The following is a 56,231-nucleotide window of genomic DNA, read 5'->3' on the forward strand; positions in this document are numbered from 1 at the left end:
GTCGGCCGTGGGCGGCCGATCTGACAGCGCCGGCCGCACGACTCGCGCACGGCAGCGTTTTTCGGCGCCACGCAACGATCATAGCGCGGCGTTACGCGGAATGTGGGAACGGACGGGGAGCGAGGCGGGACGAGGCCGCGGGGTGCGGCGTCAGGCAGCCCGCGCCGGCTGGCGGGGCTGCCGGGAAGGCGGGATTAGCGGCCGGGCTGGCGCTCGACGTCGGCCCAGCAGTTCGGCGTTTCGTACAGGCGCACGCGCTCGAGCCGCAGGTTCACGCCGTAGTGCGCGTCGTACACGTTCGCGAGGATGTCGAACGCGATCGCCGCGAGGTTCTCGACGGTCGGAATCCGGTCGATCACGACCGTCTTGTGGTCGGCCATCTGCTCGAGGAACGAGCGCACGACGTCGTCGCGCGCATAGACCAGGAACGCGTGGTCCCACTTGCCGACCAGGTGCTCCATCGCGAGCGCCTTCACGTCGGCGAAATCCATCACCATGCCGCGGTCGGGCGCCCCCTCGGTATCGACGAGATCGCCGCGCAGCGTGACTTCGAGCACGTAGCGATGGCCATGCAGGTTCCGGCACTGGCTGCGGTGGTCGGGAATGCGGTGGCCCGCGTCGAATTCGAGTTTTCGGGTAATCAGCACGATGTCAAAAGCCGGGGCTCAGGGAATGTTCAGATATTTATGGGTCTGCATCGACAGCCGCCACTGCGGATGACGCTTGCACCAGTCGATCGCGAGCTTCGTATTGAGGTCGCGCGACGGGCCGTCCATCGGCTGGACGAGGTAATACTCGAAGTCGAGCTTCGCGTAGTCGGCCAGCCGCTGGTTGTCCTGCGGGATCACGACCTTCAGCTCGTTGCCCTTCGTGACGACGAGCGGCGCGTCGGCCTTCGGGCTCACGCAGATCCAGTCGATCGATTCGAGCACCGGCAGCGAGCCGTTGGTCTCGATCGCGATCTCGAAGCCGGCCGCGTGCAGCGCGTCGACGAGCGGCTGGTCGAGCTGCAGCATCGGCTCGCCGCCCGTGCAGACGACGAAGCGGTGCGCCTCGCCCTCCGGCCACAGGCCGGCGATCGTCGCGACGAGTGCTTCGGCATCCTTGAACTTGCCGCCGTTCTCGCCGTCGGTGCCGACGAAGTCGGTATCGCAGAAGCGGCACACGGCCTCCGCACGATCCTCTTCGCGGCCCGACCACAGGTTGCAGCCGGCGAACCGGCAGAACACGGCCGGCCGGCCCGCGTTCGCGCCCTCGCCCTGCAACGTGTAGAAAATTTCCTTGACCGCGTAAGTCATCGTCCTTCGTCCGGCTCGCGCCGCTCGCTGTCGATCAGAATCCGTTAATCACCAGGCGCTGCCGTTGCTGCTGCATCACAGCGGCGCTTCGGTCACCCGCTCGCCCTTCAGGTACGCCTCGTAACCGCGCTTGCGCAGCTTGCAGGCCGGGCATTCGCCGCAGCCGAAGCCCCAGTCGTGCAGTTCCGCGCGCTCGCCCACGTAGCACGTGTGCGTCTCGACGCGGATCAGTTCGACGAGCGCTTCGCCACCGAGCTGTTCGGCGAGCTGCCAGGTTTGCGCCTTGTCGAGCCACATCAGCGGCGTCTCGAGCACGATGCGGGTATCCATCCCGAGGTTCAGCGCGACCTGCAGCGCCTTCATCGTGTCGTCGCGGCAGTCGGGATAGCCCGAGAAATCCGTCTCGCACATCCCGCCGACCAGCACGCGCAGCCCGCGGCGATAGGCGATCGCCGCGGCGATCGTCATGAACATCAGGTTGCGGCCCGGCACGAACGTGTTGGGCAGGCCGTTCGCCGCCGTCTCGATCTCGATCGTGCGCGTCATCGCGGTATCGCTGATCGCACCGAGCACCGACAGGTCGATCATGTGATCGTCGCCGAGCCGGTCCGACCAGGCGGGAAAGTCACGCTTCAGCGCTTCGCGCACGCCTTCGCGACATTCGAGCTCGACGCGGTGGCGCTGGCCGTAATCGAAGCCGAGCGTCTCGACCGTCTGGTAGCGTTCGAGAGCCCATGCCACGCACGTGGCCGAGTCCTGCCCGCCGGAAAACAACACGAGCGCGCCGTCTTTAGCGTCTGTCCGAATCACCGTGATACTCCGTGAATGTGTAGGCTCGCGTCGCGCTGCGCCCCGGGGCCGGCTGCCGCCGGGCGGCCCGACGCGTGCCGGCCTGGGCCGGCTCGACCAGTATAGGCAGCGCAATCGGCCGCGAACGCGGCGGAGCGCTTATACCGCCCATCGCGCGGCTTCGTTGCCGCGCGCCACGGCGGCGCCACGCTGGCGGCCTGCCGTGCGCATGAAGCGATACGCTAAGTTATTGAGCGGACACGGATTTTATCATGCCCTCACGAACACTGCCGGGCACGCCATGCATCACGCAAACCCCACCACAAACGAAAAACCCCAAGAACCTTCCGATTCTTGGGGTTTTAATTCTGGTGGCCTGGGTCGGAATCGAACCAACGACACGCGGATTTTCAATCCGCTGCTCTACCAACTGAGCTACCGGGCCAACGAAGAAGAGAAAGTATATCCACCCTTCGTTACTTGATCAAGTACTTTCACGAAATATTTTATACGGCGCCTTCGGACGGCTTCTTGCCGAGCTCGACGCCGAGCTGCTTGAGCTTGCGATACAAGTGCGTGCGCTCGAGGCCCGTCTTCTCCGCGACGCGCGTCATGCTGCCGTTTTCGCGCGCGAGGTGATATTCGAAGTACGCGCGCTCGAACGCGTCGCGCGCTTCGCGCAACGGGATGTCGAACGGGATCGCGGCCGTCTGGCCCGCGAGGCCGAGTGCCGAGGCCATGTCGTCGCCGAGCGTCGGCAGCGCGGCCGCGGACGCAACCGCCGCGGGCCCCGCCGCCTGCCCCGCACCGGCCTTCGCCGCCGCGTTCGCGGACACCGGCGCCGCACCGCGTGCGAGACCGTGCTCGACGGACTTCAGCAGCTTCTGCAGCGCGATGGGTTTCTCGAGGAAATCGAGCGCGCCGATCTTCGTCGCCTCGACGGCCGTATCGATCGTCGCGTGCCCGGACATCATGATCACGGGCATCGTCAGCAGCCCCTGCGCCGCCCACTCCTTGAGCAACGTCACGCCGTCGGTATCGGGCATCCAGATATCGAGCAGCACGAGATCGGGCGCCTGATTCAACCGGTATTCCCGCGCGGCCTGCGCGTTCTCCGCCGCCTCGACGACGTGTCCTTCATCGCTGAGGATCTCCGAGAGCAATTCCCGGATGCCCATTTCATCATCTACCACCAGGATGGTTGCCATTTACGCTGCCTTTGTCTGCTCACTTGCTTTTGTCTTGGCGGGGGCCGCCCCGTCCTGCACGCCCGATTCGGCGCCTGGCGCATCGCTCGCCATCTGCAGGAACAGGATCGACACCTGCGCACCCTCGACGGTCTCGCCGTGCATGCGATTGCGCAGATCGATCCGCGCACCGTGCTCATCGACGATCTTCTTGACCGTGGCCAACCCCAGACCCGTGCCCTTCGCCTTCGTCGTCACATAAGGCTCGAACGCGCGGGTCAGGATGCGCGCCGGAAAACCGGGCCCGTTGTCGGACACGGTAAGACGTACCGCGACGCGCGTTTTGCCCTCGGCGTCGGGATCGCCATATTCTACTGTCTTGGTTTCGATCAACACACGCGGATGCGGCGACTCCGCGACCGAATCCTGCGCATTCTGCAGCAGGTTGTGTATCACCTGGCGCAGTTGCGTCGCGTCACCGCGTATCACCGGCAGCGACGGCGCGAGCTCGGCGACGATCGCGCTCTTGCCTTCGCCCACACCATACAGCCCGAGCACCTCGCTCGCCAGTTCGTTCAACTGCAGGTTCGAGAGCACCGCCGGCGGCGTGCGCGCGTATTCGCGAAAATCGTCGACCATCCGCTTCATCGCGGCGACCTGATTGACGATCATCGTCGCGCCGCGCTTGAGCACATCGGCATCGGGCGGTGCGAGCTTGTCGGAGAGCTTCATCTGCAGCCGCTCCGCCGACAGCTGAATCGGCGTCAGCGGATTCTTGATCTCGTGCGCGAGCCGGCGTGCGACCTCGCCCCACGCGACCGAACGCTGCGCGGAAATCACGTCGGAGATGTCGTCGAACACGACGACGTAACCGGACGTCTGCGGATCGTCGGCCTGCCCCTCGACCGTCGACACGAGGCGCGTGCCGCGCACGAGCAAGGTCAGCGGATCGGCTTCGCCCGGCACCTCGATCGCGAACTGCTGCTGCCAGTGGCCGCGATCGCCGCTGCCGCCGTCGGATGCCGCCTCGCGATCGGCGAACGCCTTGCGCACCATCGCGCCGAACCCGGCGGCCACGCCGATCCGGTCGAGCGTCGTGCCGATCAGCGTGTTGAACGGCTGCCGGAAGATCCGCTCGGCGCCGCGATTGGCCGTCGTCAGCCGGAACTGGCGGTCGAGCACGAACACGCCGGCCGTCAGGTTCGCGAGGATGCTCTCGAGATACGTCTTCGAATGCTCGAGCGCGACGCGGTTCTTCTCGACCGCGAGCCGCGCCTCGGACAACTGACGCGTCATCGCATTGAACGACTGCGTGAGGAAGCCGAGTTCGTCGCGCGTCTTGATCTCGCGCTTCGGCGTGTAGTCGCCTTCCGTGACCTCCTTCGTGCCCTGCGCGAGCAGGAACAGCGGCCGCGCGAGCTGCTGGCCGAGCGCGAGCGCGAGCATCATCGCGATGAAGGTCGCGAGGAACAGCGCAAGCGTGAGCGTGCCGATGTACATCTTGCGCAGCCCCGTGCGGCCGAGCGACTTTTCCTGGTACTCGCGATACGCGCGCTGCACGGCGTCCGCGTTGTGGGCAAGCGTCGGCGGCACCGGCTGCGTGAGCTGCAGGAAGCGTTCCGCCGGCTGCAGCAGCGACGTCGACGCATCGGGAATCGGCCGCACGACGCGCAACCGCAGCGCGCCCTTCGCGCCATGCGCGCGCGGGTCGCCGTCGACTTCACCCTCGATCGCCGCGTACGCGCCGTGTTCGCGCGCCTGGTTCAGCATCAGCGGCGTCGGCAGGTCGTCCGGAATCAGTGCCGCGAAATTGCCCGACGCCTGCGCGACGATGTGCAGGTCGGGCGCCGCACCCGAACCGCCGCGGCTCGGCTCGACGATCGTCGCATCCTGCACGCCGAACTGGTCGCGCAAGCGCAGCAGCGTGAGCGTCGTGCCGTTCGTGTTCGCATCGACGCTCGCGAGCTGGTCGGACATCAGCCGCGCCTTCGTCTGCAGATCGGACAGCGAAGCATCGAGCATCCCGCGGCCGAGGTTCAGGCCGGCCGTCAGCGCCGTCTCGACGTTCACGTCGAACCACGACTCGATACTGCGCGACACGAACTGGTACGAGACGATGTAGATGATCCCGCCCGGCACCACGCCGACGAGCGCGAAGAACACCGCGAGCTTCGCGAGCAGCCGCGTGCCGAACTTGCCCTTCCTCAGGCGCACGACGATCATCCCGATCAGCCCGAGCACCACGAGCAGGAACACGAGCGCGACGACGATGTTCGTCGCGTACAGCCACGAGTAGTAGCGGTCGAAGAATTCGGTGTTCGCGCTCGCGGCCGCGAGCAGCACGAGCAGCAGCAGCGCGGTCAGCGCGACCGTCGAGACGATCACGCGGATGAGGAGGCTCTTCCCGCTGGCCGCGCGGCGCACTTTATTTAGCACGTTCGGTCACCGTGAAGTTGAAGCGCTTCCAGTCCGACCCGAGCGTCCAGTCGCGGTTGTTCACGGCATCGACCTGGAACGGCTTCGGCATCAGCGCCGTATCGAGCTGCATCCGCACCGATGCCATGTAGGTTTCACCCGCGCGCACCTGGTTGCGGTCGATCACGTGCCACGACGTGATGTGGCGGACCACCGCGAGCGCATCCTTCAGCGACGGGAAGCCGAGCTGCAAGCCGCCCGTCGACACGCGGTACTCGCGCGTGAGCGGCTGGAACGACAGGCGGATCGTCTGCGTGACCGCCACCGGCTGCTCGTCGAACCAGTACCAGCGTGCACGGCTCAACTCGAAGTCGGTCGTGAAATAAAGCGGAATGCCCTTGTTGACGGCATCCTCGAGGTTCGGGTTCAGCTCGAAATCGAAGCGTGCGTCGAGCGCCCAGCCGCTTCCGTCAGACTGGAGCGACGCGCGCTGCACGGCGATCGACTCGGCGTGCGCCGGCCGGACGACAGCCAGGCACAGCGTCAACACGACCATCAGGACGGCCGCGAGCCGAAGTGGAAAAAGGTGTTTGATCGTCACCGTTTCTGAAACCGCGCGTAGAAAAATCCGTCGTGATCGGTGTTCTGGTCGAGTGCGCCGGCGGCCGCCCCTCCCTGCACTCCGCCCGGCAGCAGCTGGCCGGGGGCGTCCAATCGTACCGCATCTTCACAAGCCGCTTCAAACCAGCGGGCCTGCAATTCGCCTTCCTCGGGGAAGACCGAACAGGTCACGTAAAGCAGTTCGCCGCCCGGCTTCACGAGCGGCCACAACGCCACCAGGATGCGGCGCTGCTCCGCGACGAGCGCCGGGATGTCGGCCTCGCGGCGCAGCCAGCGAATGTCGGGGTGCCGGCGCACGATGCCGGACGCCGAGCACGGCACGTCGGCAAGGATGCGGTCGAATGGGCGCCCGTCGTACCACGCGTCGGGGGCACCCGCATCGCCGACACGCACGTCCGCTTCGAGCGACAGCCGCACGAGGTTCTCGCCGATCCGTGCCGCGCGCGCGGCGTCGCTTTCCAGCGCGACGACGTCCGCATCGGCCAGTTCGAGAATATGGCCGGTCTTGCCGCCGGGCGCCGCGCATGCGTCGAGCACGCGCATGCCGTCGCGCGCACCGAGCCATTCGGCTGCGAGCTGCGCGCCGGCGTCCTGCACCGACACGACGCCGTCGGCAAACCCCGGAATGCGATCGACCGGCAGCGCCGACGCGAGCCGCACTGCATGCCGGCCGATCGCGGTCGCTTCGATCCCGTTCTCGCGCAGCGTATCGAGATACGCGTCGACGCTCGCGCGGCGCGCGTTCACGCGCAGCGTCAGCGGCCCTTGCCGCTCGCCGGCCGCGAGGATCGCCTGCCATGCGTCGGGCCAGGCGCGCTGCACCGAATCGACCCACCACGCGCGGTAGTTCCAGCGCGCGACGACATCGTCCTGCAGCGCCGCGACGAGTACGTCGCGCTCGCGCAGGAAACGGCGCAGCACCGCGTTGACCATCCCCTTCGCGAACGCGCATTCGCGGCGTGCGCCGATCACGGTCACGGCCTGGTCGACCACCGTGAACGCCGGATACGCGGCCTCGTCCGCCGCGTCGAGCAGCAGCGCGAACGCACCGGCGAGCACCGCGTGCACGTAGGCGGGCGGCGCCTTGCTGATGAGCCGGCCGATCAGCCAGTCCGCGCTGCCGAGGCGGCGCATCGTCCGGTAGGCAACGTCCTGCGTCGCTCCGCGCGCGAGCGCCTGCGCACCGGACGGCATTTGCGCGAATACCGCCGACAGCGCCGCCGGCAGCGCGGTGCCGCGCCGCACCGCATCGACCGCCTGCGCGGCCGCGTCGAGGGCGAAGCCGAGCGAATCGGGCGCGAGATGCAGCGTGGACAGGCGCGCCGGGCGGCCGGAAGAAGACGGAGCGGTAGAACGGGTTCGTGTCATCGGAGCAAATTCGGCAAACAAGCGCGGCAAACGGGCACAGCAAGCAAATGCGGCAAACGGCGGGGTCGCGGCGCCCGTGGGCCCTGCAATCCCAAACCGGGCATTGTAGCGTGCGATGCTGCAGGCCCTTTGGCCCCTTTACGGCACGCGCAAATGAAACACCCCGCAGCGCGAAGCGTGCGGGGTGGTGTGGGTGGTGTGGGTGGTGTGGGTGGTGTGGGTGGTGTGGGTGGTGCGGGTGGTGCGGCGGCCCCCGCGCGGCAACTGCCGCACGGCGTGCCGTGGCTTAGTCGAAGCGGCCGGTACGCGCCATCTCCATCAGGCGCGCGATGCGCTCCTCGGTGGCCGGGTGCGTCGAGAACAGATTCTGCAGGCCGCCGCCGTGCAGCGGGTTCATGATCATCATCTGCGCGGTGGCCGGATGCTGCTCGGCCGCCTGGAACGGGATGCCCGCCGCATAGCGATGGATCTTGTCGAGCGCGGTCGCGAGCGCTTGCGGATCGCCGGAAATCTGCGCGCCGCCGCGGTCGGCCTCGAACTCGCGTGCCCGCGAAATCGCCATCTGGATCAACGCGCCTGCGATCGGTGCGAGCAGCGCGACCGCGATACCCGCGATCGGGTTGGCCGGCCGGCCATTCTCGTCCCGCCCGCCAAAGAACATCGCGAAGTTCGCGATGGCCGAGATCGCGCCCGCCATCGTCGCGGTGATCGTCGAGATCAGGATGTCGCGGTGCTTCACGTGTGCGAGCTCGTGCGCCATCACGCCGCGCATCTCGCGCTCCGACAGCACGCGCAGGATGCCCGTCGTGGCGGCGACCGCCGCGTGCTCGGGGTTGCGGCCCGTTGCGAACGCGTTCGGCGCATCCTCGTTGATCAGGTAGACGCGCGGCATCGGCAGGTTCGCGCGCGTGGCCAGCTCGCGCACCATCCGGTAGAACTGCGGCGCCGTGTTCTCGTCGACTTCCTGCGCGTTGTACATGCGCAGCACCATCTTGTCCGAGAACCAGTAAGAGAAGAAATTCATGCCGAGCGCGAACAGCAGCGCGATCGTCATGCCCCGCGAGCCGCCGATCATCCCGCCGATCACGATGAACAGGGCCGTGATCGCGGCCATCAGCATCGCCGTTTTGACCCAATTGAACATACCCACTCCTTATCCGTCAGGGGACCCGCCGCGCATCAAAGGGCACGGCGGAAAATTGTAAGCGTTTTGTTAGATAAGGTCTTGCCGGAAAAATTCAATCTCACCGTTGCGATGTTGCAAGACGAAGCCCGAGGCCGACGAAAGCGCTGCCGACCGTGCGGTCGAGCCACTTCTTGACGCCCGGCTTGCCGGAGAAGCGCGCGGTGACACTGCCCGCGACCCACGCGACGAGGCTGGTCCATACCGTGCTCATCGCAACGAACACGCCGCCGAGGGTCAGGAACGCCAATGCCTTGTGCGGGCTCTCGGCCGCCACGAACTGCGGGAAGAACGACACGAAGAACAGCACGACCTTCGGGTTCAGCACGTTGGTCCAGAAGCCCTGCATGAACAGCTGGCGCAGCGGCTTCGCGGCTTGCGTGGCCGCCGTGCCCGACGGCTCGGCCGCCTGCTTCGCGATGATCATCCGCACGCCCAGGTAGATCAGGTAGGCGGCGCCGACCAGCTTGATCACCGTGAATGCGGCAGCCGACGCCGCGAGCAGCGCGGTCAGGCCGAATGCGCAGGCGAGCGCGTGAACGCAGCAGCCGGCCGAAATGCCGAGGGCCGACATCAGCCCCGCGCCGCGGCCCTGCGCGACGCTGCGGCCGACGATATAGGCCGTATCGGGGCCAGGCGTGATGTTCAGCAGGAAGACTGCCAGCACGAAGAAGCCGAAATGGGTGATGCCGAACATGAAAACCTCGAAACCGGAGAGCGCAGGGAAATTCTACGCGCCCCTGCCGCGCCGCGCGACTCGGCCATCCGGCCGATTGCGCATGCCCGGCAGGCCGTGTCGAATGGCGGTCAGGCCGCGTCAGGCAACGTCGGTCAGCGCGAAACGCTGGCCTGCGGCGAGCGGCGAGCCGGCCAGGAATTCGCGCGCGGGCAGCCGCTTGCCGCCCGGCTTCTGCAACTGCGTGACGCGCAGCGCACCGCTGCCGCATGCGACGACCACGCCTTCCGGCGCGGCTTCGACGATCGTGCCGGGTGCTGCGTCGCCGCGCGCCGCCACCGGCTCGGCTGCCCACAGCTTGATCGCCGCGCCGTCGAGCGTCGCGACGCCGCCCGGGAACGGATCGAATGCGCGCACCTGGCGCGCAAGCACGTCGGCCGGCTTGCGCCAGTCGAGCGCTGCTTCGTGCTTGCCGATCTTTTCCGCATAGGTCACGCCGTCGGCCGGTTGCGGCGTCGCCGGCAGCACGCCGTCGCGCTCGAGCTTCACGAGCGCGTCGACGATCAGTCGCGCGCCTTCGGCGGCGAGCCGGTCGTGCAGCGTCGCGGTCGTCTCGTCGGGCGCGATCGCGATGCGCGCTTCCTCGATCATCGCGCCGGTGTCGAGGCCGATATCCATCTGCATCAGCGTGACGCCCGTCTCGGCGTCGCCGGCCTCGATCGCGCGGTGGATCGGCGCGGCGCCGCGCCAGCGCGGCAGCAACGACGCGTGAATGTTGATGCAGCCGTCGCGCGGAATGTCGAGCACTTCCTGCGGCAGCAGCAGGCCGTATGCGGCGACCACCATCACGTCGTGCGGCGTCGAGCGCAGCAGCTCGATCGCGTCGGCCGCCTCGGCCGGGTACTTGCCCGCGCGGCGCAGCGACGGCGGTTGCGCGACGGGCATCCCGTGCTCGACCGCGTAGCGCTTCACCGCGCTCGCCTGCAGTTTCATCCCGCGCCCGGCAGGGCGATCGGGCTGGGTAAGCACGAGCGGCACCGGAAAACCGGCCTCGTGGATCGCGGCGAGGGCAGCCGCGGCGAATTCCGGCGTGCCGGCAAAAACTACGCGCAACGTATGGGTCATGACAGCGTTCGGGGTCGGGCTGGGCGAACGCGCGTTACATCGCGCGTTCGAGTTTCTTCATCTTCGTCTTGATGCGCGTCTGCTTGAGCGGCGACAGGTATTCGACGAACACGCGCCCCATCAGGTGATCCATCTCGTGCTGGACGCACACGGCCAGCAGGCCCTCGCAGTCGAGCTCGAAAGGCTCGCCCTGCTCGTTGAGCGCACGCACGCGCACATGATCGGGACGCTCGACTTCGTCGTAGATGCCGGGCACCGACAGGCAGCCCTCTTCATAGATCTGCTTCTCGTCGCTCGACCACACGATCTCGGGGTTGATGAACGCGCGCAGCTCGTTCTTCTCCTCGGAGACGTCGATCACGATCACGCGCTCGTGCACGTCGACCTGCGTGGCCGCAAGGCCGATGCCCGGCGCCGCGTACATGGTCTCGGCCATGTCGGCGACGAGCTTGCGGATCCGGTCGTCGACCTTGTCGACGGGCTTCGCGACCTTGTGCAGCCGCTTGTCGGGGTAATGAAGAATATTGAGTAAAGCCATGGCGTTCGGTATTCGGTGGAGCGGCGTGCCGCATCGGCCATCCGGCCGGCTGGCGCTGCCGCCGGGATGCAATGAAGATGAGGCGGACGCGCGGAGAATCAATGCCGCGGATCACGCCTCCTGCAATTGGCCGGGCGCCTGCGCGCGCGGCCCTGTCGAGTATTTCGGATGATGAAAATTTTATCATGGCGCCACGCGGTCCGCTGGCCACCGCATTCGAGGGGCGCCTCATGTCGCCGCAAGCGCTGACCACCTCCGCTGTGCGCGCGTGGCTGCAGCTCGCGCATGCGCCCGGCCTCGCCCCCGCCGCGCTGCAGGCACTGCTCGATGCGTTCGGCTCGCCGGACGCGCTGCTGCGAGCGCCCGACCACGCCATCGCCGCCGTAACCAGCGCCGCCGCCGCCCTGGCCGTGCGCGCAAGCGAGCGCGGCGATCTCGACGCGCGCACCGACGCCGCGCTTGCGTGGCTCGATGCGCCGGGCAACGCACTCGTCACGCTGAACGATCCGGCCTACCCGCCGCGGCTGCGCGACCTGCACGATCCGCCGCTGCTGCTATATGTAAAGGGCCGGCTCGACCTGCTGCACGCGCGCAGTCTCGCCGTGGTCGGCAGTCGTCACGCCACGCCGCAGGGGCTCGCCGACGCCACGCGGTTCGCCCGCGAACTGTCCGACGCCGGGCTGCCGATCGTGTCGGGCCTCGCGCTAGGGATCGACGCCGCCGCACATCGTGGCGGGCTCGACGGCCGGTCGGGCACGGTCGCGGTGATCGCGACCGGCGCCGATCTCGTCTATCCGGCGCGGCACCGCGCACTCGCCCACGAGATCGCCGCACACGGCGCGATCGTGTCGGAATGGCCGCTCGGCACGCCGGCCCGCGCCGCCCACTTCCCGCAGCGCAACCGGCTGATCGCCGCGCTCGCGGTCGGCGCGCTCGTCGTCGAGGCCGCGCCGCGCTCCGGCTCGCTGATCACCGCGCGGCTCGCGAACGAACTGGGGCGCGATGTGTTCGCGATGCCGGGCTCGATCCATGCGCCGCTGGCACAGGGCTGCCATGCATTGATCCGCGACGGCGCGAAGCTGACGGCAGCGCCGCTCGACGTGCTCGAGGAATACGGGCTGGGCGAATCGAAAGCCGGCGTCGCAGGCGGTGCGGCGTGTTCCGGGCATCCGTGCGCGGACACCGGAGACCTCCGCGAAACCGAAGCCGCCGTTCAGCGTGCCGCTACCGGTGTTATCCAAACCGGCGACGCCGTTCCGGCCACCGCACCCGCCCGAGACGAAGCACCACCGGCAGCGCCACCGCTGCCCGCCACCCCATCCGAACAGGCCCTGCTTGCCGCATTGGGATACGGCCCCGTCACCTACGAATGGCTCGCCGAGCACAGCGGCCTGCCTGACGACGTGCTGCACCGCGCGCTGCTTGCGCTGGAACTGGCCGGCCGCGTCGCCAGCCTCCCCGGCGGACGCTTCGCACGGCTTGACGCAGCAAGCACCCCGCCCGTGCACGGCATGCTACATTCCCCCGCATAGGGGCGGCCTGGCCGCCGACGATATCCAAGGAAACCCATGCCCGCGCTGAATCTCGACACCGATGCGGATCGGATCGCCGAGCGCCTCGCCGATCCCGGCACGTTGCTCGTCGCCTGCCTTTGCGCCGAGTGGTGCGGCACGTGCCGCGACTACCGGACGGCCTTCGACCAGCTCGCCGACGCCCATCCGGACGCCTGCTTCGCCTGGATCGACATCGAAACGCATGCCGACCAGCTCGACGATCTCGACGTCGAGAACTTCCCGACGATCCTGATCGAAGATACCCACACCGCCCGCTTCTTCGGCACGGTGCTGCCGCATGCGGCGATCGTCGAGCGGATGCTGTCCGACCTGAGCGCGGTACCCGGTGCGCCGCACGCACCGAAATTGCGCAACATCCTGGCCGTCGAAGCCTGAATTCGCGAGCCGGCCCGGTGGTTTCGCGCACATTTGCGCGCCCCGCCGCGCCGGGCGCTTGCCGCCGTTGCAGCCCCCCTCTATGATGAGCCGCTTTTTGCACGCCGAGCCGCCATCGCTGCGGCGTGTGCTATAAAGCGGTCGTAAAAGGGACCCACAACCGGCGAACCCGGTCTACCAACACACACCTGTCATGTCCAAAGCACTGATCATTGCGGAAAAGCCTTCTGTCGCGAACGACATCGCACGCGCTTTGGGCGGCTTTACCAAGCATGACGAGTATTACGAAAGCGACGATTTCGTCCTTTCGTCCGCTGTCGGCCACCTGCTGGAAATCGCCGCCCCGGAAGAGTACGAGGTCAAGCGCGGGAAATGGAGCTTCGCGCATCTGCCCGTTATCCCCCCGCATTTCGACCTGAACCCGATCGCAAAAAGCGAGTCGCGCCTCAAGGTGCTCACCAAGCTGTTGAAGCGCAAGGACGTCGACCGCCTGATCAACGCATGTGACGCGGGGCGCGAGGGCGAGCTCATTTTCCGCCTGATCGCGCAGCACGCGAAAGCGAAGCAGCCGGTCCAGCGCCTGTGGCTGCAGTCGATGACCCCGCAGGCGATCCGCGACGGCTTCGCGAACCTGCGCAGCGACGCGGACATGCTGCCGCTCGCCGACGCCGCACGCTGCCGCTCGGAAGCCGACTGGCTCGTCGGGATCAACGGCACCCGCGCGATGACCGCGTTCAACAGCAAGGGCGGCGGCTTCTTCCTGACGACAGTTGGCCGCGTTCAGACGCCAACGTTGTCGATCGTCGTCGAACGCGAAGAGAAAATCCGCCGCTTCATCCCGCGCGACTACTGGGAAGTGAAGGCCGAATTCGCGTGCGCGGGCGGCTTCTACGAAGGCAAGTGGTACGACCCGAAATTCAAGCGCGACGAATTCGATCCGGAAAAGCGCGACTCCCGCCTGTGGAGCCTGCCGGCTGCCGAAACGATCGTCGCCGCGTGTCGCGACCAGATCGGCACGGTCTCCGAGGAATCGAAGCCGTCGACGCAGCTGTCGCCGCTGCTGTTCGACCTGACGAGCCTGCAGCGTGAAGCGAACAGCCGCTTCGGCTTCTCCGCGAAGAACACGCTCGGCCTCGCGCAGGCACTGTATGAAAAGCACAAGGTGCTGACCTACCCGCGTACCGACGCGCGCGCACTGCCGGAAGACTACCTGTCGACGGTCGAGTCCACGCTCGAGATGCTCAAGGAGAGCAACAACTACCTGCCGCATGCGAAGCAGGTGCTCGATAAGGGCTGGGTGAAGCCGAACAAGCGGATCTTCGACAACTCGAAGATCAGCGACCACTTTGCAATCATCCCGACGCTGCAGGCGCCGAAGTCGCTGTCCGAGCCGGAGCAGAAGCTGTACGACATGGTCGTGAAGCGCTTCCTCGCCGTGTTCTTCCCGGCCGCCGAATTCCGCGTCACGACGCGGATCACCGAAGTCGCCGGCCATCACTTCAAGACCGAAGGCAAGGTGCTCGTCGAGCCGGGCTGGCTGCAGGTGTACGGCCGCGACGCCGAAGGCGCGGACGCGAACCTCGTGCCGGTGCAGAAGGACGAGAAGGTGAAGACGGACGAAATCGCCGCCGTCGCGCTCGTCACGAAGCCGCCCGCACGCTACTCGGAAGCAACGCTGCTGTCCGCGATGGAAGGCGCGGGCAAGCTCGTCGAGGACGACGAACTGCGCGAGGCGATGGCCGCGAAGGGCCTCGGCACGCCGGCCACGCGCGCGGCGATCATCGAAGGGCTGCTCGGCGAGAAGTACCTCGTGCGCGAAGGCCGCGAACTGATCCCGACCGCGAAGGCATTCCAGCTGATGACGCTGCTGCGCGGGCTTGGCGTGAAGGAACTCACCGCGCCCGAGCTCACCGGCGAATGGGAATACAAGCTGTCGCAGATGGAGCGCGGCAACCTCGGGCGCGAAGCGTTCATGCAGGAAATCGCCCGCATGACGCAGCAGATCGTGAAGCGTGCGAAGGAATACGATTCCGACACGATCCCCGGCGATTACGCGACGCTCGAGACACCGTGCCCGAACTGCGGCGGCCAGGTGAAGGAAAACTACCGCCGCTTCGCGTGCACGAAGTGCGAGTTCTCGATCTCGAAGATCCCGGGCAGCCGGCAGTTCGAGATCGCGGAAGTCGAGGAGCTGCTGCGCGAGAAGACGATCGGCCCGCTGTCCGGCTTCCGCAGCAAGATGGGCCGCCCGTTCTCGGCGATCCTCAAGCTGTCCTTCGACGACGAGACGAAGAACTACAAGCTGGAGTTCGACTTCGGCCAGGACACGGGCGGCGAGGAAGGCGAAGCACCCGACTTCTCCGCGCAGGAGCCGGTCGGTGCGTGCCCGAAGTGCAAGGGCCGCGTGTTCGAGCACGGAATGAGCTACGTGTGCGAGCACTCGGTGGCCAACCCGAAGACCTGCGACTTCCGCTCGGGCAAGGTGATCCTGCAGCAGGAAATCACGCGCGAGCAGATGGGCAAGCTGCTTGCCGACGGCCGCACGGATCTGCTGCCGAACTTCAAGTCGTCGCGCACGGGCCGCAACTTCAAGGCGTTCCTCGTGAAGCAGCCTGACGGCAAGATCGGCTTCGAGTTCGAGAAGAAGGAGCCGAAGGCCGCTGCCGCGAAGAAGACGGCAAAATCAGCGACGAAGGACGCCGAAACCGTGACGGAAGGCGCCGAAGAGAAACCGGCACCGGCTCGCAAGACCGCCGCCAAGACCGCGACCAAGACGGCCGCTCGCAAAACGACGGCGCGCAAGACCGGCTCGTAACGACCGGCCGCCGGGGCCTCCCCCGGCCCATCCGGCTCCGGCAGGCAGCCATGAAAAAACGCGGATCGATTGCTCGATCCGCGTTTTTCTTTGTGCCGGCGGCAACCGCCGCCCGGCCGTCGCGCCGTTACAGCGGCGACGGTGCCGCGACGCGCGTGCGCGGCGAACGCGGCAGGCGAGGCGACAGGTTCGGGTCGGCCGACTCCGGCTGCTCGGCACGCGTCTCGACACCGATCGGCGCGAGCGCCGGACTTTGCGCGGCCCACTGCTCGCCCATCGTCGCGTCGGTCGAATGGCTGAAATGCTCGACGAGGTGGTCGATGAACGTGCGCACCTTCGCGGGCAGATGGCGCCGGCTCGGGTAAGCGATGTTAATCTCGACCTGCGGCAGCCGGAAATCCGGCAGCAGCCGCACGAGCGCGCCGCGCGCGATGTCGCCGCCGATCAGGTAGCTCGGCAGGATCGCGACCCCCATCCCGAGCAGCGCGAACTGGCGCAGCATCGCGGTGTTGTTCGCGACGATCACGTTGGTCGGGCGCACGCGCACTTCGCCGTCCGGCCCCGTGAACACACGCTCGTCACCCCAGTATTCGGTCGGCAGGCTCAGGCTCGGGTGCTCGGCGAGATGCTCCGGATGGGTCGGCACGCCGTGCTTCTCCAGATAGCTCGGTGTCGCGCATACGGTCATGCAACCGGTGGTCAGCCGCCGCGTGACGATGCTCGCGCTGCGCATCTGGCGCGTGACGACGATGCCGACGTCGAAGCCTTCCTCGACGAGATCGACCTGCCGGTCGACCAGCGTGAGATCCGGCACCACTTTCGGGAAATTCTCCGTGTACGACTGCAACACGGGCGCGAGGTTGTGCAGGCCGAACACGACCGGCGCAACGATGCGCAACGTTCCGACCGGCTCGTGATTGCGCGCAACGACCATCTGCTCGACGTCCTCGAGCTCATCGAGGATCTGGCGAGCCCGCTCCAGATAGACCTGGCCCGACTCCGTCAGGGAAAGGCTGCGCGTGGTGCGGTTCAACAAACGCGTGCCGAGCCGGCCTTCCAGATCGGCGACGTGACGCGTCGCGACCGCGTTGGAGATATCCATTGCACTCGCGGCCCGCGCAAAACTGCCGAGATCTGCAACCTTGACGAACACGCGCATCGACTGCAAATGATCCATAAACGACTCCTGCCGCTGTTACAACTTCAAAAAGATGAAGCAAATGCGTAATTCTCCTACGACAGCGGAAATGATGCAGAGTTGCTCAACAAGGCCGTGGTTGACGATAAAAATAGTCAAAAATCCTCGGCTTCTGCGGATAGTTGATCCAATTATTCTGATTGGAGCAACAATTGGGTGAACCTCGTCGAGTAAGTGGCTGAATCAGGAAGGACGTATTTGATGCGACACAACAGCGCACCCTTCCGCCCGCCGCGCAAGCGGCTCCGGGTCAGGCTGCCGCCAATTGCGGCGGAGCGTAACAACCTGTTAAAAAGACACCATGGAGGCGGCCGACGTAGCATCATGTCGGCCCCGGCCGGGCGGGACGGGTGCGCGATGTGCGCCGCCGCCACCGCCGCTTTCAACGCGCGACACCCGCTCACCATGAAAATTGCCATCCTCGACGACTACCAGGACGCCGTCCGCAAGCTGAACTGCTTCGAGATGCTTGCCGACCACGACGTGAAGGTCTTCAACAATACGGTGCGCGGATTGGGACAACTCGCCAGCCGTCTGGCGGAAGTCGAGGCGCTCGTGCTGATTCGCGAACGGACCCCGATTTCGTCGCAACTGCTCGCCAAGCTGCCGAACCTGCGCATGATCAGCCAGACGGGCCGCATTTCGAGCCACATCGATCTCGAAGCCTGTACCGACCGCGGCATCGCGGTGCTCGAAGGCACGGGCTCGCCGATCGCCCCCGCCGAACTGACCTGGGCGCTCGTGATGGCCGCCCAGCGCCGCATTCCGCAATACGTCGCGAACCTGAAGCAGGGCGCCTGGCAACAGTCGGGCCTGAAGACGTCGGCCATGCCGCCGAACTTCGGCCTCGGCCAGGTGCTGCGCGGCCAGACGCTCGGTATCTGGGGCTACGGCAAGATCGGCCGGCTCGTCGCCGGCTACGGCAAGGCGTTCGGAATGAACGTGCTGATCTGGGGCCGCGAGCATTCGCTCGAGGCCGCGCGCGCCGACGGCTATACGGCCGCCGAAAGCCGCGAAGCGCTGTTCGAGCAGAGCGACGTGCTGTCGCTGCACCTGCGCATGCATGACGACACGCGCGGGATCGTGAAGCAGGAAGACCTGATGCGGATGAAGCCGACGTCGCTGCTCGTCAACACGAGCCGCGCCGAACTGCTCGAGGAAAATGCACTGGTCAACGCGCTGTCGCACAACCGCCCGGGGATGGTCGCGATCGACGTGTTCGAAAGCGAGCCGATCCTGCAGGGCTACAGCCTGCTGCGGATGGAAAACGTGATCTGCACGCCGCACATCGGCTATGTCGAGCGCGAAAGCTACGAGCTCTACTTCAGCGCGGCATTCCGGAACATCCTGGCGTTCGACCAGGGCGACATGTCGAGCGTCGTCAACCCGGAAGCACTGACGCCGCGCCGCGTGCGCTGAGCGCCGCGGGCCGCGCCTGCCGCGCGGCCCCGCTTTCCTGCTTCCCGTCTTCAGGCGGCCACGCGGCCGCCCGTCATCGCGCCGACGCGCGTGAGGAAATGCTCGCCGTCGCGCCGCCCGAGGTCGTACGCATGCCGCATCTGCGACGGGCTCGTGTAATCCCAACTCGAAATCGGCACCTTGCTCGACGGCTGGACGTACAGCCGCCGCTGCTCGCCGTGCGCGACCGTGAACATTTGCGGGTGCGGGTACAGCCGCGTGACGAGCACCAGCACGTCGCCCGGCGTCGGGTCGAGCGCGTCGACCGGCACGTTGTCGACCATCCCGCCGTCGAGCACGGGCCGGCCGCCGCGGCGCAGCACCGGCGTGAACGGCGGCGTGCAGGACGACTGCAGGATGAGGTCGGCGAGATCGTCGACGCGCGTGCAGGCCTGCGCGCGCACGAATTCCGGCCGAAAGCCGAGCGTGCGCCCGAGCGTCGGGTGCAGCGTCTTGCGCACGTACTTCTCGATGTTGTACGCGACGAGGCCGGCGGCCACCGCGCTGCGCGCGCCGAGCCAGCGCGGCACGTGCGACACGCCGATGCGGATCTCCGGCGCCGCGGCCAGCTTCGCGAACGGCTCGCCGTAGATGTCGAGCAGCGCCTGGCGGTAAATCCGGTAATGCGGAAACACGGGCTCGCGTCCGAACAGGTTGCCCCAGTACGCGTTCTTCCGGTTGTGGCGCAGCGCCTCTTCGTAATAGCGCATCACCCAGGCGGCGTCGCGCGTATACAGCATGCACGCGGTCGCCGCGCCGGCCGAGATGCCGGTGATCACGCGCGGGCGCAGGCCGAGCGCCGGCTGGGCGACGTCCCAGAAGCCAGCCTGCCACCAGCAGCGATTGCCGCCGCCCGCAAAGACGATCTGGTCGAACATCGCGCCGCTCAGCTGACGAGCGCGTAGGTCGACGTCGCGTGAACGGCCATCTTGCCGTCCTCGTCGAACAGCTCGACTTCGCCGAATACGAGGTTGCGGCCCATCCGCAGCACGCGTGCGGTGACGAGCACGTCGCCCTTGCGCACGGGCCGCATGAAGTTCGTGTTCAGCGATACGGTGGTCATCGGCCGGAACTCGCCGAGCGCGACCGAGATCGCGACCACCATCGCGGTGTCGGCGGCCGCCGTGAACACCTGGCCGCAGATGATGCCGCCCGAATGGCGGAATTCGCCGGAAAACGGCAGGCGCAGCGTGACGCTGTCGTCGCCGATCGACACGGGGACCAGACCGAGCGAGCGGACCCAGGGGGCCAGCAGGCGATCCAGCAATTCGCGGACTGCGTTTTCGTCCATCTTCGAAAGCCCAGAAAGCGTTGCGCGACCGCCGCGCAACACGTGTGGCGTCATCATACCGGGAGCGCGGAAACTCCGATCGCTCGATGTCGGTCCCACAGCCGCCGTTGCCGTGACGAAATATTTTCAGGAAATTTGCAGAAAGGGCTTGCAAGACCCGAAATACCCGTGCATAATCTTTCTTCTGTTGGGGGCGTTAGCTCAGTTGGTAGAGCAGCGGACTCTTAATCCGTAGGTCGAGTGTTCGAGTCACTCACGCCCCACCACCGAATTTTGTAGTAGAAAATCAAGCACTTGCGCGAAAGCGTCAGTGCTTTTTTTTCGTCTATAGCCCGCGTGGGTGGGCGTCAAAAACTGGCCTTTGCCGGAAATCTGCCGGAACGGAAAAATCCAGACCAAGCGATCTCAACCTTTCGCATGGAGTCTGGAATGGCATACATCAGTCAGCGCGGCGAGTACTGGCGGGCCGAAGTCCGTCGGCGCGGATACAAACCGGTCTATCGATCATTCGACACCAAGCAGCAAGCCCAGCAATGGGCTCGACGCGTGGAGTCCGAAATGGATAGCGGCGCATACATCGATCGCACCGAAGCCGAGCGCACTACGCTCCGTGAGGCACTGGAGCGGTACCGTCGCGAGATCGTCCCGGAAAAGCGCCACCCCTATCAGGAAAATCGGCGCATCGAGCGCTGGATCGACAACCCTCTGTCGTATCGAACTCTCGCCAACTTGCGTGGCGCAGATTTCGCCAAGTACCGAGACGAACGCCGGGCAGCCGGGCGCGCAGAAAATACCATTCGGCTCGAACTCCAGCTCGTCAGCCACCTCTTTGAGATTGCCCGGAAGGAATGGGGGCTGGAAAGCCTCCCAAATCCGCTTAAGAACATCCGGAAGCCGTCAGGCAGCCGCGCCCGCGACCGGCGCTTGAACCCGGGGGAATTCGAGGCCTTATACGCGCAACTTGCCGCATCAAACAACGCATGGGCCGCGCCGGCCTTCGAGCTGGCAATCGAAACCAGCTTGAGGCAGGGAACGTTGTTCAGCCTTCAGTGGCCGTGGATCGACCTCAAATCCCGTCTCATTACATTCCCTGCAGAGGCTCGGGGAAGCGACAACAAGGGCGTTCCGAGTGTTCTGCCCCTTTCAAGTCGGGCAGTGACGGTACTGCGCCATCTCGCCGCGCTCGCCGAAGCACCGATGCGACTTGAAGATCCTCGCGTCAATTTCGGTCCAGTGAATGTCGATCCGAGCAGGCTCAAAGGGCCGGTCTTTCAGACCACGGCGAATGCCGTGCTCTGCGTCTGGAAGCGAAGCCTTCAGAAAGTGAGCAAGTACGTTCCCAACGTCAAAGAGCTTCGATGGCATGACTTACGTCACGAGGCAGCGTCCAGATTGTTTGAGAAGGGCCTGCACCCCATGGAAGTCGCGAGCATCACGGGACACAAGAGCATGCAGATGCTCAAGCGCTATACGCACCTGCGGCCGGAAAGCCTCCTCGAAAGACTCGGCTGACCCATATCAAGCATCCCTCGAACCACGGCGACGTTCGATTCTAATTTCTAAGTAGTTCTAATTTATAGGCGTTAGGAAATGGAAAGAATACTGACTCTCGGCCCCCTGCTTATCGCGATCGCTCTGACTGGCTGCGGCAAGAGCGATGAACGCAGGATTTCTGATGCAGTGGCGGCGGACATGGCAGCAAAAGCCGATGCGATCCAGAAAGACAAAGAGCGGTCGACGCGACGTGCACACATTGCGCAACGCCTGAAACCGCTCGTCTACGACCCGAAGGCAGGCAAGTACGTCGAGCAGAAGTAGCAGCAAAGCGGCCCGACGTGGTGCTACCAACACCGCGCCAGGCCTGACCACAACCCACCTATATGAGAGGTGAATCATGGCTGAGATCAATTTTAACGAAGCTAAACCAGCATCCATAGGAAAGGACGGCGTACTCGCACTCCGTGACTGGATCGACGACCTGCAGCTGACGCACGACGGCATGAAGATGCTGCTCAGTCTCGAGACCAGCCTGGACCAGCAAGGCGTTCTGCTGAACACGGTCAAGCTGCTGGCGGCAACGATCGATAGGAAACTCGACGACGGCCGCCGCCTTCTGCCTTCTGCCGACTGACCGAACCTTGAACTAATGAATTGAGGAATACAACATGGCAGACATCTACACCTACGTCGGAACCTCCATAGACAACGCTACGGCTACGTGGGTTACGAGCGTTTCTTCGCGCCTCGTCGGAGGCATAACGCCGATTGTGCTTCTTGTTTTAACGATTTGGATCATGTGGTACGGCTACCGAGTGATGGCCGGACTTGCCGAATCGCCCGTGATGAACTTCTTGATGACAGCCATCAAAATCAGCCTAGTACTCGGTGTAGCACTCGGTGTCGGCAACTATCAATCGATGATTGTCGACGGCGTCCAAGGCTTCATCAACGGCATGGCTCAGATTTTCTGGCCCAGTTCTGCATCGCTCTATAGCGCCCTGGACACCTTCAACCAAACAGGAGCGAATCTTGGCATGGCCCTCTGGGATCGTGGCAGCCAGTCCTTACCTTGGGGTGGCTGGAGCGATGTGTTTGCCGGAAGTGTCGTATTGATTTCCGGCGGGCTCGTAGCAGTGTTCACGCTGGTTGTTATGCTCGTCGCCAAAATGGCGTTGGTGTTTCTGCTCGCTATCGGACCTGCGTTCATTGCGTGCCTGGCGTTTCCCACGGTCGCGCCTTACTTCGACAAGTGGGTTTCGAAGGTACTCAACTATGCGTTCCTACAAGCCATGCTCGTAGGCGCCTGTGGCCTGTTCATGCAAATCGCTCAGTACTTCACCGACCACATGTCGACCAGCATGACGAGCGGCAACACAAGCCAGTTGGGTGATGCTTTTGACCTGCTGGCCGTCTGCGCCGTACTCGCGGTGGTTATCTGGCAACTGCCTCATATCACCTCGGGCTTGGTAGGGGGCATGGCGCTTGATCACGGCCTCGGCATGGCTCGTCAGGCGATGGGAAATTGGAGCGCCGGCATCCCGCAAGTACAACCCAGCAAGCAGTCGTCATCGGGTGTTGACCGCGGCGGTGCAGTCGTCGGAAGCAATTCTTCGGCTGACAGTTCCGGAGGAGTGCCGGCTTTCCGGCGCGCGAGCACTTTGGCACATCAGCAAGGCACCGATCGAACGACGAGCGCCGCTTCGACAGGGAGCGGCCAGTCGTCGGCGTATCGCCGCAAACCCGGTAGTAACGCCTAGCGCTCCTTTCCATTTTGGCCAGATCGACGCGGGCCCTGCGTCGTTCGCTCGGACTGCTCGTCGCCCTTCGACTGGCCCACTTGCCGGGCCAGTCGCTCATTAAAGGCTGCACGCAGCTTTTCCTGATCCGCCGGCGGCTTGTTCGCTATCCTCCGCTCAAATGCATCTCGTTGGAGGGCTGCGACACGTTGCTCGAATATCTGGCGCGCCATATCCTGCACCGCCGCAGATTGCCCACCGACATGCTCTTCAAACTGCTCTCGTAGCATTTGCGCCTTCGCTGACGGCGCCTCCGCCTTGCTTCTTCGCTGCGCTCGCTCGGTTTCCAGATCGATTACTTCGGCACGCACATTCGGCACCAGTGCACTCAGCTCTCGTCGCGCTTGCCGCACATCGGCGCGTGCTGCTCGTAGCTCAAGAACCTTCGCACGACCGTCGCCGCGCCACTGACTGGGTAGCTGCTTAGCTTCCGGCTCCATCGCTAGCCCGCGCTCGGCATAGCTGCGCATGTCGATCCGCGCATCGTGTCCGGCGCGATGCAGATGAGCATTTGCCGTTTCCTGCCAGCGGCCACGTAGTGCCTTGAGGTCGGCGGCCCGCTCACCGCGCGTCAAAGTCTGCCCTGCATGCGGACCATAGCCTTTGCGCGCCCCACCCTTCTCTGGGGCCTTGGCGTTGTAGCGTTTGAAGTATTGATCCGGATCGCGCTCGATCCCGTCACGCTGGCGCTCACTGAACATCAGATGCACATGAGGCTGCTCTTTGCCGTCCGCAGCGGTTGGAGAGTGAATCGCCCACTGATATGCGTGACGATTGCCAATCTCTTGTCGCACGAACTCACGCACAAGGTCGACGCGCTGAGCTGGCGTCAACTCGCGCGGCAGCGCGATCTCCATTTCGCGGTACGTTGTACCGTTGGTCCGTTCGTTTGCGTCTGCGGCGAGCCAAAACTGCTGCGGGTCGTGTTCGGCCCAGGCCGGCATATTGCCTGCCTCAGCCGCTTCGAGCACCTCGCCACGCTCAAGCCGGTTCGCATACTGACCCACCCGTGAGATGTAGGCAGCATGAGGCGAAGCCTTGCCGGCCTTTCCAACTTTCATACTCAGACGACCTATCGCCACGAAGACACCTTTTCCGAAAGCACCGCGCCTCTGAGGAAGCAGAACGGCACATCGATGGAATAAAGCAGGAACATCAACGGGACACTGGAGGAAGACAAAGGGAACATCAGTGGAACATTGATGGAACCTCGATAGCAGTTTCCATTTTCGCGTACGCGAAAATCCGCCCGGAGGGCCGCGCGTTTCTCGGCTTGCCGAGAAACAACTAAGCGCGCCTTCTGCTCTGCAGAAGGATACGCCGGCGCGTTATGTTTCACCATATAATTAGGATTACGGTATATAGTGGAGTGACCATGACCACCGAATGGATCGAGCATCGCGTCGCCTACATCCGCGGCTTGAAAAAACCAACCGACCGACAACGCATGCTGTTACTACTGACTGAGAAGCGGCTTCGCTCCGTAGACGATCAACGAAAGTTGGATACGCTTATCAAGGCAGAAAAAGCGGAAGAGCGTGTGCAGAAGGCGCGTGCCAACGCAGCACGTGTCGTGACGGCCGTGAAGCAGGCGGAGCGCAAAGCACGGAATCACGAACTGTATAAGGCAGCTGGCCTGCTGATCCTCGCGGGGCTGGTCGATAGCGCCACTGGAAAACCGCTACGTGATCGTGGCGAACTTCTAGGCGCTCTACTCGATATGGCCGAAACGAAACGCGATGAGAAAACTGTCAGAGAGTGGAAGCGCGCCGGCGACGCTCGGCTCGACGAGCGCGCAGTAACCGAAAAGGCAGCGACAATGCTTTATGTTGACGCCGCGTTCGAGCAGTTCGGGCGCATACTCGGTGAGCAAACCGACCACCGGAAGCGAACCAAGACAGCGTGAAGAACGACCATGTCCGCCTGATCGGCCGCATGCTATCGAAATTGGCTCGTACAGTGCTGCGACTGAACACGGATCTGCCAACTACCCGAAACGGCCTACCCGTTCTATTGAACGCGCGCACGGCCCGCCCCGTCACGCCCGATCTAGTCAATCGATTGCGCGATGAGACGCCCTTATGATGCATCTGCTCAATGCCATTGATTGATCGCCCCACCCAGAGCCGGTCATGTCCAGTTGACGACGTTGAATCGCCGGCAGATGGTCGACGCATTCCCGCACGCCGCGCGACATGTGTATTCCGGTAGCCCACGCGGACCACGAATCACTTTCTATAAACAAATCCGCTCGACGTCTTCGAGCGGGACCGCTCGCGGATATTGGATGTAACGTTGTGTGGTGCGCGTCGACGCGTGGTTGGCCATCGCCGCGGCATTCTCCAGCGAGCCACCGTTCTGCAGGTACGCGGTGATCCCGGTCGCGCGGAATGTGTGAGTGCCGATGGCGGTCTCGATGCCGGCCGCGACTGCACGCCGGCGCACCATCGCATAGGCGTTCGCCTGCGGTAGCGGCGTGTCGCTCAACTGCCCTGTGCCACGTTGGATCGTGCGGAACAACGGTCCTTTCGGATCGGCGCCGATTCCCGTGCCGTCCAAGTACGCATGCAGGGCTGCCTCGAGCGTGTGATGACAGGGCAACGCGTGCACCTTGCCGCCCTTTTCTCGCAGACGCACCCACAGCCGTCGCTGCTGCACGTAAATGTCCTCGACGCGCATCGCCAGCGCCGAGCCGATCCGCGCGAACGAAAACACCATCAACGCGATCAGCGCGCGATCGCGCAACCCTGCAGGCGTGCTCCCATCGATGCTGTCCAAGAGCTGCCGCGCCTCGCTCGCCTCGAGCACGGGCGTCTTGCCGGTGCGGACCGTGTGGCTGGGGCCGCGCACCGACGCGGCGGGATTCATCGGCACGATCTGGCCGGTCACCAGCCAGTCGAACAGGTGGCGAATCGCCGCGAGGCGCTGCTTGACGGTCGGCGCGGCGTGCGTCGACATCTGCCGCTCGATCCACGCTGCGACGTGCAACGGCTGCACGGCTACGATCGACGGCACGCCCATCTCGCTGCACCAGGTCAGAAAGTCACTGGCCGCGCGCGCGTACGCACGGCGCGTGTGCGGGTTCCGGATCGCCGACGCGAAAAACTCCAGGAAACGGGTGCATGCACGCTCGCCGGTCACGACGATGAGCTCTGGAACGGCAATGCCACCGAACGTAGCGAGCTGCTGCCCCATAGCTAGAACGCCTTGTTCAGATCGACGGCATGGCCCGCGGCTTTGAGCTCGCGCGCCAACGCCAGCTTCCACCCATTACCAGCATCCATTGCCTCCCACACCCCTCCGGCGAAATCGCTAGGGATCTCGACATCGCCACGTTTAAGCACGCAAACATTCTTACGGGTCAGGCGCGCCATGAAATAGCCCAGCTCGAGCAGGACATTCTGTCGTGCCCGAGGCTTCAACTCAGCTTCCTTGACGCTGCGACCCACATCGTCCGGAGTCAGTAACACCACGGCAAAACCAACATCTCCGTGTGCCTCGATTTTTTCGATGACAGTCCCCCCCTGGTTGGCCTGCTCGTTCAAGATGATCGGCTCGAATTCCATCGCTTTCAGGAAACGGGCGACGGTCTCGCGTGCTTCACCGTCGTGGCCGTGGACAACGAACACACGCCGAGAAGGAGCCGTCGCTTTCGTCGCAGCGGAAGCAGGCAAAGCTACGGCCTCGTGCTGCGCGTCCGCAAGGTCCTCATTCAGTACGCGCTGCGCCTCCTGCAGGAGAGCGATGGAGTGTTCGATATTCTTGGCGACCCCGGCCTGATACTCATATGCAGGCGTCTCGTAGTCCAGTGAGATAACCATCGGATACCAAGACAATGATGTCGCGTCGTCAAATCGCTTAGCGGCCGATGTGTTTTCGCCAAAACACCGCTCAAGGGTGTCCTTGATAGCGGCGGACAGCGCCGTCAGCTCAGCGGAATCTCCCTTAGGTACCGTCGCAATGTCGAATGCCCGCAACTCGGTGATGCGCTCGCCGAGACGTTCGATACCACGCTGAATCGCGGCAGGCGAAAGCTGGAGCTTGGGCGCAATGGGGGGCGGGGCAGCAGGACGGCGGCTGGCCATGGTCTCTCCTATATGTTTGATAAAGGAGATTATCATATATAGAAACATCAGTGGTCGCCGATGACAGGTCAGTGGCCAAAAAATCACCGACCCGTCACGAACGACAAGGTGACGGAAAGAACGATCGGGATTGGCGCTTAGTGAACGAGGTGCTGGATCAGGGCCACCGTGATCGCCTCATGCGAATGAATCGCGGCAACCGTGATTGCCGTGAACGCATGGATGAGGGCGACGATGATCCGGGTCCGATTGACCTTTTTCATTTTGCTTTTGCCAATAAAAAACCGTATGCGGTCTTTTAACGACACCCATCAGAGGTTGGGAGTGGCAGGCATGCTCCATGGCATGAGGGCCGCGTAGTCGTCGGCGGTTGCAGCGAGAGGCAGCTTCGTGAACAGCCAGACGAGGTAGCGATACGGTTCGATGCCGTTCGCCTTGCACGTCTCGACGAGGGAGTACAGATTGGCGCTGGCCTGCGCGCCGGCGACAGTGTCGGAGAACAGCCAGCCTTTGCGGCCGACGACGAACGGTCTGATCGCGTTTTCACACAGGTTGTTCGAGAGTGGCCAGTTGCCGTTCTCGATGTAGCGGACCAGCTTGGGCCATTGCCCGCTCATGTATTGCAGCGCCTTGCCGAGCAGACTCGACGGCACGACGGCGGGCAGATGCTCGACCATCATGCATTCGACGAGGGAGAGCGCTCGGGCGCTGTATCGGGTACGCAATCGCTGCCGGCGTTCAGGCGTCCACTTCGCGCTTCGCGCCTCGGCCGTGAACAGCTTGCCGATCAGCTTAACGAAGCGCGTCGCCAGCAGATCCGATGAGCGTGCCGCTTTCGGCACCGACTCCTCGGCCTTGATGAAGCCGCGGCGTACATGCGCCCAGCATCCGAGATGCACGAGCTGGTGATCGTGGGCGATGCCGTTATAGAGTTCGTACCCGTCCGTCATCAGCACAGTGCCGGGCTGCACGCCGGCATAGAGCTTCTGCGCATGTTGGGCACCACGTCCCGGCGAGTACGAGAACATCCGCACGGGCGGCCCTGAGCCGTTGACCTGCGCCCACAGGTAGCTCTTTGCCTGCGGCCTTCGTCCCGGTTCCTTCAGCACCTGGAACGTTGTCTCGTCGCCGTAGATCAGGTCGGATTCGAGCAGCGCGTCACGCATCAGGTTGATCACCGGCTGCGTAGCAAGCCCCACTCGCACCACGCTAGCGGCCAGCGTGTTCGACGAGATGTCGCCGCCGAAGCGACGCAGCAGCGTGGCCTGGCGATACAGTGGCATGCCGTATTGGTACTTGCCAGTGATGATCCACGCCAGCGCGGATTCCGTGAGCAGCCCGCGAGGGATGATGCGCGTCGGCGCTGGCGTGACCTTAATGCCGAGATCACAGCAAGGGCAGGCGTACTTGACCCGCTGGTGCTGAACGACGCGCACTTGCTCGGGAATCACGTCGAGCTGTTCGCTCGTTTCTACGCCAATCTCGACGAGGGCGTGGCCGTCGTGCGCGCAGAATCGTTCAGCTTCTGGCAACTCGTGCCGCACGACCTCGCGCGGCAGGCTCGGATTGAGTGGTTTGCGCCCGCGCTTGCCGCGCGTGTGGGCGGCGACCGAGGTGCCGGGCACGTCTTCACGCGCGGGCGCGTCGGCAGTCGCCGCCAATGCCTCTGCTTCGTTGAACAGGCCGAGCTGGTCGGCATGGCGCGCCTCGCTCGATGCACCGAACAGTTCGTGCTTGTAGGCCCGCAGCTTCTCTTCGGCCAGATCGCGCTGGGCCGTCACGAGTCGAAGCTCACCGCGCAGCGCATCGCGTTCGGCGAGCAGTGCCTGGTATTCCTCAACACTCGGCATGACGGGGCTGTTCGGCATGGCCGATTAGACCATGTCACCCGCGCGGTGTTCAGCTCATCCGCGCGTAATATCGCTGGGGATGCTTCTGGATCACGGCCAGGTCGATGCCGTCGAGCAGCCAGTGCAATTGCTCGGCGCTGAGCGTGATTGTGTCGCCTCCGTTCGGCCAGATGAAGCGATCGGCTTCGAGTCGCTTGAGCAGCAACCAGAAGCCGTTGCCGCCCCAGCCGAGAATCTTGATTCGATCGCGCCGGCGGTTGCCGAAGACGAACAGCGCCGAGGTCATCGGGTTCAGGCGCATCGCCTGTTCGACCAGGATCGACAGTCCGTTGATGCCCATGCGGAAGTCGACTGGATCGCGATGCAGATAAACCTTCAGCCCTTCGTCGAACCGGAACATGGCAGCCTCCCGAGCATTTGCACAACGGCCGTCAGTTCATCGAAGTTCGCCGGGCCCAATTCTAAGGAAACGCCGTTTGGCAGGTGCACATTCAGTGAGAATGCCGCAGCCAATTTAGTCGGAGTGGGAGCAACCGCGGAGGTGACGACCTGCATAAAGGCTGATTCCTCAGGCACGCAAGCCGCCGGCAGTTCGACGCGAGCCTCTCGTGACGGCTCCGTCACGGAGCTGACTATCTCGCCCGCGGCTTGTTCGCGCTGATACTTGGAAATCCACGTCCGAACGAGGTTTGGATTGACGTCGTGCTCCATGGCCGTCCGCGCGATCGACACCCCGGGCTTCAGACACGCCTGTATCAATTCGCGCTTCGCATCCTCGTCGTACTTACGCCGTCCGTCTCGCTTGCGATCGACCACCAATCGGCTCTGCAAACCTCCGCGTTGCTCGTTCATGCACACCTGTCCACGCTCATTGAACATGGACACGTAGCCTCGGTGAATCAGCCTCGCCGTGCAATGGCGTCAATCAAAGAGCGCTTACAAAAAACCCGCCTCGATGGGCGGGTCAGAAATGCAAAAGGCCGCTCGAGGCGGCCTTTTGCGCAAAGCGGGGGCGCACGAATGCCCCACGCGAGAATCCTACACAAAAACAACGACTGGGGCCAGTCCAAGCCGGCCGAGAAAGCCCAGGAATCACAATCCTGGACTCTACATTTCGGGTGATATTCCGTCAGGGTGCAAAAACCGCACCATAACGACAGAATAATACCACCATGCCACAAAACACTACTACTCCCAGAATTTTTTACGACCACTTAGCGTGGTGGACGGATTTTTTTCTCTCTCGATCCCTTTCAGCGCACGTGCCATCTTCAAAGTCCGATAACAAGGGAGGCAGTATCTTCTCGGAACTCCCCCTAGATTGAGTCGCTTGCTTGCATCTGAGAACACCCAGTTCTGGCAGTGCTCACATTGGAGTGTCCGCGGGGTTCGAGGTAAGCCCTTGCCAGCCTTAGTTTCCTTCCGGATCCCCCATGCTTGGTAAATTTTCTCGAAGTCATCCCATTCGTACGCCTGCGGTTGCGGCAGCACATCCGCTAAGGTCATAAACGTTCGAGTCCGAGGCAAGTGACAGGTCGTCGCCACGCGCCATTGAAAACCGTTTTTGAGGCGCCACCCGTCCGGGCTCCAAAGGCGCTCATAAGTGAGCACCATGCCGCGCCAGGAGAAAATGCCAAGCAGCAACAACTGCCTTTTGCGCTCCGTCGTCAGCGTCCCGTCCGCTTGGTGGTGCGCTGGCGCCGGCTCCCCTATCAATTCGATCAGATCCGGAAAAAAATGACGCTGACGTAACTGCCCGAACGCTCGGCAATGTGCGTCAAGTCCAACGATATGCCGATACCCCGACTGGGCGCCCCATACGGCCTCAACAAACGCGTCGATCCGTTCGCCCTCGCTCTCGGGATCCTCCGCTGGCCCGGCCGACCACGACAGGAATTTACTCACTTGCTGCTGCCGCATCAGAAGCTCGCTCGCGCGATCGGTTGTGGGAAGGCAGTCGAGCATCAGCTGCGTCGACACTTTTTGCCCAAGAGCCCGTCCTCGCTCCCTTTGCCGCTGCATGTAGTTACTGCCTCCCCACATCCCCTTCTGCCAGGCTTCCTGCTCCTTCTGCCACTCGTACTCGTCAAGCACCCCTCGATGGGCCCACTTGCGGCTGCTTTTCCTCAGCAGATAGCGCTCGTCATCGGAGAGTGAATCTAAGTAGGTGAAAATTCGCTTTTCGAGGGAGTCGATCAATCCATCGTCGCCCAAGCCCAGGGCCGGGGCTCTCTCAAAGTCCATCGGGCTCAGAAAGCCTATATGCGCGACGTCCTCATCCAGGCGTGCTCGCTGCCGCCGACGAGCCTTTTCCAGCCGATCAAGCGCCTCAACCGCACGAAAATACCCGTTCGCGGATCTGATCCGTCCTTGAGGTACGTTTTTCGTCACCGGCCCCCTCCTTTGTCAGTGTCGCAAGCCACGACAGTATTCCGCAGGGCAATTATTGCTCGACTAGCTCACCCATATCTCACGGTCCTGGGTCGTAGCGAAACCCGCTTCTTATGTGTATATTAAGGACACGCCCAGAGTGGCATGAAGTGCAAATCATTGCTGTTAATGAAGAGTCTGGTCGTAGTGTGGGCACGAGGTCATGCGTCCTCTCAATGCCCCTAAGCGACCCTAAAAATTGCAGTCAGCAGTTTGCAGTACTGCCCCGTTGGTTCTCCATCTGAACGGCCATCTATAGGTCCGAGGACGCACAGGAGACGCGGAGTGCAATGCCTCATGAGCCCAGCGATATCTCGCTGGGGGATGCTCGTGTGCGCGTGCGCTCCGTTGTTCTCCGAGGCAGAAATCGTCTCGGAGAACAAGGATGGAAGAGCCACAACACGAACTGAAGAATTTCTACGGCAAGTACGAGAATCTCAATGTTCATCAATCGACCAGGTGGTACACCGCGGTAGCCGGTTACTTGGTCAGGTTGACAAGGTCCAAACTAGCTATCGTTGCAATGGTCACCGTTGACGCGATCGCAGCCTTCAAGGGTTTGTCTGGACCAATCACGCTCGCGTCTATCGGTGCCATCCTGCTGCTTGGTATTGTTGGCGGCATTCGCGAAAGCTAGGTTGGATATTGCGTTATGCCGGCTATAGCCGGCGTAACGATCAGCAACTGGAAATTGAATGCGCCCAGCACGAAAACAGCCGAAGGTTCGCCTCAACCTTGACATGTCCGTCGAGGTCAAGGAGCAGATCGAAGCACTTCGCGACCGCACACACGCGGACAGCATGTCCGAAGTCATACGGCGGGCGCTCGCACTCTATGACTTCCTGCTCACTGAGCAAACCAATGGTGGAGCCATAATGATCCGCGTAAGGGACGGCTCCGAAAAGCAGTTGCCGCTCTTCTAAGCTCGTTATTGAAGACGTCGCGTTTGGGCTGCGTGCCCCCCCCTTCGGGAGCAGACCACGGCCACCGATATACGCGCGGCACATAGGTTGATCGCCTGACAGGATTTTCGCGTACGCGAAAATACCGATCGCACTGTTACTTTCTTGCAGCTCCGCGAAACCAAGATCCACTCATGCCCCCCGCACGTCGCTTGAGCAGGTCCTGAAACTGACAGCGAAGCGATCCCGTTTCACGCTAGTCAAAGGGCAAAGAGAAAGTCCTCTTCTACAAAACGTATTGGGCGATCGCGGACCGATGACACTGTTCCGCGTGCTGCTGTCCCGAAGCCCTGAGCTGCCCATGGGCGGCTCAGGGGGCGGCGGTAGGGGCCGGGTCGGTAGACCTCGGCCGGCTTTGGCCGGCCGCCCCCGTATCCCGCCGCAGGACAGCACGCGGGCAGGGAGATCTGGCGCGCGATTGGTTTTGAACAACGTCAAGCCGCTTATGCGATGCATGTCCCAAACCATTTCGCTTTGGTGAGATGGGAAGCCACCATATCCGGGAGCGTATCTGACAAATTTCCGGGCAGTCTGACAGCTTTCGGGGTAGGGGGCATCCTCCGGACAGCATTGCTAGCGCTCCGCCTTCTTTAAGATAAAGGCTCTCTCTATTTAGTAGCTCATGGGCGAGCCACTTCCCCATGAATGCAGCTCGCGTGTGAACCCTTTCGCACGCAATGCAGCTCACTCCTGATCCCGACCATCCATGATCTGTGTATAACTTTGCGCTGGCGCCTCCCTCGGTACATTGACGCGGTTAACCAGTAGCGCATTGAGGGCGTTACGCAACGCCGGGTGGGTAATTTTCCCCGCCACCTCGGCCTGCTCCCCGTCCTGAACGTTGATCACGACGGCACCAGGAGCGACATGGTTGATGTTGACCAGCAGACGTTCAATGTGAACGTCTGCAGGCGGGCGCCCGGCCAGCAGTGCTGCCCGTAGCTCGTCCGCCGTCGGCTTCACCAATGAAGGAACGTATTCCCATGACGCTATCGCAGTCTGTCGCCCGTCCTTGTCCTGTACTCGCCATTTCTCCTTGAAGCGATACTCGTGTGAGCGTCCACGTGGCGACTTCGACAAGTATCCAAGCGATTCGAGTTCTTTGATCGCGCGCTTAACGGACGACTGGTGCAAGCCGGACTTCGATGCGATCGTTTTGTGCCCAATCGGGCCAGCGATCCCGGTTTCGATATTTGTGTGGGTCTTGATGACCAGGTACACCTTCAGGGTCGCTCCATCCATATCGGCCAACGCCCCACTGTCGACAAATGACCTGAAGACGTGAAACCAGCCAGTCTCAGCCCTGAAGAGTTCACCTTGTACCGCTAGTTGGTCAGCCATCACTCACCCGTTGCATGTCGCGGGCGACCGACGCGTGGCCGAGGCATGTCCGAATTCGTCTCATCACGCGCAAGCGCGTTACAGCCTGATCTCCGCGCGGCAACGTCGTTCAACCACTCCCGGATATCTGCAGCAAACCAACATGCCCGTCGTTTATCCGGAAAGGCAGTCTGCGGCAGCTCACCCCTGTAGGTCATTTGCGCGATCGCGCCAACGGTGGTCGCCAACAGTGCAGCGAGTTCGTCGCGCGTAACGATCGCTTGCGGCGCCATCCGAGCGAATGTCTGTCTGAAATCAGTGTCTGCTTTCTTCATTTGCAATCACCAGTGACTGGCAGTGAACATGTCGATAGCCTAGAATTCGTCGGGTATCCGAACTAGGGCCAGTTTTTGAACTGGTAATCGATGGCGAACGTTGGCCCCAACCAAGGACGACGGCTCAAAGCCGCAATCAGCCGTTTCACTGCGATGCTGATCAGGGAGGCTCGCGACCTTACCGGGCTCAGCTATGAGAAGCTTGACGAGGCACTTGGACTGACGCCCGGGAACAGTTACCGCTACTCCCTAGACCCCTCTCGGCCCAAATCACGGGCGGTACAGATTGGCGGAATACAGTCGCTGGAGAACCGAGTCGCGAGACTGTTGCGGCGCCCAGCCCATCTGATTGCCGTTGTCGAGACTCGTGAACTCGACGCCCTCGCAATGCTGTATCGCATGCCAATGGCAAACCTTGGGCTACCGCGACATGTCGGCGCGGATGACATCGAACTCATCTACGACAACTACTGGCCGACGTATGCCGACTTGTCGAGAGACGGACGATTCGATATTGAGTGCCCCTGGGCCGATCAACCGGAGCTATTCCGCGCGTTTGGATGGCAATGGGGTTGCTTGTGGGATCAAGCGCCGGATGAGCATCGGCAGAGGTGGTGTAGCCAGTTCAGGCAGCTTCCCCGCCATTGGCTCTCGCACTGGTGCGAACAAGTCGGCATATCCGAGGATCTGGCGACGGAAGTTTTGCTACCGTTGATCGTACAAAAGATGAGCGAGCATCCCGGCTTGATCGATCGATGGACGGAAACACGGACTATGCACCTTCGAGAGCGTGTCCTATCCACCACAACCAACGACCTGGTCGGCCCTCCCGGATGGGGAAGCGTCGCAGAAACGTTTGTCGACATCTTCCTGGAGGAAACAGAGCTTCCGGACCATCCTCTGCCGGAAATCTGCCGGAGCAGTGGTGTAACGGCGAATCAACTGTAGGAACCGAGAGTCAACAAATTCCTTGTAAACTCAAGAGATTAGCTGTAACCTACAAGCTGCTTGATTTGGCTCTTAATCCGTAGGTCGAGTGTTCGAGTCACTCACGCCCCACCAGGAATTCCGAAGCCCGGTCAGCGAAAGCTGACCGGGCTTTTTCCTTTTCCGCCGCCGCATTCGTGGCGCGCCCTGTCGCAATACGCCTCCGCACGCCCGCTCCGCATCGTTTCCGCTAGAATCGTCCGACAAATATCACACGACCGGCGCAGGCACTGCCGTTTGCCCGCCGGCACTGAGAGAACATGGGACGTCAGACATGGAAGCATGTAACCGAGACCCGACCATTCAGAGAGCCTGGTTGCGCCGATATCGGCAAGTCCGTCGGGACACGCCACTCCCACGATCACGCCGGCATCCGCAGTGCGACGCACGAACCAGATCCGGCCATGCCGGGTAAGGGCGCGCTCGTCGCGCTGGCGCTCGGCGCCGTGCTGCTCGTACTGGCAGGCGTGCTCGCCGTCACGACCGGCCAGGCGACCGGTCATCTGGTCCGCACGCCGGGCACGGTCGTCCGTATCGTGCAGGACAGCGACGCGATGCGCGCGTACCGGCCGATCGTCGCGTATCTCGCGAACGACGGTCAGCGCCGCGAGATCGCCGGCAATACCGCCTCGACCACCCCTGCCTACGATATCGGCGAAAACGTCGACGTCCTGCTCGACCCCGTCCATCCCGAACGCCCCTCGCTGATCGACGATTTCGCGCAACGCTGGTTTCCGGCGGCGGTGTCGGCACTGCTCGCCGTCGCGTCGTTCGCGATCGGCGCCCTGCTGATCGTCGGCAAGCGCCACCGCATGCAATTCGATGCACCGCCGACCCGAGCCGAGCGCAAGCAGGCGCGACGCCGCTGGGATATCGCGATCGTGCTGATTCCGATCACGATCGGCACGGGCTTCATCGCCGGTGCCGGCGCAGCCGGCCTGCGTCAGTGGCAGATCGTCCACCACTACGCGCGCTCTACCGGCCACGTCGTCGAGATCGCAAAAAATGCGCGGTCGGCCCGCCCGCGCACGTCGCTGTATTCGGCGATCGTCGCGTTCACGACCGACAGCGGGCGGCTGATCACGTTCGCGCAGGGCTCGGCGTCGTCGCATCCGGGCCTGCACGAAGGCGAAGCGGTCAACGTGCTGTACGACCCCGTCACCCCCGAACGCGCGATCGTCGACCGCTTCTGGGATCGCTGGGGCCTCACGGCGATCCTGTTCGCGATCGGCGCACCGTTCGTCGCAGCCGGGCTGTTCGTCGCCGCGACGCTGTGGCCGGAGCAGCGGCACCGGGAAGTGGCGCCGTAGCAGCGCGCGGCTACGCTCCTCCTCGACGCGTCATATGCCCGGCAGGCGCGCCGGCGTCGACGCGTCGATCGTCTGATTCTGGCGATCAGCGTGCTTCGCACGACGCTCGTCGCGGTCATGCTGCTTCTTCTCCGCCGCGAAGTCCGTCGTGCCGAACGTATCCGTCGCACGCGTCTGGAAGTACAACGGACCGGAGAGCAGGTGATCGTGCCAGCTCGTCAGCATCGTGTCGTGAACGAGAAAATCGAACAGCGCCATCACTTCAGCAGGCAATGGATTCTTGCCCGCGACTGCCTCGCTCCAAACCTTGGCCAGCGCAACCTGGTCCGGCGAAAGCAACGACTCCTCGATCACCCGGACGCTGGTATCGACATCGGTTCCCCACGGCTGGATGCGCTGCGTCTTCACCCTCTCCGCCGCACGCTTCAGGCTGTCCTGCCGCGCCGCCCGCTGGGTCATCTCCGCTGCCTCGCGCTCCAGCCGCTCCCACACGCTTTCGGCCGGCCGGGCGAGTTCGACCCGCGTCTTGCGCAACGCGATGTCCTCGGCCCGGTTCGCGTCGTCAAGCCGGCTTTGCGCTTCGATCAGCTTCTTCGTACTGCCGAACGGGCGCCGGCGCTCGGCGTCGTAGGCCGCCTGCGCATCCTGCTTGGCCTTCAGGAGCCGCTGATGCTCCGCCTTGAAGCGATCAGCCTCCTGCGTCACCGACGAGCGGAACGCCGGTGACTGGTAACGCACGGCGATCCAGCGGATAAACACCTGCATGTGCGCCTGGAAATCCAGCCCCGGCTTGCGCGGCACGATCTTCTGGTACGCGTTGATGAGCTCGAGCATCGTGTAGGAAGCGCCGCCTTCGGAGATACGCCGGGCCAACGAAAACCGCTGGTATGTCAAAGGCTTGTACTTGTACAGAAGTTCCATCGAGTCGATCGCGACACCTGCCTCGTATGCGGCATTCAACATGTCGCGCAACGGAATGCGCTGCAACTCCGCCCGCGCACCGAGCGACCCTGGCGGCGCGCCTCCCGTCACGTCTTCGCTCGTTCCGGGATACAGGTACTGCTCGCCACGCGTCTTTTCCAGGCTGTCGAGCCGCTGGTAGAAACGCAATTCGTGCGCAGCCGCGAAGTGGACGCAGCGTTGCACGGCCGCCGGCACGGCAAGGCTCAAGTCGCCGAAGTTCTGCTTGAGCAGGTCGAGCACCGGCAACGCGCTCAGCAGCTTGTTTTCCTCCATGACCGACGACACCGCATCGAACAGTCCCATGAATTTGATCTCGATCGGCACACCCCGTATCGCGAGATCACTGGCACTGCGTCGCTTGTACTTCTCGGCGAGTTCGTTCGCAAACACCCGTGCAACCACGGCCCCTCGGTCGGCAGCAAAAATCGACACCTGGATCCGCTGCAGTTTCTGACGCTCCTTCAGTGCGTCGTCAAACGTCTTCTCGAACTGCTCCAGCGCCATGGTCACACGGTCCTGCACGCCCGTGCCCATAACACGGGCAAGTGCGCGGCTGTCGCGAAACCACGGTATCGAATCGAGCCCGGTGGTGATCACCGTGCCCTTGACGAAGGTCCAGCCGAATTTCCACGGATGTTCGGCGAACTCATACAACGTCGAACGTAACACGGCGCGGCCGCGTCGGACGTACCGGTCGGCCGACATCATCTTCACCATGCGCAGCACCCGGTCCGGCAACTGCTCGGCCGTCTTCACGATGTCGTTGAAGGCAGCCGCCACCGGTTTGAACGAAAGCTCCGACCAGCCTTTCTTGATGCCTTCCTGCATCGTCTTCTCGGGATCGATCTTCAGCCGGCTGCTACCCGAAATCTGGCCAGGCAGGCCCTTCAATCTCTCAGCCGCACGGCTCTCCACAGTTTTCGTGACCTTGTTTCCCGTGCTGTCGAGCACCCCGATCTTCGCCTCGGAATTCAGGTCCGTACCGATTCCCGAGTAATAGTAGCGATACCAGAGCTCATTCGAGTAAGTGGGCGTCTGACGCCGACGGTCATCCTTATCCCGGTGAGCCTCGAACAGCCGGCAGATGTTCGAGAAGCGTGAAGTCGCCGGATCGTCTTCGTTACGGCTTCGCCGGTAACCGTCGAAGAAGAATCCGACATGAACGATACCGCCGCACGGAATGCAGTCGTCCGACTTGTATGCCTGAACGCTCGCGGCCCGTTTGCTGCGAATCATCTCCGGCGTCCGGTCGGCCGGATCCAGGTTGTTGTTGTCAATCTCGGGATCAGCCACGGACCACCTCCTTCTGCTCCGGACGGAAGCGCTTGATCTCATCGACGGTGGCGGGTGACAGCTTCCGCATCGCGTCACCGAATGCATCCGGTTTTCCCTTCGTTTCCACGAGGATTTTCTGCACCGCCGGGTATTCATCGAAGCGCGGATTCACGATCAATGCGTAGTAGACGTACTGTTCAAGATCCTTCTCGCTCGTCAGCCCGTACTTCTTCCAGCCGTCCGCCGCTACGCGCACGGTGCGTCGGAACGACTTCGCATCATCGAGGTTGTCCGGGTTGGCCGCCTTGCCGTACGTCCGTTGAAACCACTCGTCGACCTTTGCGTAGGAAATCCGTGCGCCCTGCAGATCGTCGCGGAATTCGAATTCAACGTGATCGTCCGGATAAAAGTGCAGGGCCAGCACATTCTGGCCCGGCTTGCCCTTCACTTCGGCCGGCGGCATATGCACACGGGCCGTCTTCCTGATCACGGAAATATCCTGCTGCGCATCGATCTGTTTTTGCGCAGCGTCTGCGTCGTAAACATCCCAATCGACCGTGAAATCCGTGCCTTTCAGGGCATAACAACAACTCACGCTACCCGCACCCGAGCCTGGCATCAGATCGCCGCCGCCACTCGCCTTGTTGCCGTACTGATCTCGGACGACAAAGTGATCGAGGTTGTACGACGTATAGTTGAACGCCTCGACCCCCACGCTACTGTAGACCGGCTCCGATGACGACTTGTCGCATGCCGACAGCGACATCGTCGCCACGATCATTGCCGTAACGGCAGTCCGGCCGATAGCGCACGAGAACCACGTGGACATGTTGAACGACTTACCCATTCCAGGACTTGTTCCTTGTTTTGACTTCAACCCACTATGCTCGAAAGCGCTTGATTTCATCTGGCCTGGCTTGCCCTTCACTTCGGTCGGCGGCATATGCACACGGGCCGCCTTCCTGAACTTCTCAAGCGGTGCGCAAAGATCGAGGCCGTCGTCGATATCTCAAATTGCCCGCTCGACCGTGAAGTGCGCGCCCTTGGACGTATAACGACAACTCAGCCCCCTCTCCTGCGCCCGGCACCAGACCCTCGCCACCTGTTGCCGCACATCCTGAATTGTCCCGAACAACGAAATAAGTCAGGCTGTACGGCGAGCAGTTAAACCCCTCGACATTCAAGCCGCTGTAGACGCGCTCCGATGCAAGTCGGTCACGCGCCGAAAGGAGGACGAACGTACAGATCGGCTCATCCATTTCCCGTCAACTCGTCGACATGCCGCTCAACCGCCGCCTCGACCGCATCCAGCGTCGCCGACGCGCTCTCGCCATCTGCGAGCCGCTGCAAGATCGGCTGCACCGCCGGATGCTCGTCAAACGTCCGCGAGATCAGCACGCCCAGGATCGTATATCGCGCGAGCGCTTGCTCCTCCTTCAATCCGTACGTGGCTGCGCGCGCAAGCTGCGTCTCGACCCGCTCGATCCAGTCGGCGTCCGCCACCTCGTCTTCGTCCACGTCGCAGGACCGTCTGAGCTGCATCGCCAGCTTGTCGGGATAACCGACTTCGAGCAGCCGCCGGTGCTGCACTTCGCTCAGCATCAGCGGCGTCGGATCAGGCGTGTACAACGGCGGCTGCGAATTGCGCCACACTACCGGCCGGTTCCGGCGATCGCGACTGCCCAGTGCATGGCAGGGCGCAACGAATGCCTGCCACAGTGCCGGCTCGAATCCCTGATGCAGCCGCGTCAGCACGCGGTTGTCGTAGAAATGCAGGTAGAAAAGCCGCAACGCCGGATTGCGGAACGTGCAAAAACGCCGGAAGTGCTGCGCCAATGCATCCAACCCGAATGGCGATGCCACCCAGGTCAGCATCGGACGATCGGCCACATCCATCCACAACTGTCGGAGCAACGCGTGACGCCCGTCGGGGCCGTCGAGCACGTCGGGTTCAATCGCAATCAGGTATGGTGCGATGTCGTGATACGCCGCCGTCGACAGGCCGTCCCACAGCGACACGTATCGCCAGCTGCGATCCTCGACCCAACGCTTCTGAAGATCTGGCTGGCTCCGCGTGTCGACCAGCAGGTACAGGGACGATGCCTGCCCGTCGCGCGGTGCGAGCAACGATGTACGAAGATAGTCGACATGCCGCAGCCACGGGTCGTCGGCACGCTCGACGGTCCGGATATCACTCATCGTCAGGCTCCAGTGAACATGTCGCACCCGTGATGAGCGCCGAGCAGGCACTCCTTGTAGACACCGTTCGGCAGTTGGGGCAATGGATATGCCTGACTCGTCGGCCCGGAAAAATTGTGCTGCGCGCCTTTCACGTCTATTTTTCCGGGTGCATGCAGCTCGATGTTGCCGTCCTTGATCCGGATGTACGCCCCACCCGACGTCAACAGGATTTCCTGCTTCGCCGCCACATCGACCGTCTGCGTGGCAGACATGACCTTGACCGCCTTCTGCGCGGTCAACTCGATGTCGTCCGTGTGCGCCCGAATCTCGACCTTGCCCTTGCCGGCGAACAGCTTCATCCCCGCGTTCTGCGCAAACAGGCTGATCTTCTCGAGCACGCCGGCAATCAGCGACTGGCCAGCTGCAACATGCACGCTGCCGCCGCTGACCACGTTGGTCTGGTGCGCCGCACACAGGTGCACGTCCTGTTGAGCGGACAACGCAATGCCTGCCGGACTGCCGAACAGCATCAGCGGCAGCGAGAACGCATTGGCGCTGCCGGTTCCACCACCAGCCGTGCGCCCCCCCGACGACTGGGGCGTATCGGCTTTCCGGGTCGCGTCGGCGAATGCCTTCAGTACGTCGTGGCCATCCTTCAGGCTCTCTGCCCGATGCTGTTCGCTCACCCCCGACATCGTGTCGAGCAGTTCAGCGGAGCCGGACAGCTGCTGACGCGCGTCATCGACGTCGAGTGGCTGGCTGGCCATCGTTTTCGGGTAAGTCGACAGATACAGCCCCTGGCCAGCGCGCATCGCACCGTATGCGTCGGTTCGCAGGTCGAAGCCGCTGCCGAGATACCCGCCGCGCGAATTGCCGCTCTGCTCGATCAGGTAACCGAGGTGAAGCATGCTGTTCGCGTTGCTGCTGAACAGCTTCGCCCGGGTCTGGCCCGTCGCGTCGTCCAGCGACATTTCGTTGTAGCCGCTGCCCGCATATTCCTTCGAGCGAAACCCAGACAAAATACCGTTGCTGTGCCATTGCGGCCGTGTTGCACCGTTGTAGACGCGATGCAGCACAACCGGCCGGTCGCAATCGCCGCCGACATAGCCGACGATCACTTCTTCGCCGACACGCGGCAAATGCACGCTGCCATATCCGCTGCCGCTATCCGTTTGTGCGACACGCAGCCAGCACGACGCGCGCTCGTCGCCGGCATTGCTCCGATCCCAGACGAACCGGACCTTGACCCGGTTCAGCTCGTCCGTATACACCTCTTCGCCCTCCGGGCCGACCACGATCGCCGTTTCAAGGTGCATCAGCGGCTTGTCGTGCTCAAACGGACTGCGGAACGGCAAGCTCACGCGCTGCGCCTCAACCTCCACCCGATAAAACCCGGCGCTTCCGTCCTCGTGAGACGCGGACGACGATACGTTCTGCGTCCGCTCCGCGCGTGCGTCGTCGATGCGGCGCTGGAGGCTATGCGGGAAATCTCCGTCGCGCACCGAGCCCGGCAAATTGTTCTCGATGTAGCGCCGGACCTTGATCGCAGCGAACTGACGCTGCTCGACCGAATCGGCATCGTGCATCGGGTGATGGTCAAGCGTGAAGCGGCGCCCCGCATCGATGCCGCGCACACCGCCGATGCCGTGAAAACGCTTCGCGCGCGACTCCCATTCCTCCAGCCGGACCGACGACAGCTGCTCGCCGCGCGCCTGAGCACCATAGGTATATGCGCCGGTGTACTCGTAGACCTCGGCCTGCACGGGCAAATCGCCTTGGTCGCTACGCGTCGGCAACGTCGTGCCTTTCGGCGAAAAGGCCGTCGGCGGCGACTTGTAGTCGAACGTCCGGGTCGTGTATTGCGTGCTTTGAAGCGTGCGCGATCCTGACCATTGCGTAAATGCGTCGACCTCGCTGCTGCTGCCGAAACGGGAGAATTCGACCGTTTCCGGCAACATTGCATCGACCGTTTGGATATCGTCGGTCACGACGAGCGTATGGGATGTCCCATCGGCCGCATGCCGCCAGAAGCCGAACAGGCCTTCCTGCTCCATCAGACGATGCACGAAGTGCCAGTCGGTTTCGCTTTGCCGGCAATACGAGCGCGTCGGCAGTGGGCGCGACAAGGCGAATTCGAATCGACCTCGAGCCTGTGGATGCATCGCAAAAACGTCCGCGATGATCTGATCTGCCGGCTGATCCTGCCAGTACCGCATATCATGGCGAAACTTCAGAAAATGCATCCAGGACGCAACGATCAACTGATAACTGGTCAGGGCGCCATCGGAGCCAAGGCGTCGCGCGGTATGCACATAGCCGTTGAGCGGCTGATAAGACGCGTTCGCCTGCCGGACCCAAAGCGTCATCGGCTGCGCGATGAGCATCTTGAGCTCGAGGCTGGCGGCCGCGGACAGCATGTCGATCGTGATGCTGAAGTCTCGGCCAAGTTCGCCATCGATAATTGCGCGCCGCGGAACCAGCGCATTTCCAGGCAGCGCTGGAATATCCGATTTCATCAGGCGATCTTGCTGAATCAGGCCACGTCGAATGGCCTGAGCCAGGTCGGTTGTGTTCATGTATTACCCGCCGTTTTTGATTCGCTCGTGCCGGCGCGCTCTCTCAGGCGCACCCGTCGTACCTTACACGAATTTTACAGAGATATTCACTTTCCGAGAAAGATCGACCGCGCGACCTATTCAGGATGTTTCACAAAAATTGAATGTCTTGCCGCCTCGGATAACAAACCGGCAATAAATACTGAATACAAGAGCGTATTGGCTGGGCCGGCAGGCATCATCCGTGCGCCGCTCACCGCTCCCTGAACGCCTCCACCTTCGCGCGATTCCCGCACGTGCGCATGTCGCACCAGCGGCGCCCGACGCCGCGGCCGCGATCGACGAAGAACCACGTGCACCGGCCGCACTGCCTCACCCGCGCGAAATCGTCGCTGCGCAGCAGTTGCTCGAAGCCGAGTGCGGCCGCATCGACCCAGCGCGACGCGGCGCGCGCGTCGGGCCGCCACGCGAACCGGCCGTCGACCGCATCGAATGCGCTGCGCCCGATCGCCTCGCGAATCGCGACAGCGAGCCGGTCCGCCGCGCGCGCGCCGGCCGTGCCGCCGCCTCCGGCCGTCAGGTGCGCGATCGCCGTGTAGGCATCCTCGCGAAAGCGATGCAGCGCCGCCAGCGCGTCCGCGTCGTCCTGCCGCGCATGGCGCAGCAGCCGCGCCAGATCGGCCCGCGCCAGCAGCCCCGATCGTTCCGCCCACGCATGCACGGCCGGCCAGTCGACGAGCTTGTCCGCATCGCGCGTCTTGCCCGTGTCGGCCACCGTGTTGAGGAAGTCGAGCGCCGGATGGCCGCCGACGAAATCGGCTGCACCCCATGCGGGCGCGGCTCGCGCGGGCTCGTGTCGAGTAACCATTTATTTTCACCTATTCGGTTTCACACCCGGGCAATCCGGAGTAACCTGTTAACAACCAAAACAGGTTAGCACGGAGATGCCGATGCTCGAACTCGCCAATCGCTTCATTTTCGAAGGCCACCGGATTGCCTGGGGAACGATCGGCGAAGGCCCGCCGCTCGTGCTCGTGCACGGCACGCCGTTTTCGTCGCAGGTGTGGCGCCGGATCGCACCGTGGCTCGCGCGGCGTCATCGCGTGTTCTTCTATGACCTGCTCGGTTACGGCCAGTCCGACATGCCGGACGCGGACGTATCGCTCGGCCGCCAGAACGGGCTGTTCGGCGCGCTGCTCGACGAGTGGACAATCTCACGCCCCCGCGTACTCGCACACGACTACGGCGGCGCAACCGTGTTGCGCGCGCACTTCCTCGACGGCGTCGCCTATGCGGATCTCACGCTCGTGAATCCGGTCGCGATCGCGCCGCAGGGTTCGCCGTTCGTGCGTCATGTCGCGCAGCACGAAGCCGCGTTCACCGGATTGCCTGCTTACGCGCATCACGCGCTCGTGTCGGCCTATCTCGGCAACGCGGTCGCCCGGCCGCTGAGCGACGAGGCGCTGTCGATCTACCGCGCGCCGTGGCTCACGCCCGACGGTCAGGCCGCGTTCTACCGCCAGATCGCGCAGATGCGCCAGCGCTACATCGAGGAAGCCGAGGCGCGTTACGCGCCGCCGGACTTTCCGGTGCGCATCGTATGGGGCGAGGACGACGCGTGGATTCCGCTCGAACAGGGACAGGCGCTCGCCGAGCGTATCGCACACGGCCAGCTGATCAGGGTGCCGCGCGCGGGCCACCTGGTGCAGGAAGATGCGCCGGAGGCGATCGTCGCGGCGGTGCTCGACGGGCCAGGGCAAGGTTGACGCCGCCGGTAATCCGCGTCGCGGGTCGCGTCAGAACACCGGCACGCCCTGCGCGAGCGTCGAGATGAACTTCGCGGTGCGCGGATCGCGCGGGTCGCCGAACAGGTCGCGCGACGCACCGGCTTCGACGACACGGCCCTCCGCGAGAAACACCGCGTCGTGCGCGATCGACGCGGCCAGGCGCAGGTCGTGGGTGGCCATCAGCATCGTCGTGCCTTCCCGTGCGAGCTGGCGCAGCACCTCGACCACTTCGACGGACAGCTCCGGATCAAGTGCCGACGTCGGCTCGTCGCACAACAGCACCTGCGGCGACGGCGCAAGCGCGCGCGCAATCGCGACGCGTTGCTGCTGGCCGCCCGACAGCGTGCCGGGCCATGCGTCGGCCTTGTCCGCGATGCCGACCTTCTCCAGCAGCGCGAGCGCGCGTTCGCGGGCCCGTTCGCGCGGCCAGCGCTGCACGGTGACGAGCCCTTCCATCACGTTCTGCACGACGCTCAGATGCGGAAACAGCTGGAAGTTCTGGAACACCATGCCGGTCTGGCGCCGCACTGCGAACACGGCGTCGCGCGCCGGCCGCTGCGCCGGCGAGAAGTCGATGCGTGCGTCGCCGACCGTCAGCGTGCCCGCCTCGGGCACTTCGAGCAGGTTCACGCAACGCAGCAGCGTACTCTTGCCGCTGCCGGACGGCCCGATCAGCGCCGTCACGCTGCCGGGTTGCAACGCGAGGTCGATCCCGTGCAACACGCGATGCGAGCCGAACGACTTGTCGATGCGTTCGAGCCGGATCATCGCCACTCCGCCTGGAACAGCGCGTGGCGGCCGAAACGGATTTCGAGGCGACGCTGCAGCGTGGACAGCACCGAGCTGAGCAGCAGATAGATCAGTGCGGCTTCCGTATAGAGAATCATCGGCTCGTAGGTCACGGCCGCGATCCGCTGCGCGGCCTGGAAGATCTCCGGCACGGTCAGCACGGCCGCGAGCGACGTGTCCTTCACGAGCGAAATGAACGAATTCGACAGTGCGGGCAGCGCGACGCGCGCGGCCTGCGGCAGGATTGCGCGACGCAGCGCCTGCGGGCGCGTCATCGCCATCGAGTACGCGGCCTCCCACTGCCCCTTCGGAATCGATTCGATTACGCCGCGAATCACCTCGGCGTTGTACGCGCCGACGTTCAGCGAGAAGCCGATCACGGCGGCCGTCAGCGGATCGAGCACGATGCCGACGCTCGGCAGGCCATAGAAGATCACGAACAGCTGCACGAGCAGCGGCGAACCGCGAAACAGCCAGATGTAGAAACGCACGGCGGCCTGCGCCCAGCGCGGCCCGAACAACCGCGTGAGCGCTGCGCCGAAGGCGAGCAACAGGCCGATCGCGAACGACGCGAGCGTGAGCGGCACCGTGAACACGAGCCCCGCGACGAGCAGGGGCCGCAGCGATTCCGCCATCAGATGAAGCCAGGCCGGCATCGTTCAGCCTCGCATCACGGCTGCGACACGTCGCGGCCGAAATACTTCTGCGAGATCTTCGCGTAGGTGCCGTCGGCCTTGATGTCCGCGAGCGCCTTGTCGATCGCGGCCACCAGCGCGGGGCTGCCCTTGCGCAGCAGCACGCCCGATGCGTCGCTCGCGCCACCCGTGTCGGTCGCCGCGATCTTCAGCTTCGCGTCCGGCTTGTGCTTGCGGAAATCGAGGTACGACAGCGAATCGTTGATCGTCGCGTCGACGCGCCCCGAGCTCAGCAGGTCGATCGATTCGTTGAAGCCCTGCACGGGCACGACGTCCGCGCCGTGCGCGGCCGCGAGCTTGCCGAAATTGCTGGTCAGCGTGTTCGCGGATTTCTTGCCCTTGAGGTCGTCGAACGAGCGGATCGTCGTGTTGTCGGCGCGCACGATCAGCACCGCGCGCGACGTGATGTACGGCGTCGAGAAATCGTATTTCGCCTTGCGCGCGTCGGTGATCGACACTTCGTTGACAACCGCGTCGTAGCGGTTCACGTCGAGGCCGGCGATCAGCCCGTCCCACTTGCCTTCGACGAACTGCGGCTTCACGCCGAGGCGCTGTGCGATCGCGGTCGCGATGTCGACGTCGAAGCCCGTCAGCTTGCCGGTTTCGTCGTGGTACGTGAACGGCGCGTACGTGCCTTCGGTACCGACCCGGAACACGCCGGACGACTTGATCTGCGACAGGTCGTCGGCAGCCAGTGCGCTCGTGACCGAAACGGCCTGCAGCATGGCGACGACCAGGATGGAGCGAAGGAATTTCATGGTGCGGACCCCGAATGATTGGAGGGAATATTCCCGCGGCACATGCATGCCGTTCGAGAGGTCCGCGAATTCTACCGACGCGTCGATGCGCGGCAAAAACGCAAATCGGCTATCGATATGAGCACGACGAATAACGCGCCGACCAGCCCCCTCATCCCTCAGATGAAATCCGTCGCGATGCAGCGCGGCAATGGTCCGACGATTCGTTACCGGCGGTTACAGAAGCGACACCGCGGTATCACCCGTTCGGCATGCGCTACGTACCATGAAGGCAGATCAACCTGTTGCTCGCGGGCCTTGCCCCCGCGAACGGAGTGAACGGCAAATGAAACGCATCCTGTTCTCCAGTGCCGTCGGCCTCGCGGCCGCCTGCCTGTCGGCAAGCGCATTCGCGCACACCGACGTCGGCGTGTACTTCGGCGTGCCGGGGCCGGTGATCGAGGCGCCACCGCCTGTCTACTACACGCCGCCGCCCGTCGTGTACGAGCCGGCACCCGCCTATTACGGCCCGTACTACGGCGAATATCGCTACCGCCGCTACCGGCACGACAACGGCTGGCATCGCGGCTGGCGACATCACCGCGACGAGGACGATTGACCGTCGCCTGGCGCCCGTCGCAGGCGTATCCCGCCGAGGGACATTACGCGCGCCGGCCTTCGCGCCGGCGCGTCCGCATTACACATCGCTTACCACGGCAGCGAATACGTCTTCGTATTCGTGAAGCTCTTCATCGCTTCCTGCACGCCTTCCTTGTAGCCCAGCCCCGAATCCTTCACGCCGCCGAACGGCGTCAGCTCGAGCCGGTAGCCCGGCACTTCGCGCACGTTCACGCTGCCGACTTCCAGCTCGGTGATGAAGCGCGTGATGTTGTCGAAGCGGTTCGTGCAGACCGACGACGACAGCGCGTAGTCGGTGCTGTTCGACATCCGGATCGCTTCGTCGATGTCGCGGAAGCGCATGATCGGCGATACCGGGCCGAAGGTTTCGTACTTCACGAGCGGCATGTCGGGCGTCACGCGATCGATCACGGTCGGCGAATACAGCGCGCCGCTGCGCACGTTGCCGACCAGCAGCCGCGCACCGCGTGCAATCGCGTCGTTCACCTGCTGCTCGCAGAACTTCGCGGCCGCTTCGTCGATCACCGTCCCCATGTCGACCGACGGATCGGCCGGATTGCCGTATGACCACGCCTTGGTTTTCTCGACCACCAGCTCCGTGAAGCGATCGGCCACCGACTCGTGCACGAGCATCCGCTTGATCGCCGTGCAGCGCTGGCCCGAATTCTTGTACGAACCCGACACAGCGAGCGTGCTCGCTTCGTCGAGATCGGCGTCCTCCATCACGATGATCGGATCGTTGCCGCCGAGCTCGAGCACCGCACGGCGGTAACCCATCCGCGATGCGATCGACTTGCCGATCGATACGCCACCCGTGAACGTGATGAGATCGATCGCCGGGTTCGTGATCAGCTCGTCAGCGATCTCCTTCGGGTCGCCGGTGAGCACTTGCAGCATCTGCGGCGGCAACCCGGCTTCATACAGGATGTCCGCGAACAGGTAGCACGACAGCGGCACCTTCTCCGACGGCTTCACGACGATCCGATTGTTGGTCGCGACCGACGGCACGATCTTGTGCGCGACCTGGTTCATCGGGTGATTGAATGGCGTGATCGCCGAGATCACGCCGAGCAGCGGGTCACGCTGCGTGTACACGCGGCGCTTCTTGCCGTGCGGTGTCAGGTCGCACGAGAAGATCTGCCCGTCATCCTTCAGCACTTCTCCAGCGCCGAACGTCAGCACGTCGGCCACGCGGCCGGCTTCGTATGCCGAATCCTTGATGCACAGACCAGACTCGGCCGTGATCAGCGCTGCGATCTCGGCGGTGCGCGCGCGCACGATGTCGGCCGCACGGCGCAGGATCGCCGCGCGGTCGTGGCGCGTGAGCGTCGGCCGGTAGGCACGCGCGGCGGCAAACGCGCGCCGCACGTCGTCCAGCGTCGCCTTCGGCACGGTGCCGACCAGCGCGCCGTCGTACGGGTTGCGCACTTCGATTACCGCGTCCCGATGAATCCGTTCCCCATCGATTCGCAGTGCTTCGCGACGAATCTCGCGGACGTCCGTCGATGCTGCAATGGCGTTCATGAGTGTGTCCCCTTACGGATGCGTACGCATCACTGCAGATGGTTGAGCGCGATGTCGATGATGTCGAAGTTGCGCAGCCGCGCGCGGCCCGAGACGTCGCCGGCGACCGGCTTGCTGAAGATCAGCGGCACGATCTGTTCGGAGATCCCGCCGTGCGAGCGCAGCGGCACGTCGAGGCCCGACAGGTCGTGCTTGATGCGGCGCGTGCCGAGCACGACGTCCTGCTTCGAGATCACGATCAGGTCGCCCATGCGCGCCGGCGGCAGCTCGAAGCGCGCGCAGCCCTCGGCACCCGTCAGCACGACCTCGATGCCGTCGACCGCGGCAAGCCGTGCGCGCAGCGCTTCGGCGTCGGCCGTCGCCGGCACGTAGACGGTCGCGAACGAGCCGAGCGCGCCGTGGTGCACGACGTACGGATCGGTGATCGGCAGGATCACGCGCGCCGCATCCTCGCCGAGCCACTCGTCGAACAGCTCCTGCAGGTAGATCACGTTCGGCTCGCCGGTTTCGTCGTCGTGCTTCGCGTTCATCCCGTGATCGGCCGTGATCGCGACGATCGCGCCGAGCGCGTCGAGGCGCTGCAGGTAGGTGTCCATCATCGCGTAGAACGCGTTCGCGCCTTCCGTGCCGGGCGCGCACTTGTGCTGCACGTAGTCGGTGGTCGACAGGTACATCAGGTCGATCGGGCGCGTCTCGAGCAGGCGCACGCCGGCCGCGAACACGAATTCCGAGAGATCCGCGCTGTACACGCTCGGCACCGGCTTGCCGACCAGCTCGAGCACGTTGTCGATGCCGTTTTCCTCGATGCTCGCCTCGTCGGCCTTTTCCGACGAGAAGCAGATGCCCTTCAGCCCCTTGCCGAGCAGGCGGCGCAGCTTGTCCTTCGCAGTGACGACCGCGACCTTCGCACCCTGCTCCGCGAAAGTCGCGAGCACGGTCGGTGCGACCAGGTACTTCGGATCGTTCATCAGCACTTCGGCGCCGGTGTCGCGATCGTAGAAGTAGTTGCCGCTTATCCCATGCACCGCCGGCGGCACGCCTGTCACGATCGACAGGTTGTTCGGGTTCGTGAAGCTCGGCACCACGCACTCGCCCTTGAGCGCCGTGCCCGGCTTCAGCAGCGTGCGCAGGAACGGCGCGACGCCGGCCTCGGCCGCTTCTTCCAGATATTCGTATGCGCAGCCATCGACGCACACGACCACCACGGGCCGGCTCATCCAGTTGTAGCGGCGGCCGTTCACTTCCACGGATACAGGCGTTTCATTCATGACGTTCATTCCTTTCAGTTCGAAGGGTAGAGCCGTCGGCGCCCGCGCCGCGCCGAAGGGGAGGTGTTTTCCATGCTTGACATTAAAATTGATGATTTGTAGATTGTCAACAACATGCAGAGAACAGAAAGCAAAACAACGTAGCAGCAAGAGGGCTGGTCTCCACTCATCCGCCGCGTGCCGCGGCGCCACAGTCAAGGGGTCTGAAGATGAACGAAGTGCCGGTAAACAAGCGTTTGAACGCATGGGCGGCGGGCGCGGCCCGCTTCGCGCTGGCCGCGGCGGTCGCGCTCGGCGCGGTGCAGGCGGCGCACGCGAAGACGTCGCTGCTCGTCTATACCGCGCTGGAAGACGAGGCGATGAAGCCCTACAAGGACGCGTTCGAGAAAGCGAACCCCGATATCGAGATCCGCTGGGTGCGCGACTCGACCGGCTCGGTCACCGCGAAGCTGCTCGCGGAGAAGAACAACCCGCGCGCGGACGTCGTGCTCGGCCTCGCCGCGTCGAGCCTGACGCTGCTGGACCTGCAGGGGATGCTGATGCCGTACACGCCGAAGGACTTCGACCAGCTCACGCGCAAGTACAGCGACGCGAACACGCCGCCGCACTGGGTCGGCATGGACGTGTGGGGCGCGACGATCTGCTACAACCGCGTCGCCGCGCAGGCCAAGGGCATCCCGAAGCCGACGTCGTGGGAAGACCTGACGAAGTCCGTCTATAAAGGCGCGATCGTGATGCCGAGCCCGGTTTCGTCCGGCACCGGCTACCTCGACGTGACCGCGTGGCTGCAGACCTTCGGCGACGACAAAGGCTGGAAATTCATGGACGCGCTCGACAAGAACGTCGCGCAATACGTGCACTCGGGCTCGAAGCCGTGCACGCTCGCCGGCACCGGCGAATTCCCGATCGGCATCTCGTTCGAGTTCCGCGGCCACGAACTGCAGTCGCAGGGCGCGCCGATCGATCTCGTGTTCCCGAAGGAAGGGCTCGGCTGGGACATGGAAGGCACCGCGATCATGAAGACGACGAAGCAGCCCGACGCCGCGAAGAAGCTGGCCGACTTCATGGCGAGCAAGGAGGCGAACCAGATCACCGCGCGCTGGTGGGCGATCGTCGCGTACCCGGGTGTCGCGCGCAAGCTCGCCGGCATCCCCGACAACTACTCGGACCTGCTCGTGAAGAACGACTTCGTATGGTCGGCGAAGAACCGCCAGTCGATTCTCGATACGTGGCAGAAGCGCTACGGCGCGAAAGCGCAGCAGTAATACCGCGACCCGCCGCGGGGCCGCGCCGCGCGCCGCCCCGCGCCCCCTTTCCATCGTCGAATCCGGCCCCCGGGCCGCCCCAGCATGGAGGCGCGCATGGCACCTTACCTGAGCGTAGAACGCATCGAGAAGCGGTACAACGACACGCAGGTCCTGACCGACATCAACCTGAGCGTGATGAAGGGCGAAATGATCTGCTTCCTGGGGCCGTCCGGCTGCGGGAAGACCACGCTGCTGCGGATCATCGCGGGGCTCGAGACGCAGAACGCCGGCCACATCATGCAGGACGGCCGCGACATCTCGCGGCTGCCGCCGCAACTGCGCGACTACGGGATCGTGTTCCAGTCGTACGCTTTGTTCCCCAACCTCACGGTGTACGACAACGTCGCGTACGGGCTCGTGAACCGCAAGATGAAGCGCGACGCGATCCACGAGCGCGTGCACACGCTGCTCGCGCTGGTCGGCCTGCCCGACAGCCATCGCAAGCATCCGGGCCAGCTGTCCGGCGGCCAGCAGCAGCGCATCGCGCTGGCGCGCGAACTCGCCACCTCCCCCGGCCTGCTGCTGCTCGACGAGCCGCTGTCGGCGCTCGACGCACGGGTGCGCGTGCGGCTGCGCCAGGAGATCCGCGCGCTGCAGCAGCGGCTCGGCGTGACGACGATCATGGTCACGCACGACCAGGAAGAAGCCTTGTCGATGGCCGACCGGATCGTCGTGATGAACCACGGCGTGATCGAGCAGATCGGCACGCCGCTCGAAATCTACCGGCAGCCCGCGTCGCCGTTCGTGGCCGACTTCATCGGCCGCGTCAACACGATCCCCGCCGAAGTCGCCCAGGACGGCACGCTGCGCGCGGGCGGCGTCGGCTTCGACTGCCGCCACGGCACCACCCGGCCAGCCCAGGGCACGGCCGTGTCGGTCTACGTGCGGCCCGAGGACCTGCGCATCCGCGTGCCGGGCGAGACGGCCGACAACGTGCTGGCCGGCCGCGTCGAGAAGCTCGAATTCCTCGGTGCGTTCTGCCGCGTGAGCTTCCGGATCGACGGGCTCGACGGCCAGGAGATCGTCGCCGACCTGTCTTATCACGACGTCGACCGCACGGGCGTGCAGGCCGGCGCGCGCATCGACCTCGCGCTCGATCGCGAGCATGTCCGCGTGTTCCCGAGCGCGAAGGAGCGACTGCAATGAGCACCGTCCTGACCGAGCGCCGCCGTGGCGCCTCCGCCCCCGCCGACGTGCGGCAGATCACGCACTGGCACGACCGCATTGCGCAGCTCGCGCTCGTCGCGATGGCCGCGCTGATGTCGATGTTCCTGCTGCTGCCGCTCGCGCTCGTCGTGCAGAAATGCTTCGTCGATGCGGACGGACGCTTCGTCGGCGCACACAACTTCGTCGAGTATCTCGAGGACAGCGGCGTACTGCGCTCGATGCTGCACTCGCTGACGGTCGGCGCGCTCGTCACGTCGATCGTCGTGCCGATGGCGTTCACGTTCGCTTACGCGCTGACGCGCTCGTGCATGCCGCTGAAGAACGCGGCGCGCACGATCGCGCTGCTGCCGCTGCTCGCGCCGACGCTGTTGTCCGCGGTGTCGTTCATCTACTGGTTCGGCAACGCGGGGCTGCTGAAGCCGCTGCTGCACGGCCATTCGATCTACGGGCTGCCGGGCATCGTGCTGAGCATGGTGTACGCGTCGTTTCCGCACGTGCTGATGATCCTCGTCACCGCGCTGTCGCTGGCCGACGGCCGGCTCTACGAGGCCGCCGACGCGATGGGCACGCGCCGCATGCGCAAGTTCTTCACGATCACGCTGCCGGGTGCGAAGTACGGGCTGATCAGCGCGACGATGGTGGCATTCACGATGTGCATCAACGACTTCGGCGTGCCGGTGGTGATCGGCGGTTCGTACAACGTACTGTCGACCGACATCTACAAGCTGATCATCGGCCTGCAGGACTTCAACCGCAGCGCGGTCGTGAGCCTGATGCTGCTTTGCCCCGCCCTCGTCGCGTTCGGCGTCGACTTCTTCATCCGCCGCCGCCAGCAGTCGCAGCTCGGCGCGCGCTCGACGCCGTACCAGCCGAAGCCGTCGCGCGGCTTCGACGCCGCAATGGTCGCGTACTGCGGCATCGTGTGCGCGTTCTTCATCTCGGTGGTCGGCATCTCGGTGTTCGCGTCGTTCGTGAAGTTCTGGCCGTACCAGATGAGCGTCGGGCTGCAGCACTACGAGATGGGGCTGATCGGCGCCGGCATCTTCGACGCGTACAAGAACAGCCTGCGGATGGCCGCGACGGTGGCGCTCGGCGGCACGATCGTCGTGTTCGGCGGCGCCTACCTGATCGAGAAGACACGCGGCGCACGCTGGCTGCGCGGCTTCATCGCGCTGTGCGCGATCCTGCCGATGGGCGTGCCGGGGCTCGTGCTCGGCATCAGCTACATCTTCCTGTTCAACGCGCCCGGCAATCCGCTGAACGGGCTGTACGGGTCGCTGTGGCTGCTCGCGATCGTCACGGTGGTGCACTACTACGCATCGAGCCACCTGACCGCCGTCACCGCGCTCCGGCAGATCGACAGCGAGTTCGAGGCCGTGTCCGCGTCGCTGAAGGTGCCGTTCTACAAGACCTTCCTGCGCGTGACCGTGCCCGTGTGCCTGCCCGCGATCCTGCTGATCGCGCGCTACCTGTTCGTCAACGGGATGACGACGGTCTCGGCCGTCGCGTTCCTCTACTCGCCCGACACGCAGCCCGCATCGGTCGCGATCCTGAACCTCGACGACGCGGGCCAGATGGGCCCGGCCGCCGCGATGGCCACGCTCGTGCTCGCGACCTCGTCGTTCGCCTGCGTGCTGTTCGCATGCATCTCGCACCGACTGTTGCGCCGTACGCAGGCCTGGCGCAACCCGCATCGCCGTTGATTCTTTGACCGTACTTACGTGACGTCCCGACTTCATCAAGGAGACACCATGACGCTCGCCGCCCAGCCCATCCTGCTCACCCCCGGCCCCCTGACGACCTCCGACACCACGCGCGACGCGATGCTGCGCGACTGGGGATCGTGGGACAGCGACTTCAACGCGATCACCGCGCGGCTGCGCGAACGCCTGCTGCAGATCGTGCACGGCGAAGGCACGCACGAATGCGTCCCGCTGCAAGGCAGCGGCACGTTCTCGGTCGAAGCGGCCCTCGGCACGCTCGTGCCGCGCGACGGCCACGTGCTCGTGCCGAACAACGGCGCGTACTGCCAGCGCATCGCGAAGATCTGCCGCGTGCTCGGCCGCAAGCTGACGACGATCGACTACCGCGAGGATCGCCGTGTCGATCCGGCCGACGTCGAGCGCGCGCTCGCCGCCGATCCGACCATCACGCACGTCGCGCTCGTGCATTGCGAAACGGGCGCCGGCGTGCTGAACCCGCTGCACGACATCGCGCAGGTCGTCGCGAAGCACGGCCGCGCGCTGATCGTCGATGCGATGAGCTCGTTCGGCGCGATCGACATCGACGCGCGCACGACGCCGTTCGACGCGGTGATCGCCGCATCCGGCAAATGCCTCGAAGGCGTGCCGGGGCTCGGCTTCGTGATCGCGAAGCGCAGTGCGCTCGAACGCTGCGAAGGCAACAGCCACTCGCTCGCGATGGACCTGTACGACCAGTGGGTCTACATGCAGCGCACGACGCAGTGGCGCTTCACGCCGCCGACGCACGTGGTCGCGGCACTCGACGCCGCGGTCGCGCAATACGTCGACGAAGGCGGGCTCGCGGCACGCGGCGGCCGCTACCAGCGCAACTATCGCGCGCTGATCGACGGGATGCTCGCGCTCGGTTTCCGGCCGTTCCTCGATCCGGCGATCCAGGCGCCGATCATCGTCACGTTCCACGCGCCGGACGATCCGAACTACGACTTCAAGCGGTTCTACCAGGAGGTCAAGCAGCGCGGCTACATCCTGTATCCGGGCAAGCTGACCGAGGTCGAGACGTTCCGGGTCGGCTGCATCGGCCACTTCGGCGAAGCCGGCATCCCGGGCGCGGTCGCGGCTATCGCGGACACGCTGAAGGCGATGGGCGTGCGTCGC

52 protein-coding genes and 2 tRNA genes (1 of these 54 running past the window's edge) are annotated in these 56,231 nt (G+C 64.1%); 21 read left to right on the forward strand and 33 right to left on the reverse strand.

Annotation, left to right across the window (positions count from 1 at the left end):
* Nucleotides 1-194: 194 nt before the first annotated feature.
* The 12 genes from queD to def form a co-directional block, all read right to left on the reverse strand.
* Complete coding sequence (gene queD, locus CFB50_RS17320; RefSeq protein ID WP_011353563.1) at nucleotides 195-647, reverse strand: 6-carboxytetrahydropterin synthase QueD; 453 nt, start codon at nucleotides 645-647, stop codon at nucleotides 195-197.
* 18 nt (nucleotides 648-665) lie between these two features.
* Entirely contained in the window at nucleotides 666-1,298 is a 633-nt protein-coding gene (gene queE / locus CFB50_RS17325; protein WP_011353564.1) for a 7-carboxy-7-deazaguanine synthase, read from the reverse strand.
* Nucleotides 1,299-1,373: 75 nt separating this feature from the next.
* The gene (queC, locus tag CFB50_RS17330; RefSeq protein ID WP_014895698.1) at nucleotides 1,374-2,108 is read right to left on the reverse strand and encodes a 7-cyano-7-deazaguanine synthase QueC; all 735 of its coding nucleotides are present in this window, start codon (nucleotides 2,106-2,108) and stop codon (nucleotides 1,374-1,376) included.
* 348 nt (nucleotides 2,109-2,456) lie between these two features.
* A tRNA-Phe gene (locus CFB50_RS17335) sits at nucleotides 2,457-2,532 on the reverse strand.
* A gap of 61 nt (nucleotides 2,533-2,593) precedes the next feature.
* The gene (esaR, locus tag CFB50_RS17340) at nucleotides 2,594-3,295 is read right to left on the reverse strand and encodes a response regulator transcription factor EsaR (protein WP_021163978.1); all 702 of its coding nucleotides are present in this window, start codon (nucleotides 3,293-3,295) and stop codon (nucleotides 2,594-2,596) included.
* Nucleotides 3,296-5,710, reverse strand: coding sequence for a sensor histidine kinase EsaS (gene esaS, locus CFB50_RS17345; protein ID WP_089446638.1), 2,415 nt, complete (start codon nucleotides 5,708-5,710; stop codon nucleotides 3,296-3,298).
* The gene (locus tag CFB50_RS17350; RefSeq protein ID WP_089446639.1) at nucleotides 5,700-6,290 is read right to left on the reverse strand and encodes a DUF4390 domain-containing protein; all 591 of its coding nucleotides are present in this window, start codon (nucleotides 6,288-6,290) and stop codon (nucleotides 5,700-5,702) included. Before CFB50_RS17350 ends, esaS begins: the two co-directional genes overlap by 11 nt.
* A complete protein-coding gene (rsmB, locus tag CFB50_RS17355) occupies nucleotides 6,287-7,678 on the reverse strand; it encodes a 16S rRNA (cytosine(967)-C(5))-methyltransferase RsmB (protein ID WP_089446640.1) in 1,392 nt (463 codons plus the stop codon). The genes CFB50_RS17350 and rsmB overlap by 4 nt, the downstream gene beginning before the upstream one ends.
* 286 nt (nucleotides 7,679-7,964) lie before the next feature.
* Nucleotides 7,965-8,822 (reverse strand): zinc metalloprotease HtpX, encoded by an 858-nt coding sequence (htpX, locus tag CFB50_RS17360; protein ID WP_089446641.1) that lies wholly within the window; start codon nucleotides 8,820-8,822, stop codon nucleotides 7,965-7,967.
* Between the two features lie 100 nt (nucleotides 8,823-8,922).
* Nucleotides 8,923-9,558: a LysE family translocator gene (locus CFB50_RS17365; protein WP_089446642.1), complete on the reverse strand. Its 636-nt coding sequence runs from the start codon at nucleotides 9,556-9,558 to the stop codon at nucleotides 8,923-8,925.
* A 120-nt stretch (nucleotides 9,559-9,678) separates the two neighbouring features.
* Entirely contained in the window at nucleotides 9,679-10,662 is a 984-nt protein-coding gene (gene fmt / locus CFB50_RS17370; protein ID WP_089446643.1) for a methionyl-tRNA formyltransferase, read from the reverse strand.
* A gap of 34 nt (nucleotides 10,663-10,696) precedes the next feature.
* A complete protein-coding gene (gene def, locus CFB50_RS17375) occupies nucleotides 10,697-11,200 on the reverse strand; it encodes a peptide deformylase (RefSeq protein ID WP_089446644.1) in 504 nt (167 codons plus the stop codon).
* A 185-nt stretch (nucleotides 11,201-11,385) separates the two neighbouring features.
* Here def and dprA point away from each other — a divergent pair, with 185 nt between their 5' ends.
* The 3 genes from dprA (at nucleotide 11,386) to CFB50_RS17390 (ending at nucleotide 15,964) form a co-directional block, all read left to right on the forward strand.
* Nucleotides 11,386-12,732, forward strand: coding sequence for a DNA-processing protein DprA (dprA, locus tag CFB50_RS17380; RefSeq protein ID WP_256979099.1), 1,347 nt, complete (start codon nucleotides 11,386-11,388; stop codon nucleotides 12,730-12,732).
* Nucleotides 12,733-12,768: 36 nt separating this feature from the next.
* Nucleotides 12,769-13,149, forward strand: coding sequence for a thioredoxin family protein (locus CFB50_RS17385; protein WP_039353754.1), 381 nt, complete (start codon nucleotides 12,769-12,771; stop codon nucleotides 13,147-13,149).
* A gap of 193 nt (nucleotides 13,150-13,342) precedes the next feature.
* On the forward strand, nucleotides 13,343-15,964 hold the full coding sequence (locus CFB50_RS17390; RefSeq protein WP_069249155.1) for a DNA topoisomerase III: 2,622 nt from the start codon (nucleotides 13,343-13,345) through the stop codon (nucleotides 15,962-15,964).
* A gap of 127 nt (nucleotides 15,965-16,091) precedes the next feature.
* On the opposite strand, the gene CFB50_RS17395 is transcribed toward CFB50_RS17390, so the two are convergent.
* Nucleotides 16,092-17,141: a LysR family transcriptional regulator gene (locus CFB50_RS17395; RefSeq protein WP_069249156.1), complete on the reverse strand. Its 1,050-nt coding sequence runs from the start codon at nucleotides 17,139-17,141 to the stop codon at nucleotides 16,092-16,094.
* Nucleotides 17,142-17,567: 426 nt separating this feature from the next.
* On the opposite strand from CFB50_RS17395, the gene CFB50_RS17400 reads away from it, so the two are divergent.
* Nucleotides 17,568-18,581, forward strand: coding sequence for a D-2-hydroxyacid dehydrogenase family protein (locus tag CFB50_RS17400; RefSeq protein WP_011353578.1), 1,014 nt, complete (start codon nucleotides 17,568-17,570; stop codon nucleotides 18,579-18,581).
* A gap of 50 nt (nucleotides 18,582-18,631) precedes the next feature.
* Here CFB50_RS17400 and CFB50_RS17405 read toward each other — a convergent pair whose 3' ends face one another.
* A complete protein-coding gene (locus tag CFB50_RS17405) occupies nucleotides 18,632-19,498 on the reverse strand; it encodes a patatin-like phospholipase family protein (protein ID WP_089446646.1) in 867 nt (288 codons plus the stop codon).
* A gap of 8 nt (nucleotides 19,499-19,506) precedes the next feature.
* Nucleotides 19,507-19,911 (reverse strand): PaaI family thioesterase, encoded by a 405-nt coding sequence (locus CFB50_RS17410; protein WP_059232891.1) that lies wholly within the window; start codon nucleotides 19,909-19,911, stop codon nucleotides 19,507-19,509.
* Between the two features lie 190 nt (nucleotides 19,912-20,101).
* On the opposite strand from CFB50_RS17410, the gene CFB50_RS17415 reads away from it, so the two are divergent.
* The 5 genes from CFB50_RS17415 (at nucleotide 20,102) to CFB50_RS17430 (ending at nucleotide 23,168) form a co-directional block, all read left to right on the forward strand.
* Nucleotides 20,102-20,177: transfer RNA gene (locus tag CFB50_RS17415), tRNA-Lys, on the forward strand.
* A gap of 28 nt (nucleotides 20,178-20,205) precedes the next feature.
* The gene (locus CFB50_RS17420) at nucleotides 20,206-21,423 is read left to right on the forward strand and encodes a tyrosine-type recombinase/integrase (protein WP_226267591.1); all 1,218 of its coding nucleotides are present in this window, start codon (nucleotides 20,206-20,208) and stop codon (nucleotides 21,421-21,423) included.
* Nucleotides 21,424-21,501: 78 nt separating this feature from the next.
* A complete protein-coding gene (locus CFB50_RS38775; protein ID WP_144020661.1) occupies nucleotides 21,502-21,729 on the forward strand; it encodes a hypothetical protein in 228 nt (75 codons plus the stop codon).
* 76 nt (nucleotides 21,730-21,805) lie between these two features.
* Nucleotides 21,806-22,042 carry a hypothetical protein gene (locus CFB50_RS17425; protein WP_089446648.1) on the forward strand — a complete coding sequence of 79 codons (237 nt, stop codon included), beginning with the start codon at nucleotides 21,806-21,808 and terminating at the stop codon, nucleotides 22,040-22,042.
* Between the two features lie 34 nt (nucleotides 22,043-22,076).
* Complete coding sequence (locus tag CFB50_RS17430) at nucleotides 22,077-23,168, forward strand: type IV secretion system protein (protein WP_089446649.1); 1,092 nt, start codon at nucleotides 22,077-22,079, stop codon at nucleotides 23,166-23,168.
* Here CFB50_RS17430 and CFB50_RS17435 read toward each other — a convergent pair.
* Nucleotides 23,165-24,268, reverse strand: a complete 1,104-nt coding sequence (locus CFB50_RS17435) for a MobA/MobL family protein (RefSeq protein ID WP_218829171.1) — start codon at nucleotides 24,266-24,268, stop codon at nucleotides 23,165-23,167. The genes CFB50_RS17430 and CFB50_RS17435 overlap by 4 nt on opposite strands.
* 314 nt (nucleotides 24,269-24,582) lie before the next feature.
* On the opposite strand from CFB50_RS17435, the gene CFB50_RS17440 reads away from it, so the two are divergent.
* Nucleotides 24,583-25,113 (forward strand): conjugal transfer protein TraD, encoded by a 531-nt coding sequence (locus tag CFB50_RS17440; RefSeq protein ID WP_089446718.1) that lies wholly within the window; start codon nucleotides 24,583-24,585, stop codon nucleotides 25,111-25,113.
* A gap of 329 nt (nucleotides 25,114-25,442) precedes the next feature.
* Here the strand turns inward: CFB50_RS17440 and CFB50_RS17445 are convergent, their stop codons facing one another.
* Together CFB50_RS17445 and CFB50_RS17450 are read right to left on the reverse strand one after the other, a co-directional pair.
* Nucleotides 25,443-26,402, reverse strand: a complete 960-nt coding sequence (locus CFB50_RS17445) for a tyrosine-type recombinase/integrase (RefSeq protein ID WP_089446651.1) — start codon at nucleotides 26,400-26,402, stop codon at nucleotides 25,443-25,445.
* 2 nt (nucleotides 26,403-26,404) lie between these two features.
* Nucleotides 26,405-27,292, reverse strand: coding sequence for a TIR domain-containing protein (locus CFB50_RS17450; protein WP_089446719.1), 888 nt, complete (start codon nucleotides 27,290-27,292; stop codon nucleotides 26,405-26,407).
* Nucleotides 27,293-27,363: 71 nt separating this feature from the next.
* On the opposite strand from CFB50_RS17450, the gene CFB50_RS38780 reads away from it, so the two are divergent.
* On the forward strand, nucleotides 27,364-27,594 hold the full coding sequence (locus CFB50_RS38780; RefSeq protein WP_144020662.1) for a hypothetical protein: 231 nt from the start codon (nucleotides 27,364-27,366) through the stop codon (nucleotides 27,592-27,594).
* Between the two features lie 9 nt (nucleotides 27,595-27,603).
* On the opposite strand, the gene tnpC is transcribed toward CFB50_RS38780, so the two are convergent.
* The 4 genes from tnpC to CFB50_RS17470 all read right to left on the reverse strand — a co-directional run bounded on the left by tnpC (nucleotide 27,604) and on the right by CFB50_RS17470 (nucleotide 31,533).
* Nucleotides 27,604-29,160 carry an IS66 family transposase gene (gene tnpC / locus CFB50_RS17455; RefSeq protein ID WP_089444703.1) on the reverse strand — a complete coding sequence of 519 codons (1,557 nt, stop codon included), beginning with the start codon at nucleotides 29,158-29,160 and terminating at the stop codon, nucleotides 27,604-27,606.
* Between the two features lie 31 nt (nucleotides 29,161-29,191).
* Nucleotides 29,192-29,542, reverse strand: a complete 351-nt coding sequence (gene tnpB, locus CFB50_RS17460; protein ID WP_027810102.1) for an IS66 family insertion sequence element accessory protein TnpB — start codon at nucleotides 29,540-29,542, stop codon at nucleotides 29,192-29,194.
* Nucleotides 29,518-29,994: an IS66-like element accessory protein TnpA gene (tnpA, locus tag CFB50_RS17465; RefSeq protein WP_144020614.1), complete on the reverse strand. Its 477-nt coding sequence runs from the start codon at nucleotides 29,992-29,994 to the stop codon at nucleotides 29,518-29,520. The genes tnpB and tnpA overlap by 25 nt, the downstream gene beginning before the upstream one ends.
* Before the next feature lie 336 nt (nucleotides 29,995-30,330).
* The gene (locus CFB50_RS17470; protein WP_256979103.1) at nucleotides 30,331-31,533 is read right to left on the reverse strand and encodes a hypothetical protein; all 1,203 of its coding nucleotides are present in this window, start codon (nucleotides 31,531-31,533) and stop codon (nucleotides 30,331-30,333) included.
* Between the two features lie 424 nt (nucleotides 31,534-31,957).
* On the opposite strand from CFB50_RS17470, the gene CFB50_RS17475 reads away from it, so the two are divergent.
* Nucleotides 31,958-32,209, forward strand: coding sequence for a hypothetical protein (locus CFB50_RS17475; protein ID WP_089446652.1), 252 nt, complete (start codon nucleotides 31,958-31,960; stop codon nucleotides 32,207-32,209).
* A gap of 58 nt (nucleotides 32,210-32,267) precedes the next feature.
* Nucleotides 32,268-32,495, forward strand: a complete 228-nt coding sequence (locus CFB50_RS17480) for a ribbon-helix-helix protein, CopG family (RefSeq protein ID WP_226267597.1) — start codon at nucleotides 32,268-32,270, stop codon at nucleotides 32,493-32,495.
* Nucleotides 32,496-33,218: 723 nt separating this feature from the next.
* Here the strand turns inward: CFB50_RS17480 and CFB50_RS17485 are convergent.
* Complete coding sequence (locus CFB50_RS17485) at nucleotides 33,219-33,875, reverse strand: helix-turn-helix domain-containing protein (RefSeq protein ID WP_089446654.1); 657 nt, start codon at nucleotides 33,873-33,875, stop codon at nucleotides 33,219-33,221.
* Nucleotides 33,876-34,279: 404 nt separating this feature from the next.
* Here CFB50_RS17485 and CFB50_RS17490 point away from each other — a divergent pair, with 404 nt between their 5' ends.
* Entirely contained in the window at nucleotides 34,280-35,137 is an 858-nt protein-coding gene (locus CFB50_RS17490; protein WP_144020663.1) for a hypothetical protein, read from the forward strand.
* A 299-nt stretch (nucleotides 35,138-35,436) separates the two neighbouring features.
* Complete coding sequence (locus CFB50_RS17495) at nucleotides 35,437-36,486, forward strand: DUF3592 domain-containing protein (protein WP_089446656.1); 1,050 nt, start codon at nucleotides 35,437-35,439, stop codon at nucleotides 36,484-36,486.
* A 30-nt stretch (nucleotides 36,487-36,516) separates the two neighbouring features.
* Here the strand turns inward: CFB50_RS17495 and CFB50_RS17500 are convergent, their stop codons facing one another.
* The 5 genes from CFB50_RS17500 to CFB50_RS17520 form a co-directional block, all read right to left on the reverse strand.
* A complete protein-coding gene (locus CFB50_RS17500) occupies nucleotides 36,517-38,742 on the reverse strand; it encodes a DUF2235 domain-containing protein (RefSeq protein WP_256979106.1) in 2,226 nt (741 codons plus the stop codon).
* Complete coding sequence (locus tag CFB50_RS17505; protein ID WP_306427272.1) at nucleotides 38,735-39,571, reverse strand: DUF3304 domain-containing protein; 837 nt, start codon at nucleotides 39,569-39,571, stop codon at nucleotides 38,735-38,737. Before CFB50_RS17505 ends, CFB50_RS17500 begins: the two co-directional genes overlap by 8 nt.
* A 404-nt stretch (nucleotides 39,572-39,975) precedes the next feature.
* Nucleotides 39,976-40,950: a DUF4123 domain-containing protein gene (locus CFB50_RS17510; RefSeq protein ID WP_144020664.1), complete on the reverse strand. Its 975-nt coding sequence runs from the start codon at nucleotides 40,948-40,950 to the stop codon at nucleotides 39,976-39,978.
* Nucleotides 40,926-43,481, reverse strand: a complete 2,556-nt coding sequence (locus tag CFB50_RS17515; RefSeq protein WP_069249160.1) for a type VI secretion system Vgr family protein — start codon at nucleotides 43,479-43,481, stop codon at nucleotides 40,926-40,928. Before CFB50_RS17515 ends, CFB50_RS17510 begins: the two co-directional genes overlap by 25 nt.
* Before the next feature lie 232 nt (nucleotides 43,482-43,713).
* Entirely contained in the window at nucleotides 43,714-44,328 is a 615-nt protein-coding gene (locus tag CFB50_RS17520; RefSeq protein WP_069249161.1) for a CGNR zinc finger domain-containing protein, read from the reverse strand.
* Between the two features lie 82 nt (nucleotides 44,329-44,410).
* Here CFB50_RS17520 and CFB50_RS17525 point away from each other — a divergent pair, with 82 nt between their 5' ends.
* Nucleotides 44,411-45,226: an alpha/beta fold hydrolase gene (locus CFB50_RS17525; protein ID WP_069249393.1), complete on the forward strand. Its 816-nt coding sequence runs from the start codon at nucleotides 44,411-44,413 to the stop codon at nucleotides 45,224-45,226.
* A 30-nt stretch (nucleotides 45,227-45,256) separates the two neighbouring features.
* Here the strand turns inward: CFB50_RS17525 and CFB50_RS17530 are convergent, their stop codons facing one another.
* Genes CFB50_RS17530 through CFB50_RS17540 form a run of 3 tightly spaced genes read right to left on the reverse strand, consistent with a single transcriptional unit; the run spans nucleotide 45,257 to nucleotide 47,489 of the window.
* Nucleotides 45,257-46,015 carry an amino acid ABC transporter ATP-binding protein gene (locus CFB50_RS17530; protein WP_069249394.1) on the reverse strand — a complete coding sequence of 253 codons (759 nt, stop codon included), beginning with the start codon at nucleotides 46,013-46,015 and terminating at the stop codon, nucleotides 45,257-45,259.
* The gene (locus CFB50_RS17535; RefSeq protein WP_069249162.1) at nucleotides 46,012-46,692 is read right to left on the reverse strand and encodes an amino acid ABC transporter permease; all 681 of its coding nucleotides are present in this window, start codon (nucleotides 46,690-46,692) and stop codon (nucleotides 46,012-46,014) included. Before CFB50_RS17535 ends, CFB50_RS17530 begins: the two co-directional genes overlap by 4 nt.
* A 14-nt stretch (nucleotides 46,693-46,706) precedes the next feature.
* On the reverse strand, nucleotides 46,707-47,489 hold the full coding sequence (locus CFB50_RS17540) for an amino acid ABC transporter substrate-binding protein (protein ID WP_043185191.1): 783 nt from the start codon (nucleotides 47,487-47,489) through the stop codon (nucleotides 46,707-46,709).
* Nucleotides 47,490-47,814: 325 nt separating this feature from the next.
* On the opposite strand from CFB50_RS17540, the gene CFB50_RS17545 reads away from it, so the two are divergent.
* A complete protein-coding gene (locus tag CFB50_RS17545) occupies nucleotides 47,815-48,087 on the forward strand; it encodes a hypothetical protein (protein WP_069249163.1) in 273 nt (90 codons plus the stop codon).
* A gap of 89 nt (nucleotides 48,088-48,176) precedes the next feature.
* Here CFB50_RS17545 and phnY read toward each other — a convergent pair whose 3' ends face one another.
* Nucleotides 48,177-49,631, reverse strand: coding sequence for a phosphonoacetaldehyde dehydrogenase (gene phnY, locus CFB50_RS17550; protein ID WP_069249164.1), 1,455 nt, complete (start codon nucleotides 49,629-49,631; stop codon nucleotides 48,177-48,179).
* A gap of 29 nt (nucleotides 49,632-49,660) precedes the next feature.
* Nucleotides 49,661-50,899, reverse strand: coding sequence for a phosphonoacetate hydrolase (gene phnA, locus CFB50_RS17555; RefSeq protein ID WP_047852694.1), 1,239 nt, complete (start codon nucleotides 50,897-50,899; stop codon nucleotides 49,661-49,663).
* Nucleotides 50,900-51,108: 209 nt separating this feature from the next.
* Here phnA and CFB50_RS17560 point away from each other — a divergent pair, with 209 nt between their 5' ends.
* From CFB50_RS17560 to CFB50_RS17575, 4 genes are all read left to right on the forward strand, one after another.
* Complete coding sequence (locus CFB50_RS17560) at nucleotides 51,109-52,164, forward strand: putative 2-aminoethylphosphonate ABC transporter substrate-binding protein (RefSeq protein WP_069249165.1); 1,056 nt, start codon at nucleotides 51,109-51,111, stop codon at nucleotides 52,162-52,164.
* Nucleotides 52,165-52,260: 96 nt separating this feature from the next.
* Nucleotides 52,261-53,352, forward strand: a complete 1,092-nt coding sequence (locus CFB50_RS17565; RefSeq protein ID WP_089446658.1) for a putative 2-aminoethylphosphonate ABC transporter ATP-binding protein — start codon at nucleotides 52,261-52,263, stop codon at nucleotides 53,350-53,352.
* Nucleotides 53,349-55,076 (forward strand): putative 2-aminoethylphosphonate ABC transporter permease subunit, encoded by a 1,728-nt coding sequence (locus CFB50_RS17570; protein WP_069249166.1) that lies wholly within the window; start codon nucleotides 53,349-53,351, stop codon nucleotides 55,074-55,076. Before CFB50_RS17565 ends, CFB50_RS17570 begins: the two co-directional genes overlap by 4 nt.
* 48 nt (nucleotides 55,077-55,124) lie before the next feature.
* A protein-coding gene (locus tag CFB50_RS17575; protein WP_069249167.1) for a 2-aminoethylphosphonate--pyruvate transaminase crosses the window boundary here: on the forward strand, nucleotides 55,125-56,231 show its 5' portion. Its footprint extends 24 nt past the window's final position; only the first 1,107 of its 1,131 coding nucleotides appear in the window; its start codon is at nucleotides 55,125-55,127; the stop codon falls past the right edge of the window.

Origin of the sequence: Burkholderia sp. AU33423, from assembly GCF_002223135.1 — a bacterium.
Lineage (GTDB): Bacteria > Pseudomonadota > Gammaproteobacteria > Burkholderiales > Burkholderiaceae > Burkholderia > Burkholderia lata_D.

What these genes read in the sequence shown, in the direction of transcription:
- CFB50_RS17385 (WP_039353754.1), top strand. Translation starts at nt 12,769, where the DNA reads ATGCCCGCGCTGAATCTCGACACCGATGCGGATCGGATCGCCGAGCGC.
- tnpB (WP_027810102.1), bottom strand. Translation starts at nt 29,542, where the DNA reads ATGTTCCGGTTCGACGAAGGGCTGAAGGTTTATCTGCATCGCGATCCA.
- CFB50_RS17475 (WP_089446652.1), top strand. Translation starts at nt 31,958, where the DNA reads ATGGAAGAGCCACAACACGAACTGAAGAATTTCTACGGCAAGTACGAG.
- fmt (WP_089446643.1), bottom strand. Translation starts at nt 10,662, where the DNA reads ATGACCCATACGTTGCGCGTAGTTTTTGCCGGCACGCCGGAATTCGCC.
- CFB50_RS17405 (WP_089446646.1), bottom strand. Translation starts at nt 19,498, where the DNA reads ATGTTCGACCAGATCGTCTTTGCGGGCGGCGGCAATCGCTGCTGGTGG.
- CFB50_RS17560 (WP_069249165.1), top strand. Translation starts at nt 51,109, where the DNA reads ATGAACGAAGTGCCGGTAAACAAGCGTTTGAACGCATGGGCGGCGGGC.
- CFB50_RS38775 (WP_144020661.1), top strand. Translation starts at nt 21,502, where the DNA reads ATGGAAAGAATACTGACTCTCGGCCCCCTGCTTATCGCGATCGCTCTG.
- CFB50_RS17425 (WP_089446648.1), top strand. Translation starts at nt 21,806, where the DNA reads ATGGCTGAGATCAATTTTAACGAAGCTAAACCAGCATCCATAGGAAAG.
- CFB50_RS17440 (WP_089446718.1), top strand. Translation starts at nt 24,583, where the DNA reads ATGACCACCGAATGGATCGAGCATCGCGTCGCCTACATCCGCGGCTTG.
- CFB50_RS17365 (WP_089446642.1), bottom strand. Translation starts at nt 9,558, where the DNA reads ATGTTCGGCATCACCCATTTCGGCTTCTTCGTGCTGGCAGTCTTCCTG.
- CFB50_RS17525 (WP_069249393.1), top strand. Translation starts at nt 44,411, where the DNA reads ATGCTCGAACTCGCCAATCGCTTCATTTTCGAAGGCCACCGGATTGCC.
- CFB50_RS17495 (WP_089446656.1), top strand. Translation starts at nt 35,437, where the DNA reads ATGGGACGTCAGACATGGAAGCATGTAACCGAGACCCGACCATTCAGA.
- CFB50_RS17570 (WP_069249166.1), top strand. Translation starts at nt 53,349, where the DNA reads ATGAGCACCGTCCTGACCGAGCGCCGCCGTGGCGCCTCCGCCCCCGCC.
- CFB50_RS17515 (WP_069249160.1), bottom strand. Translation starts at nt 43,481, where the DNA reads ATGAACACAACCGACCTGGCTCAGGCCATTCGACGTGGCCTGATTCAG.
- CFB50_RS17535 (WP_069249162.1), bottom strand. Translation starts at nt 46,692, where the DNA reads ATGCCGGCCTGGCTTCATCTGATGGCGGAATCGCTGCGGCCCCTGCTC.
- queE (WP_011353564.1), bottom strand. Translation starts at nt 1,298, where the DNA reads ATGACTTACGCGGTCAAGGAAATTTTCTACACGTTGCAGGGCGAGGGC.
- htpX (WP_089446641.1), bottom strand. Translation starts at nt 8,822, where the DNA reads ATGTTCAATTGGGTCAAAACGGCGATGCTGATGGCCGCGATCACGGCC.
- CFB50_RS17435 (WP_218829171.1), bottom strand. Translation starts at nt 24,268, where the DNA reads ATGAAAGTTGGAAAGGCCGGCAAGGCTTCGCCTCATGCTGCCTACATC.
- CFB50_RS17540 (WP_043185191.1), bottom strand. Translation starts at nt 47,489, where the DNA reads ATGAAATTCCTTCGCTCCATCCTGGTCGTCGCCATGCTGCAGGCCGTT.
- CFB50_RS17410 (WP_059232891.1), bottom strand. Translation starts at nt 19,911, where the DNA reads ATGGACGAAAACGCAGTCCGCGAATTGCTGGATCGCCTGCTGGCCCCC.
- CFB50_RS17505 (WP_306427272.1), bottom strand. Translation starts at nt 39,571, where the DNA reads ATGGGTAAGTCGTTCAACATGTCCACGTGGTTCTCGTGCGCTATCGGC.
- CFB50_RS17565 (WP_089446658.1), top strand. Translation starts at nt 52,261, where the DNA reads ATGGCACCTTACCTGAGCGTAGAACGCATCGAGAAGCGGTACAACGAC.
- CFB50_RS17445 (WP_089446651.1), bottom strand. Translation starts at nt 26,402, where the DNA reads ATGGGGCAGCAGCTCGCTACGTTCGGTGGCATTGCCGTTCCAGAGCTC.
- CFB50_RS17450 (WP_089446719.1), bottom strand. Translation starts at nt 27,292, where the DNA reads ATGGCCAGCCGCCGTCCTGCTGCCCCGCCCCCCATTGCGCCCAAGCTC.
- CFB50_RS17545 (WP_069249163.1), top strand. Translation starts at nt 47,815, where the DNA reads ATGAAACGCATCCTGTTCTCCAGTGCCGTCGGCCTCGCGGCCGCCTGC.
- rsmB (WP_089446640.1), bottom strand. Translation starts at nt 7,678, where the DNA reads ATGACACGAACCCGTTCTACCGCTCCGTCTTCTTCCGGCCGCCCGGCG.
- CFB50_RS17480 (WP_226267597.1), top strand. Translation starts at nt 32,268, where the DNA reads ATGCGCCCAGCACGAAAACAGCCGAAGGTTCGCCTCAACCTTGACATG.
- CFB50_RS17430 (WP_089446649.1), top strand. Translation starts at nt 22,077, where the DNA reads ATGGCAGACATCTACACCTACGTCGGAACCTCCATAGACAACGCTACG.
- phnY (WP_069249164.1), bottom strand. Translation starts at nt 49,631, where the DNA reads ATGAACGCCATTGCAGCATCGACGGACGTCCGCGAGATTCGTCGCGAA.
- phnA (WP_047852694.1), bottom strand. Translation starts at nt 50,899, where the DNA reads ATGAATGAAACGCCTGTATCCGTGGAAGTGAACGGCCGCCGCTACAAC.
- CFB50_RS17395 (WP_069249156.1), bottom strand. Translation starts at nt 17,141, where the DNA reads ATGGATCATTTGCAGTCGATGCGCGTGTTCGTCAAGGTTGCAGATCTC.
- esaR (WP_021163978.1), bottom strand. Translation starts at nt 3,295, where the DNA reads ATGGCAACCATCCTGGTGGTAGATGATGAAATGGGCATCCGGGAATTG.
- dprA (WP_256979099.1), top strand. Translation starts at nt 11,386, where the DNA reads ATGGCGCCACGCGGTCCGCTGGCCACCGCATTCGAGGGGCGCCTCATG.
- tnpC (WP_089444703.1), bottom strand. Translation starts at nt 29,160, where the DNA reads ATGCCGAACAGCCCCGTCATGCCGAGTGTTGAGGAATACCAGGCACTG.
- CFB50_RS17490 (WP_144020663.1), top strand. Translation starts at nt 34,280, where the DNA reads ATGGCGAACGTTGGCCCCAACCAAGGACGACGGCTCAAAGCCGCAATC.
- def (WP_089446644.1), bottom strand. Translation starts at nt 11,200, where the DNA reads ATGGCTTTACTCAATATTCTTCATTACCCCGACAAGCGGCTGCACAAG.
- tnpA (WP_144020614.1), bottom strand. Translation starts at nt 29,994, where the DNA reads ATGAACGAGCAACGCGGAGGTTTGCAGAGCCGATTGGTGGTCGATCGC.
- CFB50_RS17390 (WP_069249155.1), top strand. Translation starts at nt 13,343, where the DNA reads ATGTCCAAAGCACTGATCATTGCGGAAAAGCCTTCTGTCGCGAACGAC.
- CFB50_RS17485 (WP_089446654.1), bottom strand. Translation starts at nt 33,875, where the DNA reads ATGGCTGACCAACTAGCGGTACAAGGTGAACTCTTCAGGGCTGAGACT.
- CFB50_RS17400 (WP_011353578.1), top strand. Translation starts at nt 17,568, where the DNA reads ATGAAAATTGCCATCCTCGACGACTACCAGGACGCCGTCCGCAAGCTG.
- CFB50_RS17530 (WP_069249394.1), bottom strand. Translation starts at nt 46,015, where the DNA reads ATGATCCGGCTCGAACGCATCGACAAGTCGTTCGGCTCGCATCGCGTG.
- CFB50_RS17520 (WP_069249161.1), bottom strand. Translation starts at nt 44,328, where the DNA reads ATGGTTACTCGACACGAGCCCGCGCGAGCCGCGCCCGCATGGGGTGCA.